The organism is Lysinibacillus sp. RU7 (assembly GCF_057837305.1).
On record NZ_JBYQFK010000013.1, the window covers coordinates 1 to 54,707 of the forward strand.

Annotated in this window: 68 protein-coding genes, 1 pseudogene, 1 riboswitch and 1 other annotated feature (1 of these 71 running past the window's edge); of the genes and pseudogenes, 49 read left to right on the plus strand and 20 right to left on the minus strand. The window is 37.5% G+C overall.

The genetic code is table 11. The annotated features are described in order from the left end of the window. On the plus strand, window positions 1-236 hold a 236-nt coding region (locus AC3II9_RS10825), incomplete at its 5' end, for a hypothetical protein (RefSeq protein WP_489155374.1). A gap of 86 nt (window positions 237-322) precedes the next feature. On the opposite strand, the gene AC3II9_RS10830 is transcribed toward AC3II9_RS10825, so the two are convergent. Both AC3II9_RS10830 and AC3II9_RS10835 read right to left on the minus strand, forming a co-directional pair. Continuing rightward, window positions 323-730, minus strand: coding sequence for a hypothetical protein (locus AC3II9_RS10830; RefSeq protein ID WP_489155376.1), 408 nt, complete (start codon window positions 728-730; stop codon window positions 323-325). A 104-nt stretch (window positions 731-834) separates the two neighbouring features. After that, on the minus strand, window positions 835-1,350 hold the full coding sequence (locus tag AC3II9_RS10835; protein ID WP_489155377.1) for a hypothetical protein: 516 nt from the start codon (window positions 1,348-1,350) through the stop codon (window positions 835-837). Window positions 1,351-1,569: 219 nt separating this feature from the next. Between AC3II9_RS10835 and AC3II9_RS10840 the strand changes: the two genes are divergently transcribed. After that, the gene (locus tag AC3II9_RS10840) at window positions 1,570-1,701 is read left to right on the plus strand and encodes a hypothetical protein (protein ID WP_391367267.1); all 132 of its coding nucleotides are present in this window, start codon (window positions 1,570-1,572) and stop codon (window positions 1,699-1,701) included. 42 nt (window positions 1,702-1,743) lie between these two features. Here AC3II9_RS10840 and AC3II9_RS10845 read toward each other — a convergent pair whose 3' ends face one another. The 4 genes from AC3II9_RS10845 to AC3II9_RS10860 all read right to left on the minus strand — a co-directional run bounded on the left by AC3II9_RS10845 (window position 1,744) and on the right by AC3II9_RS10860 (window position 4,425). Then, on the minus strand, window positions 1,744-2,322 hold the full coding sequence (locus AC3II9_RS10845) for a hypothetical protein (protein WP_391371672.1): 579 nt from the start codon (window positions 2,320-2,322) through the stop codon (window positions 1,744-1,746). 15 nt (window positions 2,323-2,337) lie between these two features. After that, entirely contained in the window at window positions 2,338-3,447 is a 1,110-nt protein-coding gene (ispG, locus tag AC3II9_RS10850) for a flavodoxin-dependent (E)-4-hydroxy-3-methylbut-2-enyl-diphosphate synthase (protein WP_391371675.1), read from the minus strand. Window positions 3,448-3,545: 98 nt separating this feature from the next. Next, a complete protein-coding gene (locus AC3II9_RS10855) occupies window positions 3,546-3,869 on the minus strand; it encodes a hypothetical protein (RefSeq protein ID WP_489155379.1) in 324 nt (107 codons plus the stop codon). Between the two features lie 55 nt (window positions 3,870-3,924). After that, a complete protein-coding gene (locus AC3II9_RS10860) occupies window positions 3,925-4,425 on the minus strand; it encodes a DUF1189 family protein (protein WP_489155381.1) in 501 nt (166 codons plus the stop codon). A gap of 111 nt (window positions 4,426-4,536) precedes the next feature. Here AC3II9_RS10860 and AC3II9_RS10865 point away from each other — a divergent pair, with 111 nt between their 5' ends. Together AC3II9_RS10865 and AC3II9_RS10870 are read left to right on the plus strand one after the other, a co-directional pair. Then, window positions 4,537-5,016, plus strand: a complete 480-nt coding sequence (locus AC3II9_RS10865) for a DUF456 domain-containing protein (protein WP_489155383.1) — start codon at window positions 4,537-4,539, stop codon at window positions 5,014-5,016. A gap of 131 nt (window positions 5,017-5,147) precedes the next feature. Then, window positions 5,148-5,753, plus strand: coding sequence for a superoxide dismutase (locus tag AC3II9_RS10870; RefSeq protein ID WP_391371685.1), 606 nt, complete (start codon window positions 5,148-5,150; stop codon window positions 5,751-5,753). Between the two features lie 299 nt (window positions 5,754-6,052). Here the strand turns inward: AC3II9_RS10870 and crcB (AC3II9_RS10875) are convergent, their stop codons facing one another. Together crcB (AC3II9_RS10875) and crcB (AC3II9_RS10880) are read right to left on the minus strand one after the other, a co-directional pair. Continuing rightward, on the minus strand, window positions 6,053-6,391 hold the full coding sequence (gene crcB, locus AC3II9_RS10875; protein ID WP_489155385.1) for a fluoride efflux transporter CrcB: 339 nt from the start codon (window positions 6,389-6,391) through the stop codon (window positions 6,053-6,055). After that, window positions 6,388-6,756, minus strand: a complete 369-nt coding sequence (gene crcB / locus AC3II9_RS10880) for a fluoride efflux transporter CrcB (protein WP_489155387.1) — start codon at window positions 6,754-6,756, stop codon at window positions 6,388-6,390. Before crcB (AC3II9_RS10880) ends, crcB (AC3II9_RS10875) begins: the two co-directional genes overlap by 4 nt. Window positions 6,757-7,110: 354 nt before the next feature. Here crcB (AC3II9_RS10880) and AC3II9_RS10885 point away from each other — a divergent pair, with 354 nt between their 5' ends. The 7 genes from AC3II9_RS10885 (at window position 7,111) to rocF (ending at window position 14,903) form a co-directional block, all read left to right on the plus strand. After that, the gene (locus tag AC3II9_RS10885) at window positions 7,111-9,327 is read left to right on the plus strand and encodes a peptidoglycan D,D-transpeptidase FtsI family protein (RefSeq protein WP_489155389.1); all 2,217 of its coding nucleotides are present in this window, start codon (window positions 7,111-7,113) and stop codon (window positions 9,325-9,327) included. A 190-nt stretch (window positions 9,328-9,517) separates the two neighbouring features. Beyond that, a complete protein-coding gene (locus tag AC3II9_RS10890; RefSeq protein WP_489155391.1) occupies window positions 9,518-10,474 on the plus strand; it encodes a PstS family phosphate ABC transporter substrate-binding protein in 957 nt (318 codons plus the stop codon). Window positions 10,475-10,584: 110 nt separating this feature from the next. After that, window positions 10,585-11,514, plus strand: coding sequence for a phosphate ABC transporter permease subunit PstC (gene pstC, locus AC3II9_RS10895; protein ID WP_489155393.1), 930 nt, complete (start codon window positions 10,585-10,587; stop codon window positions 11,512-11,514). Between the two features lies 1 nt (window position 11,515). Further along, window positions 11,516-12,394: a phosphate ABC transporter permease PstA gene (gene pstA / locus AC3II9_RS10900; protein ID WP_391371703.1), complete on the plus strand. Its 879-nt coding sequence runs from the start codon at window positions 11,516-11,518 to the stop codon at window positions 12,392-12,394. Between the two features lie 12 nt (window positions 12,395-12,406). Beyond that, window positions 12,407-13,240, plus strand: a complete 834-nt coding sequence (pstB, locus tag AC3II9_RS10905) for a phosphate ABC transporter ATP-binding protein PstB (protein WP_489155395.1) — start codon at window positions 12,407-12,409, stop codon at window positions 13,238-13,240. Between the two features lie 13 nt (window positions 13,241-13,253). Beyond that, the gene (gene phoU / locus AC3II9_RS10910; protein WP_391371708.1) at window positions 13,254-13,913 is read left to right on the plus strand and encodes a phosphate signaling complex protein PhoU; all 660 of its coding nucleotides are present in this window, start codon (window positions 13,254-13,256) and stop codon (window positions 13,911-13,913) included. A 102-nt stretch (window positions 13,914-14,015) separates the two neighbouring features. Further along, on the plus strand, window positions 14,016-14,903 hold the full coding sequence (gene rocF, locus AC3II9_RS10915; protein ID WP_489155397.1) for an arginase: 888 nt from the start codon (window positions 14,016-14,018) through the stop codon (window positions 14,901-14,903). Between the two features lie 63 nt (window positions 14,904-14,966). Here the strand turns inward: rocF and AC3II9_RS10920 are convergent, their stop codons facing one another. Then, a complete protein-coding gene (locus tag AC3II9_RS10920) occupies window positions 14,967-15,701 on the minus strand; it encodes an alpha/beta fold hydrolase (RefSeq protein ID WP_489155399.1) in 735 nt (244 codons plus the stop codon). Window positions 15,702-15,892: 191 nt separating this feature from the next. Here AC3II9_RS10920 and ppnP point away from each other — a divergent pair, with 191 nt between their 5' ends. Beyond that, complete coding sequence (ppnP, locus tag AC3II9_RS10925) at window positions 15,893-16,207, plus strand: pyrimidine/purine nucleoside phosphorylase (RefSeq protein WP_391371717.1); 315 nt, start codon at window positions 15,893-15,895, stop codon at window positions 16,205-16,207. 66 nt (window positions 16,208-16,273) lie between these two features. Here the strand turns inward: ppnP and AC3II9_RS10930 are convergent, their stop codons facing one another. Next, entirely contained in the window at window positions 16,274-17,134 is an 861-nt protein-coding gene (locus AC3II9_RS10930) for a DUF6612 family protein (protein WP_489155401.1), read from the minus strand. A gap of 190 nt (window positions 17,135-17,324) precedes the next feature. On the opposite strand from AC3II9_RS10930, the gene AC3II9_RS10935 reads away from it, so the two are divergent. The 8 genes from AC3II9_RS10935 to AC3II9_RS10970 all read left to right on the plus strand — a co-directional run bounded on the left by AC3II9_RS10935 (window position 17,325) and on the right by AC3II9_RS10970 (window position 23,526). Then, the gene (locus tag AC3II9_RS10935) at window positions 17,325-17,513 is read left to right on the plus strand and encodes a hypothetical protein (protein WP_489155403.1); all 189 of its coding nucleotides are present in this window, start codon (window positions 17,325-17,327) and stop codon (window positions 17,511-17,513) included. A gap of 86 nt (window positions 17,514-17,599) precedes the next feature. Beyond that, complete coding sequence (locus AC3II9_RS10940; protein WP_489155405.1) at window positions 17,600-18,283, plus strand: hypothetical protein; 684 nt, start codon at window positions 17,600-17,602, stop codon at window positions 18,281-18,283. Window positions 18,284-19,042: 759 nt separating this feature from the next. After that, window positions 19,043-19,322, plus strand: a binding site (T-box leader). Between the two features lie 53 nt (window positions 19,323-19,375). After that, window positions 19,376-20,761 (plus strand): anthranilate synthase component I, encoded by a 1,386-nt coding sequence (gene trpE / locus AC3II9_RS10945; RefSeq protein ID WP_489155406.1) that lies wholly within the window; start codon window positions 19,376-19,378, stop codon window positions 20,759-20,761. Beyond that, the gene (locus AC3II9_RS10950; protein ID WP_489155407.1) at window positions 20,758-21,327 is read left to right on the plus strand and encodes an anthranilate synthase component II; all 570 of its coding nucleotides are present in this window, start codon (window positions 20,758-20,760) and stop codon (window positions 21,325-21,327) included. Before trpE ends, AC3II9_RS10950 begins: the two co-directional genes overlap by 4 nt. An 11-nt stretch (window positions 21,328-21,338) precedes the next feature. Continuing rightward, on the plus strand, window positions 21,339-21,671 hold the full coding sequence (locus tag AC3II9_RS10955; protein ID WP_391371734.1) for a hypothetical protein: 333 nt from the start codon (window positions 21,339-21,341) through the stop codon (window positions 21,669-21,671). A gap of 104 nt (window positions 21,672-21,775) precedes the next feature. Further along, entirely contained in the window at window positions 21,776-22,273 is a 498-nt protein-coding gene (locus AC3II9_RS10960) for a sigma-70 family RNA polymerase sigma factor (RefSeq protein WP_489155409.1), read from the plus strand. Continuing rightward, window positions 22,266-23,117, plus strand: a complete 852-nt coding sequence (locus AC3II9_RS10965) for a hypothetical protein (protein ID WP_489155411.1) — start codon at window positions 22,266-22,268, stop codon at window positions 23,115-23,117. Before AC3II9_RS10960 ends, AC3II9_RS10965 begins: the two co-directional genes overlap by 8 nt. 16 nt (window positions 23,118-23,133) lie before the next feature. Beyond that, entirely contained in the window at window positions 23,134-23,526 is a 393-nt protein-coding gene (locus AC3II9_RS10970) for a carboxymuconolactone decarboxylase family protein (protein ID WP_431029816.1), read from the plus strand. Between the two features lie 43 nt (window positions 23,527-23,569). Here AC3II9_RS10970 and AC3II9_RS10975 read toward each other — a convergent pair whose 3' ends face one another. Beyond that, entirely contained in the window at window positions 23,570-24,040 is a 471-nt protein-coding gene (locus tag AC3II9_RS10975) for a glutathione peroxidase (RefSeq protein ID WP_489155412.1), read from the minus strand. Next, a complete protein-coding gene (locus AC3II9_RS10980; protein ID WP_489155413.1) occupies window positions 24,040-24,480 on the minus strand; it encodes a MarR family winged helix-turn-helix transcriptional regulator in 441 nt (146 codons plus the stop codon). Before AC3II9_RS10980 ends, AC3II9_RS10975 begins: the two co-directional genes overlap by 1 nt. A gap of 197 nt (window positions 24,481-24,677) precedes the next feature. Between AC3II9_RS10980 and AC3II9_RS10985 the strand changes: the two genes are divergently transcribed. Then, the gene (locus AC3II9_RS10985; protein ID WP_489155415.1) at window positions 24,678-25,526 is read left to right on the plus strand and encodes a DegV family protein; all 849 of its coding nucleotides are present in this window, start codon (window positions 24,678-24,680) and stop codon (window positions 25,524-25,526) included. An 11-nt stretch (window positions 25,527-25,537) separates the two neighbouring features. Here AC3II9_RS10985 and AC3II9_RS10990 read toward each other — a convergent pair whose 3' ends face one another. From AC3II9_RS10990 to AC3II9_RS11000, 3 genes are read right to left on the minus strand one after another with little or no spacing between them, the layout of a single operon-like run. Beyond that, the gene (locus tag AC3II9_RS10990) at window positions 25,538-26,743 is read right to left on the minus strand and encodes an MFS transporter (RefSeq protein WP_489155417.1); all 1,206 of its coding nucleotides are present in this window, start codon (window positions 26,741-26,743) and stop codon (window positions 25,538-25,540) included. A gap of 55 nt (window positions 26,744-26,798) precedes the next feature. After that, entirely contained in the window at window positions 26,799-27,275 is a 477-nt protein-coding gene (locus AC3II9_RS10995) for a hypothetical protein (RefSeq protein ID WP_489155419.1), read from the minus strand. Further along, window positions 27,276-27,716 (minus strand): hypothetical protein, encoded by a 441-nt coding sequence (locus AC3II9_RS11000; RefSeq protein ID WP_489155421.1) that lies wholly within the window; start codon window positions 27,714-27,716, stop codon window positions 27,276-27,278. It lies immediately after the preceding gene. Window positions 27,717-27,970: 254 nt separating this feature from the next. On the opposite strand from AC3II9_RS11000, the gene rpmG reads away from it, so the two are divergent. The 4 genes from rpmG (at window position 27,971) to AC3II9_RS11020 (ending at window position 31,307) form a co-directional block, all read left to right on the plus strand. Then, window positions 27,971-28,120 carry a 50S ribosomal protein L33 gene (gene rpmG, locus AC3II9_RS11005; protein ID WP_008408521.1) on the plus strand — a complete coding sequence of 50 codons (150 nt, stop codon included), beginning with the start codon at window positions 27,971-27,973 and terminating at the stop codon, window positions 28,118-28,120. 136 nt (window positions 28,121-28,256) lie between these two features. After that, entirely contained in the window at window positions 28,257-28,832 is a 576-nt protein-coding gene (locus AC3II9_RS11010; protein ID WP_489155423.1) for a 5-formyltetrahydrofolate cyclo-ligase, read from the plus strand. Between the two features lie 6 nt (window positions 28,833-28,838). Next, window positions 28,839-29,039 (plus strand): YqgQ family protein, encoded by a 201-nt coding sequence (locus tag AC3II9_RS11015; protein ID WP_391371764.1) that lies wholly within the window; start codon window positions 28,839-28,841, stop codon window positions 29,037-29,039. 372 nt (window positions 29,040-29,411) lie between these two features. Continuing rightward, complete coding sequence (locus AC3II9_RS11020; protein ID WP_489155425.1) at window positions 29,412-31,307, plus strand: LTA synthase family protein; 1,896 nt, start codon at window positions 29,412-29,414, stop codon at window positions 31,305-31,307. 88 nt (window positions 31,308-31,395) lie between these two features. Here the strand turns inward: AC3II9_RS11020 and AC3II9_RS11025 are convergent, their stop codons facing one another. Further along, a complete protein-coding gene (locus AC3II9_RS11025) occupies window positions 31,396-31,578 on the minus strand; it encodes a DUF2759 domain-containing protein (RefSeq protein ID WP_391371770.1) in 183 nt (60 codons plus the stop codon). A gap of 451 nt (window positions 31,579-32,029) precedes the next feature. Between AC3II9_RS11025 and AC3II9_RS11030 the strand changes: the two genes are divergently transcribed. Then, window positions 32,030-32,863: an N-acetylmuramoyl-L-alanine amidase family protein gene (locus AC3II9_RS11030; protein WP_489155544.1), complete on the plus strand. Its 834-nt coding sequence runs from the start codon at window positions 32,030-32,032 to the stop codon at window positions 32,861-32,863. 88 nt (window positions 32,864-32,951) lie between these two features. Continuing rightward, a complete protein-coding gene (locus tag AC3II9_RS11035; protein WP_489155427.1) occupies window positions 32,952-33,602 on the plus strand; it encodes an MBL fold metallo-hydrolase in 651 nt (216 codons plus the stop codon). A 41-nt stretch (window positions 33,603-33,643) separates the two neighbouring features. On the opposite strand, the gene AC3II9_RS11040 is transcribed toward AC3II9_RS11035, so the two are convergent. Beyond that, window positions 33,644-33,886 (minus strand): DUF2626 family protein, encoded by a 243-nt coding sequence (locus AC3II9_RS11040; protein WP_391371776.1) that lies wholly within the window; start codon window positions 33,884-33,886, stop codon window positions 33,644-33,646. Between the two features lie 114 nt (window positions 33,887-34,000). After that, complete coding sequence (locus AC3II9_RS11045; protein ID WP_489155429.1) at window positions 34,001-34,702, minus strand: helix-turn-helix transcriptional regulator; 702 nt, start codon at window positions 34,700-34,702, stop codon at window positions 34,001-34,003. A gap of 234 nt (window positions 34,703-34,936) precedes the next feature. Here AC3II9_RS11045 and comGA point away from each other — a divergent pair, with 234 nt between their 5' ends. The 11 genes from comGA to gcvPB all read left to right on the plus strand — a co-directional run bounded on the left by comGA (window position 34,937) and on the right by gcvPB (window position 43,599). Further along, entirely contained in the window at window positions 34,937-35,932 is a 996-nt protein-coding gene (gene comGA, locus AC3II9_RS11050) for a competence type IV pilus ATPase ComGA (protein WP_489155431.1), read from the plus strand. Beyond that, window positions 35,932-36,990 carry a competence type IV pilus assembly protein ComGB gene (gene comGB, locus AC3II9_RS11055; protein ID WP_489155433.1) on the plus strand — a complete coding sequence of 353 codons (1,059 nt, stop codon included), beginning with the start codon at window positions 35,932-35,934 and terminating at the stop codon, window positions 36,988-36,990. Before comGA ends, comGB begins: the two co-directional genes overlap by 1 nt. Before the next feature lie 11 nt (window positions 36,991-37,001). Next, window positions 37,002-37,313, plus strand: coding sequence for a competence type IV pilus major pilin ComGC (gene comGC / locus AC3II9_RS11060; RefSeq protein ID WP_391371788.1), 312 nt, complete (start codon window positions 37,002-37,004; stop codon window positions 37,311-37,313). After that, window positions 37,310-37,741 (plus strand): prepilin-type N-terminal cleavage/methylation domain-containing protein, encoded by a 432-nt coding sequence (locus AC3II9_RS11065; protein WP_489155434.1) that lies wholly within the window; start codon window positions 37,310-37,312, stop codon window positions 37,739-37,741. The genes comGC and AC3II9_RS11065 overlap by 4 nt, the downstream gene beginning before the upstream one ends. Continuing rightward, window positions 37,734-38,048: a type II secretion system protein gene (locus tag AC3II9_RS11070; RefSeq protein ID WP_489155436.1), complete on the plus strand. Its 315-nt coding sequence runs from the start codon at window positions 37,734-37,736 to the stop codon at window positions 38,046-38,048. Before AC3II9_RS11065 ends, AC3II9_RS11070 begins: the two co-directional genes overlap by 8 nt. After that, the gene (locus tag AC3II9_RS11075; protein ID WP_489155438.1) at window positions 38,018-38,470 is read left to right on the plus strand and encodes a hypothetical protein; all 453 of its coding nucleotides are present in this window, start codon (window positions 38,018-38,020) and stop codon (window positions 38,468-38,470) included. The genes AC3II9_RS11070 and AC3II9_RS11075 overlap by 31 nt, the downstream gene beginning before the upstream one ends. Further along, window positions 38,448-38,639, plus strand: coding sequence for a hypothetical protein (locus AC3II9_RS11080; RefSeq protein WP_489155439.1), 192 nt, complete (start codon window positions 38,448-38,450; stop codon window positions 38,637-38,639). Before AC3II9_RS11075 ends, AC3II9_RS11080 begins: the two co-directional genes overlap by 23 nt. Before the next feature lie 29 nt (window positions 38,640-38,668). Further along, complete coding sequence (locus AC3II9_RS11085) at window positions 38,669-39,181, plus strand: shikimate kinase (RefSeq protein WP_489155441.1); 513 nt, start codon at window positions 38,669-38,671, stop codon at window positions 39,179-39,181. 128 nt (window positions 39,182-39,309) lie between these two features. Then, window positions 39,310-39,403: riboswitch (glycine riboswitch) on the plus strand. A gap of 288 nt (window positions 39,404-39,691) precedes the next feature. Beyond that, window positions 39,692-40,777, plus strand: a complete 1,086-nt coding sequence (gcvT, locus tag AC3II9_RS11090) for a glycine cleavage system aminomethyltransferase GcvT (protein WP_489155443.1) — start codon at window positions 39,692-39,694, stop codon at window positions 40,775-40,777. 18 nt (window positions 40,778-40,795) lie between these two features. Next, a complete protein-coding gene (gcvPA, locus tag AC3II9_RS11095; RefSeq protein WP_489155445.1) occupies window positions 40,796-42,139 on the plus strand; it encodes an aminomethyl-transferring glycine dehydrogenase subunit GcvPA in 1,344 nt (447 codons plus the stop codon). Beyond that, window positions 42,136-43,599: an aminomethyl-transferring glycine dehydrogenase subunit GcvPB gene (gene gcvPB, locus AC3II9_RS11100; RefSeq protein WP_489155447.1), complete on the plus strand. Its 1,464-nt coding sequence runs from the start codon at window positions 42,136-42,138 to the stop codon at window positions 43,597-43,599. The genes gcvPA and gcvPB overlap by 4 nt, the downstream gene beginning before the upstream one ends. A 219-nt stretch (window positions 43,600-43,818) precedes the next feature. Here gcvPB and AC3II9_RS11105 read toward each other — a convergent pair whose 3' ends face one another. Continuing rightward, on the minus strand, window positions 43,819-44,205 hold the full coding sequence (locus AC3II9_RS11105; RefSeq protein ID WP_489155448.1) for a rhodanese-like domain-containing protein: 387 nt from the start codon (window positions 44,203-44,205) through the stop codon (window positions 43,819-43,821). 96 nt (window positions 44,206-44,301) lie between these two features. Between AC3II9_RS11105 and AC3II9_RS11110 the strand changes: the two genes are divergently transcribed. The 8 genes and pseudogenes from AC3II9_RS11110 to AC3II9_RS11145 all read left to right on the plus strand — a co-directional run bounded on the left by AC3II9_RS11110 (window position 44,302) and on the right by AC3II9_RS11145 (window position 51,757). Then, entirely contained in the window at window positions 44,302-45,132 is an 831-nt protein-coding gene (locus AC3II9_RS11110) for a lipoate--protein ligase family protein (protein WP_489155450.1), read from the plus strand. A gap of 251 nt (window positions 45,133-45,383) precedes the next feature. Continuing rightward, complete coding sequence (locus AC3II9_RS11115) at window positions 45,384-47,372, plus strand: vitamin B12-dependent ribonucleotide reductase (RefSeq protein ID WP_489155452.1); 1,989 nt, start codon at window positions 45,384-45,386, stop codon at window positions 47,370-47,372. Between the two features lie 317 nt (window positions 47,373-47,689). After that, window positions 47,690-48,310, plus strand: a pseudogene (locus AC3II9_RS11120) (response regulator SirA); the annotation flags it as partial. A 177-nt stretch (window positions 48,311-48,487) separates the two neighbouring features. Further along, the gene (locus tag AC3II9_RS11125) at window positions 48,488-48,994 is read left to right on the plus strand and encodes an RNA polymerase sigma factor (protein ID WP_489155454.1); all 507 of its coding nucleotides are present in this window, start codon (window positions 48,488-48,490) and stop codon (window positions 48,992-48,994) included. Continuing rightward, window positions 48,981-50,000 (plus strand): anti sigma factor C-terminal domain-containing protein, encoded by a 1,020-nt coding sequence (locus AC3II9_RS11130; RefSeq protein WP_489155455.1) that lies wholly within the window; start codon window positions 48,981-48,983, stop codon window positions 49,998-50,000. The genes AC3II9_RS11125 and AC3II9_RS11130 overlap by 14 nt, the downstream gene beginning before the upstream one ends. A 373-nt stretch (window positions 50,001-50,373) precedes the next feature. Beyond that, complete coding sequence (locus AC3II9_RS11135; RefSeq protein WP_489155457.1) at window positions 50,374-50,727, plus strand: hypothetical protein; 354 nt, start codon at window positions 50,374-50,376, stop codon at window positions 50,725-50,727. A gap of 138 nt (window positions 50,728-50,865) precedes the next feature. After that, a complete protein-coding gene (locus AC3II9_RS11140) occupies window positions 50,866-51,153 on the plus strand; it encodes a hypothetical protein (RefSeq protein ID WP_489155459.1) in 288 nt (95 codons plus the stop codon). A gap of 169 nt (window positions 51,154-51,322) precedes the next feature. Next, entirely contained in the window at window positions 51,323-51,757 is a 435-nt protein-coding gene (locus AC3II9_RS11145) for a hypothetical protein (RefSeq protein ID WP_489155461.1), read from the plus strand. Window positions 51,758-52,039: 282 nt separating this feature from the next. On the opposite strand, the gene AC3II9_RS11150 is transcribed toward AC3II9_RS11145, so the two are convergent. Further along, window positions 52,040-52,807, minus strand: a complete 768-nt coding sequence (locus tag AC3II9_RS11150) for a TSUP family transporter (protein WP_489155546.1) — start codon at window positions 52,805-52,807, stop codon at window positions 52,040-52,042. Between the two features lie 267 nt (window positions 52,808-53,074). Here AC3II9_RS11150 and AC3II9_RS11155 point away from each other — a divergent pair, with 267 nt between their 5' ends. The 3 genes from AC3II9_RS11155 to AC3II9_RS11165 all read left to right on the plus strand — a co-directional run. Continuing rightward, complete coding sequence (locus tag AC3II9_RS11155; protein WP_489155463.1) at window positions 53,075-53,293, plus strand: DUF4181 domain-containing protein; 219 nt, start codon at window positions 53,075-53,077, stop codon at window positions 53,291-53,293. A gap of 83 nt (window positions 53,294-53,376) precedes the next feature. Continuing rightward, on the plus strand, window positions 53,377-53,850 hold the full coding sequence (locus AC3II9_RS11160) for an RNA polymerase sigma factor (RefSeq protein ID WP_489155465.1): 474 nt from the start codon (window positions 53,377-53,379) through the stop codon (window positions 53,848-53,850). Continuing rightward, window positions 53,843-54,707: the 5' portion of a hypothetical protein gene (locus tag AC3II9_RS11165; protein ID WP_489155466.1), read on the plus strand. Its footprint extends 20 nt past the window's final position; only the first 865 of its 885 coding nucleotides appear in the window; it begins with the start codon at window positions 53,843-53,845; its stop codon lies off the right edge, out of view. Before AC3II9_RS11160 ends, AC3II9_RS11165 begins: the two co-directional genes overlap by 8 nt.

Here is a 54,707-nt window from a genome sequence, read left to right on the forward strand (position 1 = left end):
GATGGCAGGAAAGGTTTATTGGATACTCAAATTCTATCGTTCTCTCAAAAGCTACCCCAACAATTGACAAAGGACCAGAAATATTGCTCCTGCGGTGGTCACATCAAAATGCCACCATCCTCGTCGCAAAGGAGCCGTCTCAAAATGTTTTTTCAGACAGCTCCTTTTATGTGTTAGTAATAATGCTAACGATTGCGTCAATTTCAGTGATAATTTACTTGTTAAAATTTCGCTAATTCGAATGTTTGTACCACTGAACTGAACGGCTTAATCGTTTTGAGCTCATTTTTTTATCGTATCCGCAACCTTCTGATTGTACGAGTTATATATTATATTCGTACATTTTTGTATCTGTAATGATTTTAAAGTGTAAGCCTTTATTGTGGTCACTCACTTCATGACGAATTTCATCTAAATTAACGAGTTGATTTGATCCGACAAATTGAGACAGTGTCTCAAGGAGTTCAGTAAAGGCATTTGAAAACATTTGGCGCATATTGTCAAAATCGATATTGCGGAAGCTACCAGCAATATCGTACACTTCAATAGAATTTAGCTGCTTGGCTGCACCGGCAAAGCGATCATCATAAACTGTGTAACTTTCATCTGTAATGACGATCAGATGTAAAATCTCTCCGGTAGCTGTACGTAATTCAATATTCGTTTTGTGTTTTTTGACATCTGTAATTTCATGAATACCGTGTGTATGCTTAATAAAAAATAACGACATGTTGTGAGCCCCCTAAACAGTTGTTATATTACATTTTATTTTAAAATAAAATGTAGTAAAAGTTAGTAAAGTACCATTTTTTACATATCATTACTACGTCACACCTAATTAGAGGTGATTTTATTCACCGTATAATAGTCGTATAAGTAGTGCAAAATGTCTTGTCCGTTTTCCTCTAAAAGGGTTTCTGTCTGTTGGACAAGTGTAACTTTCGTTTTCTCTTCATGAATCATATTTTCTTCGACCATCAGTTCAATTGTTACTTCCCCATGAATAGCTAATTCATTGTCGATTGTCTGATTAATGCCGTATGCATCAAATAAGCTAGGTTGCCAAGTGCCAGTAATTAGTAATACATTTTCCTGTTGGCTTGGCTCATAATGCCACTGCACATCACGTAGAATGGATTTAAATAGGTCGTTGATTGTAAATGTTTGATCGTTATATGTGACTTCAATTGCTCGAATGGAATGCACGTCTTGTGAGATAGCGGTTGCCGCTTGATCGGCTGCTGAATTAATACCAGATGCAGCATCTTTAATTTGTACAAGAGTATCTGAACACCCTACTAAACAAAGTGTAAGCATACTTGTTGATAATATCGTATATAATTTTCGCATGGTAATTCCTCCGTATTTTATACATCTCATCTTGTACTCATCTTACTAAATCTTTTGCCCTGAAAAACGTTAACTTTCCAGGTTTATGTGAATATTTTTTAACATCTTTATGCACTGCTGGTGAATAAATAGAAATCCAAATATGTCGGTAGTGAACATAAAAATAAGTTGTGGGTAGATTAGGGTGGAAATAACTCGTAGGAGGGGGTAAGTACGATTATGCGTATTGATGATGAAATTCTCGATAAATTAGGTGTTTATTTTGTCTATCATGATATATATGGGCGTTACGGCATTACATTTGAAAGCTTTGTAACACGTTGGAGTAAAGGAATATTAGACCTTTATTAGGCATAAAAAATGCTTGTTGTGCGATGACAACAAGCATTTTTATTAAAATTTTTTTTGAATCCATTCATTTGCTTCGAGCCAGTTGTTGACACGAATAACATTTGAAGGAATAGATAACTGGTTATATGGTGTATTAAATAGCAACACCGGAATATTTAGTTCCTCTGCAATCATGACGGCATTATCATGTTTGTCTTCGAAAAACGCATCAACCTGATATTGGCGAGCCGCTGCAATTTTATCGTGACTGCCGATGAGTTCGATATGATGATAAGGAATTTGTTGCTCTTGGAACCAATTCGTTGTCACATCAAACACATTTTCCCCACGAGCTGATATATAAAATAGCTCATATACATTTTCCCAGGCATTTAAAATTTGTTTTGCATGTGTTGCTGCTTCACTTACTGCATACATAGCTGGTTCATTTTCCTTAAACCATGCGTTAAAGCTAGCACGGTCGATTGGATGGGGGAATGCGCTTAAAAAATCATATTCGACTACATCATTCAGTGTAATATTGACATTGTACTCTTTATTAATATGTGGAATTAATGTCGCAGGGCATGTAACTGTTCCATCAATATCAATCCCAAAGCGTGGTTTTGTTTTGGATGTCACGCGGAAACACCTCTCTTATGCATTCGCTTTTGTGTCAGCTTCACGCTGTTGTGCCATTTCAGCAGCCAGCTTATCAATTTCTTTTTTCAGTTCGTCTACCATCGTTTCTTCAGGTACTTTACGCACTGTTTTCCCTTTCATGAATAGAAGGCCTTCACCACGCGCACCGGCAATCCCGATATCTGCTTCACGAGCTTCTCCAGGACCATTCACCGCGCAACCTAATACAGCTACTTTTAATGGTACATTTAGTTTAGAAATATATTCTTCTACTTCGTTTGCAATCGAGATCAGGTCAATTTCGATACGACCACAAGTAGGGCAAGAAATTAATGTCGCCATATTCGATGCAAGACCGAATGATTTTAGTAATTCACGTGCGACTTTTATTTCTTCTACTGGGTCTGCTGAAAGTGAAATACGAAGTGTATTACCGATGCCTTTCGAAAGAATAGCACCAAGACCAGCAGCTGATTTGACTGTACCTGCAAATAGGGTACCTGATTCTGTAATACCTAAGTGTAGCGGATAGTCAAATGCTTGTGCCGCTTTTTCATAGGCTTCAATCGCTAAGTTTACATCAGAAGCTTTCATCGACACGATAATGTCGTGGAAGTCTAGGTCTTCTAAAATTTTAATATGGTGTAGCGCTGATTCAACCATCCCATCAGCTGTAGGGTAGCCGTATTTTTCTAAAATATGGCGCTCTAATGAACCTGCATTTACACCGATACGAATCGGAATATTTTTCGCTTTCGCTGCGTTAACAACTGCTTCTACCTTTTCACGACGACCGATATTCCCTGGATTAATACGAACTTTATCAATGCCGTTTTCGATCGCTTTTAATGCTAAACGGTAGTCAAAGTGAATATCTGCAACAAGCGGAATGTTAATTTGTTTTTTAATATCGGCAATCGCATCAGCTGCGCGCTCATCAGGAACAGCTACACGCACGATTTGACAACCAGCTTCTTCTAAACGTTTAATTTCTGCAACAGTGGCTTCTACATCATGTGTTTTTGTTGTACACATACTTTGAATAACTACTTCATTGTTACCACCAATCGTTAAATTACCAACACGTACAGGGCGTGTTTTTGTACGGTGAACGATTTCACTCATTTCATTTCTCTCCTTTTCGGGCTTTAATACATAAGCCGTCACTGAAACCTATTTTAGCAGTCTGTGAAAGTAAAAAACAAGGAAGAATAACTGATTTATTATTTTTCACAACGATTTACTGGTTTTATCGGGATTAAAACTTCTTCACCAGCAACTAATGATTGCTTTTCAAGATGTGGATTATATCGAAAAAATAGAGTAAGTCGTTCGGATTGAGAGATATTATATTCGTAAGGTACTGCCGCAAATAAACTATAAATGGTATCGTTTGGAGTGACTTTTACACGTACGGTTTCATATTCAACTATTTGTACACAATCGCCTTCATAAAACTCTGCTAAAGGTAATGTACCTTCCTGTAAGTCAATTTTAATCACGGCGGCAACAACAAAAAATAGAACGGTCCATAAAAGTAAGCGCAAAAAAATCCCTCCTTGCACAACACTATATGTGTGAATGAGAGATTCATGCTTATTTTTAGGACTGTTTTGGATATTTTGTTAAAGCAATGATAATAAATAACATTGTGATAAAGATTCCTATTAAAGTAGTCCACGTGCCTGATAATGGGAACATCTCAGAGACAATGGAAATGAGTATTGCCCATGTAGCGGCAAAAGCAGCGGTACGCCAAATATGACGATATTCACCGCGGCGTTTCATGATTCTACTGAAAAAATAACCAGCCAATGCATATAAACTAATACGTGCAAAAATTAATAGAGTCGTAAAAATAAATAAGAAAATAAAGGCAAATGGGTAAAGTAACCACTGAATATCAGCAAGGTACTCCGGTAAGCCATCGATGTTTAGTACATTTTCGTTTACGCCTGTTGTAAATTGCCCGAATGAAAAAGCGGTTATAAGGGTAATCAATATAAATACATATTGAATGACTTTTCCAATGGATAAAATTCGGTAGGCGGCTAATTTTTTAGGGTTTATTAAACTATCAATAAATAATTGTGAGTGTTTCATGTCGTTTCTCCTCCACACGCAAGTTTACCATGAAAAGTGTAGAAGGAAAATGAACATTGCTTGAAACCTTTTGGCGTATTGTACGTAAATCGAATAGAAAGGAGAGGTTTTATGGATATCGTTGCATGGATTTTAATCATTGCATTTTTTGCGATTGCATTTATTGGGCTCATTTATCCGATTATTCCATCGGTGCTGTTTATAGTAGGTGGATTTGTCGTATACGGTTTATTTTATAGTTTTAGTGAACTGCCTTGGTGGTTTTGGTTAATTGAGATTTTATTAGTTGTGTTATTATTTGGTGCAGATACAGTTTCGAATTTAATTGGCGTCAAGAAATTTGGTGGCTCAAAAGCAGGCATGTGGGGGAGTACAATCGGATTGCTCGTCGGACCGTTTGTCATTCCGTTTGCTGGTATTTTAATTGGTCCATTTTTAGGGGCGGTAATAGCAGAGCTTCTTATCACAAAATCAGATTGGGAGCAAGCATTAAAAACAGGCATCGGTTCACTGGTCGGCTTTTTAACATCGGTGATCACAAAGGGCATTTTGCAAGCAATTATGATTATATTATTTGTGATCGCTATTTAATCTACTTAAATTTCCGTCAAAAGGCTGATTTGCCATTTTGAGTGCTTTTTTAGTTGAACGTCTGGGCTAATTTTGATACCTTAGTTAGTGGAATCATCTTAATTCTATTTATTTCAAGGAGGAACTTAATTATGGCTTACAAATTACCAGAATTAACTTATGCTTACGATGCATTAGAACCACATATCGATGCACGCACAATGGAAATCCACCATTCTAAACACCACAATACGTATGTAACAAACTTAAACGCAGCAGTAGAAGGTACTGAATTCGCTGAAAAAGACATCAACGAACTAATTGCGAACTTAGACGCTCTACCAGCGGATAAGCAAACAGCTGTACGTAACAACGGTGGCGGTCACGCAAACCACACATTATTCTGGGAAGTCATCGCGCCAGGCGGTTCGAATACACCAGTTGGTGAGGTTGCAAAAGCAATCGACGCTAAATTCGGTTCTTTCGATGCATTCAAAGAAGAGTTCGCTAAAGCGGCAACAACTCGTTTCGGTTCAGGTTGGGCTTGGTTAATCGTTGAGGGTGACGGTGTAGCTGTAACATCAACTCCAAACCAAGACTCTCCAGTAATGGAAGGTAAAACACCAATCTTAGGTTTAGACGTGTGGGAGCACGCTTACTACTTAAACTACCAAAACCGTCGTCCAGACTACATCACTGCATTCTGGAACGTAGTGAACTGGGACGTAGTAGAGAAAAAGTTCCAAGAAGCAAAGTAATCGCGAAGATTTTAGCTGTTCTTCGAAATCTACAGTTTGCGACGAAAGCGAAGCGGCAGGAGCACTACTGGGACGTAGTAGAAGCTAAATTCCAAGCAGCTAAATAATAAAAATCGGCACTAGGCGATTTTTATTATTTCTGCACTGAAAGCGAAGCGACAGGTGCAAAATAATCGCGAAGATTTTTGCTGTTCTTCGAAATCTACAGTTTGCTATTCATATAAAAAATACCTCTAATGTTAACATTAGAGGTATTTTCTATTGCCTAAAGTATAAGTGTATAGCGGCTAAATTAGTTTTTACGAAATGAACAGCGCAATAAAAAAAGCGCCTACCCCTAAAACAACACTCCCAATCCAATAAAAAGACGCCAACCCAAACTGCCGTGCTTTCACAAGTTGCAGCGTTTCATAGCTATATGTAGAAAAAGTTGTAAAGGCACCTAAAAAGCCAATCCCTACTAATTGATACAATGTATCGGCAACATCATTGGCTATAAGGAGCCCTAACAAAAAAGCACCTATTATATTAACGATGCAAGTAGGAAATGGAAAGCCTTTATGAATAGTAGATAATTTTTTACTCACAATAAATCGACTAATCGCGCCAAAAAATCCACCAATCATGACAAAAATCATGATGGAACACCTCCACTCCCAAGCTTATAGCCAATCAAGCTAAGAAAAAGACCACCAATCATCGAACAACTAATGTAAAGAAAAGCGGTTCCATATAATTCATCAGAAACGAGTGTAGCCGTTTCATAGCTGAATGTAGAAAAGGTTGTAAAAGCGCCAAGTACACCCGTTGTTAAAGCAAGTCGTATATGTGGATAGTTATTAAATAACGTTCCACTCAGAATAAAGCTAAGCAGGAAGCACCCAACTAAATTAGCAATCAATGTTGCGAGTGGAAATCCACCCTCATATATAACGATTTGGCTTAGGCAATATCGGAGCAATGCACCAACTGCCCCTCCGACTCCAACAGCGAATAATTCCATGTAATTCACCTCGATGTATATCCTCTTTTATTATTTAACAAGATATCAGGAAAAATGGAAACCTTTTCGCGACCAACCTAGTCATTATTAAAAACGGGTATGCCGTAATCACACCTTTTTTCTAATAGAAGATAATGTTATACTAAAGGGCATGGGTTTTTTAGCGTATTGGAAAGTATACGTTTCATGGATCCTCGAATAAGAACGATCTATAAGTGTTTATTTCCAACCTAGCCATGAAAAATGATTTCAAAACGGTTAAAATATAAACCCGATTGTATTATAAAAAATCTATCCGCAATTTTTACCGAAAAAGTATAATTTGAAATAGTTTAAAAGAAAGGGGAACGGAAGGTGCGAAAACCGATACCGAATAACAACAATAAGAATGCTAAAGCAAAGCAACGTGCAAATTTAACATTTCGCATGAACATCCTTTTCTTTTCAATCTTTTTATTGTTCTCAATATTGATTTTTCGTCTAGGCTACTTGCAAATTGTCAAAGGGGAAGATTATGTACTTGAATTAGAGCGAACAGAAGAAGTACGTGTCAACACAAGTGTGCCCCGTGGTCGTATTTATGATCGATACGGTCGTATTTTAGTCGATAATCAGCCTGAAAATGCTATTACGTATACGAAATTGCCAACGACGAAAAGAGATGAAATGTTAGAGGTGGCAAAAGATTTAGCGCAATTGATTGATATGCCGACAAATCGTGTAACCTATCGCGACAAGCAAGACTTTTGGATTTTGAATAATAATGAGGCAGCCAAAGAAAAAGTAACGGATAAAGAAATGCAGGAATTCCGTAAAGCGAATGAGAATATTGAAGAAAGTGAAGTAGATAAAGAATATAATCGTCGTATTCTCGAACGGATCACGGAAGAAGAATTAGCCCAGCTAACGGATTTTGATTTGGAAGTGCTAGCCATTTACCGTGAGATGACGTCAGGCTATAATCTATCGCCACAAATTATTAAAAGTGAAAATGTAACGGATGCAGAATTTGCCCTAGTATCTGAACGATTATCAGAATTACCAGGTGTCAATACGACAACAGATTGGAAACGTGTACGTTTAGCATCGCTCGCTGTGCTCGGACGTACAACAACACCGAGCAAAGGGATTCCGAAAAGTAAGTTAAACTACTACCTTGCTCGCGAATATTCGCGAAATGATCGTGTGGGGGAAAGTTATTTTGAAGCAGAGTATGAAGAGTTATTACAAGGTGAAAAATCCGTTGTCAAAAACTTAACAAATAAAAAAGGCGAAGTCGTTGAAACGATTACAACCTATGCAGGCGAACCAGGGAAAGATTTAGTCACAACGCTTGATATGGAATTGCAACAAGAAGCAGAGCGTATTGTTGAAAAATATTTATTACAAATGAAAGCTTCAGGCGGTGCGTCACTGTTAGACCGAGCATTTTACGTTATGATGGATCCGAATACAGGTGAAATTTTAAGTATGGTCGGAAAGAAAATTGAGTATGACGAAGAAACGCGAGAGCGCTATATGATTGATTATTCTTATGGTGCCTTTACAACTGCTTATGAAGCAGGTTCAGCAGTGAAGGCTGCAACAGTATTAACCGCTTATCATGAAGGGGTTATTTCACCAGGAACCGTTTTAGTCGATCAGCCTATTTTACTAGCAGGTACACAGCCAAAAAGCTCGGTATTTAACCGTGGTGGCGCCATTGCGATGAATGACGTAAGAGCTTTAGAACAATCATCCAACTCGTATATGTTCCAACTAGCCATTAAAATGGGGGGGACGAACTATTACCGAAATATGGGATTAAGGCTGAAAGATGATACGCTGCAACGTATGCGCAACGGCTATGCCCAGTTTGGTTTAGGGGTTGAAACAGGTATTGATTTACCGGGAGAGATGACGGGATACCAAGGGGTAATGGATACGCCAGGTAAAATGCTCGACTTAGCAATTGGCCAGTTTGATACGTATACGCCACTTCAGCTCGCACAGTATATTTCTACTATTGCGAATGGTGGTTATCGTATTCAGCCTCGATTACTAAAAGAAATCCGTAACCCTTCTGCTGATGGTGAAAAGCTTGGTACATTAGTAGAAGAAGTACAGCCGAAAATTTTAAACCGTATTTCTAACACAGATGCAGAAATTGCGCATGTAAAAGAAGGCTTACGTCGTGTGTATGTCGGTTCTTATGGTTCTGCTAGAAGTAAATTTTATGATACACCTTATACAGCAGCAGGTAAAACAGGTACGGCAGAGGTAGTCTATTACGGACCACAAAAGGAGCGCTACGGTACAGAAGTGTTAAGCCTTATTCATGTTGGTTTTGCGCCATATGAAAATCCTGAAGTAGCGTATGCAGTAGTCATTCCTTGGGCTACGACAAACCACAATAGATATACATCTTATAATAACTATATTGCTAGAGAAGTGTTAGATGCTTATTTTGCGCTAAAAGAAAAGCGTGCAACTGATGGGAAATTAACGAATACCGTAGAGCAAGACATTTTACCAGCTCTATCAAAAGACATTCTGGATGAAGATGAAGAAGAAGAAAAAGTAAATGAATAATAATAAAAGGAGCGATTTCATAGGCGTAGGTCTATGAAATCGCTCCTTTTTACGTAACATGTGATGTTTGACATTTACATTGTTTCACACTAATTTACGTACGCTTAACAATTCGTTTATATGTTCTCAATAATACAAATCTATAGTGAAACTTGTAAGAATACTTACTTTGATTTGGAGGACATTCACAATGAAAAAATGGAAGTACTTAACAATGACAGCGGTATTAGGTTCTGCACTATTATTAGGGGCATGTAGTGATGACAAAGATTCAACAACTGCAAACGGTGCAGAAACAGAAACAGAAGAAGGCGCAGCACAATTATCAGGTGATGTACTAGGTGACGGTTCATCTACTGTAGCACCAATTATGGAGGCGATCGTAGAAGAATACGCAGGTGTACAACGTGATGTGCGCGTTTCTGTCGGCGTATCAGGTACTGGTGGTGGGTTCGAAAAATTCATCAACGGTGAAACAGATTTTTCAAATGCCTCTCGTCCTATTAAAGATTCAGAAGCTCAAAGCTTAAAAGATGCAGGCATTGACTATACAGAATTCGAGATTGCTTACGATGGTTTATCTGTCGTGATTCACCCAGAAAACACTTGGGCTAAGGATTTAACAGTAGACCAATTAAAAAAACTTTGGGTAGAAGATGGCACAACAAAGAAATGGTCTGATATCGACCCATCTTGGCCAGCTGAAGAAGTAGTATTTTACTCACCAGGTTCTGATTCTGGTACGTATGACTACTTTGATGAAGTCATTTTAGATGGTGAAGATTTAGTAAAAACAGCAACATTATCAGAAGATGATAACGTATTAGTACAAGGTGTTGTTGCTGATAAAAATGCGATTGCATTCTTCGGTTATGCTTACTACTTAGCAAACCAAGATAAGTTACAAGTTGTATCAATCGACGGTGTAGAGCCAACGAACGAAACAATTGAATCAGGTGAGTATTCACCATTATCACGCCCACTATTTGTATATGTAAAAAATGAAGCTTTAAAAAATGAAGCAACATATGACTTCGTTAAATTCGCACTTGAAAATGCAGGCGATATGGCAGAACTAACAGGCTATGTACGTTCACCACAAGCAAAATATGATGAAGGTTTAGCGGCACTAGAAGCATTAAAATAAAAAAGCGCGTGTGGTAAGACCGACTTACCGCACGTTTTTTTCTAAAAAAGAACCGTGCCACTTCGTCACAGTTTTGATCTAGACTTTTCATATTAAGAAAGGGAGATAGTATGGCTAATCAATCGGTACAGTCAATGATTGCTGCTTCCCGTAACAAAAAAGGCAAGAAAATCGTTGAAAAACTTGTACCTATTGCCTTATTTGCAGCAGCAGCGCTTTCAGTCCTAACAACGTTTGGGATTGTATTTACACTGATTTTCGAAACATTTGAATTCTTTACTCGTATTTCCATTACAGATTATCTATTTGGCACAGAGTGGTTGCCTTTCTCAGGGAAAGATCCTTTATATGGGGTATTACCGCTAATTTTAGGGACGTTTAAAGTTACATTTATAGCGATTATAGTAGCGGTACCATTAGGGCTTGGTGTAGCTATTTATTTAAGTGAATATGCATCTGATAAGGTGCGCCGAATTGTTAAACCGATTTTAGAAGTATTAGCGGGTGTACCGACAATTGTGTATGGTTTCTTTGCTTTAACATTTGTGACACCAGTGCTTCAACAAGTCATTCCATCGTTAAAAATCTTTAATGCATTAAGTCCTGGTATTGTTGTAGGGATTATGATTTTACCGATGATTGCCTCGATGTCAGAAGATGCGATGAGCTCAGTACCGAATTCGATTCGTGAAGGTGCACTTGGCTTAGGCTCTACAAAGTTTGAAGTAGCGATTAGAGTTGTTTTACCTGCCGCACTATCAGGTATCGTGGCATCTGTTGTATTAGCCGTTTCACGTGCTATTGGTGAAACAATGATCGTGTCTTTAGCAGGGGGATCAACACCACTCTTTGACTTTGGTTTCACAGGCTCTATCCAAACGATGACAGCTTATATTGTACAAGTAACAACAGGTGATGCTGGTTATGGTACAACAATTTACTATTCGATTTATGCAGTAGGATTTACATTATTTATTTTCACATTAATAATGAATTTACTAGCACAATACATTTCAAAACGCTTCAGAGAGGAGTATTAAGATGAAATATATAGATAATACTGCTGTGATGAAGCGAATGGGCAAACGCTTAACGCTCAACAAAGTATGGAAGGCATTATTCATTGTAGCAACAAGCTTTGCGCTTATTTCATTAGCTGTTTTGTTATTTCGTATTTTCTCCCAAGGAATCGGTTATTTGAATGTTGATTTCTTAACAAATTTTGCCTCTCGTATTCCTGAAAAAGCAGGGATTAAGGCAGCCTTAATCGGATCGATTTGGCTTATGTGTGTTGTTGCACCCGTGTCGATTATTTTAGGTGTATCGACAGCTATTTATTTAGAAGAATATGCAAAGAAAAATAAATTAAATGACTTTATTCGCATGAACATTTCAAACTTAGCAGGTGTACCGTCGATTGTATTCGGTTTACTTGGGTTAACGATTTTTGTACGAATGATGGATTTAGGAAAAAGTATTTTAGCTGCCGGTTTTACAATGAGCTTACTTATTTTACCTGTTATCATTGTAGCCGCGCAGGAAGCGATTCGTGCAGTACCAAATGAGCAACGTGAAGCATCGTACGGTATGGGCGCAACAAAATGGCAAACGATTGTCCGTGTTGTGTTACCATCTGCGATTCCAGGGATTTTAACGGGTAGTATTTTAGCCCTTTCCCGAGCAATCGGGGAAACAGCACCGCTTGTTGTAATCGGGATCCCTGTTATTCTACAATTCCTACCAACAGGTATTATGGATTCGTTTACGGCATTGCCTATGCAAATTTTCGACTGGGCTAAGCGACCTCAGGAAGAGTTTCAATACGTGGCAGCAGCGGGCATTATTGTGTTAATGACAGTGCTGGTGTTAATGAATTCGATTGCAGTATTGATTCGAAATAAGTTCCAAAAACGTTATTAAGGAGTGTGTACGATGGTACATGTAGCAGAAAAGGTGACACCGAAGATTATCGTCAATGAGCAAAAGCCTACACTTGCAACATCGACAAAGAAAGATGTCGTATTTGCAACGAGAAATTTTGATTTATGGTATGGCGAACATCATGCCCTAAAAAATGTGAATATTGATATTTTGGAAAATGAAGTAACGGCCGTTATTGGTCCTTCTGGTTGTGGGAAATCTACGTATGTAAAGGCATTAAATCGTATGGTGGAATTAGTACCAATCGTACGTACAACAGGTGAAATTAACTATCGTGGTCGCAATATTTTCGATAGCAATTACGAAGTAGAAGAATTACGTACGCGTGTAGGTATGGTATTCCAAAAGCCAAACCCATTCCCAAAATCAATTTATGATAATATTGCGTACGGTCCACGTATTCACGGTATTAAAAATAAAAAAACATTAGATGAAATCGTGGAGAAGTCGTTGCGCGGAGCGGCGATTTGGGATGATGTAAAAGATCGTCTTCATCAAAATGCTTACGGTTTATCAGGTGGACAGCAGCAACGTATTTGTATCGCGCGTTGTTTAGCGATTGAGCCAGATGTGATTTTAATGGATGAGCCGACTTCTGCATTAGATCCAATTTCTACGTTAAAGGTAGAGGAGCTTGTGCAAGAATTAAAAGAGAAATATTCTATTATTATTGTAACGCATAATATGCAACAAGCTGCCCGTATTTCTGATAAGACAGCGTTCTTCCTAAATGGTGAAATTATTGAATTTGATCAGACTGATAAAATCTTCTCTACTCCAACAGATCAACGTACAGAGGATTATATTTCAGGTCGCTTCGGATAAGGGGGAGAAAAGTATGTCAGTTCGTGAAAGATTTGAGAATGATTTACAAAGCGTGCAACAAGAATTGCTTCATTTATGTAATAAATCAATCGATGCATTAGAGCTCGCTTTCAAAGCATTTACAGAGAAAAATATTGATTTAGCATTAGAAATTATCGATATGGACATAGAAATTAACCGTCTAGAAGAGGAAATCAACGATCGTGTGATTTTACTCATTGCAAAGCAGCAACCGGTGGCGAGAGATTTACGTCGCTTAATGGTGATGGTCAAAGCTTCTGCTGATATGGAACGTGTTGGTGACTATGCTGTCAATATTGCGAAAGAAACGATTCGTATCGGGAAAGAACCATTTATTACACCAATCGAAACGTTGGAAGATATGCACTTCCGCACGGTATCTATGCTACGACAAATTTTAGAGGCGTTTGTTGAAGAGAACACAACGAAAGCAAAGGAAATTGCTGACTTAGACGATCAAGTGGATGAACTATACGGCGATACAGTAAGTAATTTACTTCGCTTAACAAGTGTTTCAACGGAAAATATTTCGCAAATTACGTATTTATCATTTATCGCTCGTTATATTGAGCGTTGTGCAGACCATGCGACAAATATTGCAGAGCATTTGTTTTATTTAGTCAAAGGTGAGCATTATGAATTAAATAACTAATAACAGGACCCTTTCCATTCATGGAAGGGGTCTATTCTTTTTATGTATCATTGAATTGCTTTTCATTTCACGCGTACAATAAGAGTAAGGGGGAGGAGAAGCATGAAAACGGTAGGGTTACTTGGGGTACCGATGGATTTAGGGCAAGCAAGACGTGGGGTCGATATGGGACCTAGTGCTATTCGGTATGCGGGTGTAGAAGAACGTCTCATGAGGTTACATTATACAGTCGTTGATTATGGCGATATTATCGTGAAGGGGCGCTGTGTATCTCGACAAGGAGACGCTCATTTGAAAAATTTACAGTCTGTTGTTGATGCGAGTTTAGCAGTAAAAGAGCGTGTTTTAAACATGCTAGGTGACGGTGTATTTCCGCTCATTTTTGGTGGTGATCATAGTATTTCAATTGGTACATTAGCTGCGATAAATAAGTCAAAAAAGAATTTAGGGGTCATTTGGTATGATGCACACGGTGATTTAAATATTCCCGAAACGTCGCCGTCAGGCAATATCCACGGTATGCCATTAGCTGTGAATTTAGGTTTAGGGCATCCACTGCTGACATTCATTGGTTCTAGTAAACTAAAGCCCCAAAATATTGTATTAATAGGTGCCCGTGCATTAGATGATGGAGAAAAGAAACTGATTCATCAATTAGGGATTAAAGTATTTACGATGCATGAAATCGATAAGCTTGGTATGACAGCTGTGATGGAACAAACGATGGATTATTTAAAGCAAACAGATGGGGTCCATTTATCGCTCGATTTAGATGCGCTTGATCCGATAGAATGTCCAGGGGTAGGGACACCGGTGCTTGGCGGGATTACATATCGCGAAAGCCATTTAGCAATGGAGATGCTGGCAGAAAGTGGCCTCATTTCATCAGCGGAATTTGTAGAAGTAAACCCGATATTAGATCATCAAAATAAAACAGCTGAGGTTGCTGTTGCGTTAATTGGTTCACTATTCGGTGAAAAACTGCTGTAAAAAGAGTTGGTCGGAGTCATCTCAAGTGATTGCAACAATCGAGTAACCCGACCCATTTTCCTTTTACCCTAAAAATTGTTTGATTGCCTTTAAAAATGCCTTATCATCTTCAAGCATACCGATATGTCCAGTATTTGTGACGATTTTCTGGACGGCAATATTGTCCGTTTCTATTGGTGAAACAATCGTATCATGTTGTCCTTCAATGACAAGGATTGGTGTAGATGTTTCATGGAGTAGCTGTGTTTGATTTGGGCGCTCTTTCATTGCTTGCAATGCAGCGATTAGCCCTTCTTCTGTTGCTTTGTAAGCGATATTCCGGGCAAACTCGATATTTTTATTATCTGCTTCTTTACTAAAAAATGCATCAATGCTGTTGTCTACAAATGCTTTTACACCGTTTTGTTTAATGGCTTTCATTTGTTCATCGCGTTTTTTCTGTGTTTCAGCTGAATCAGGGGATGCCGAAGAATAAGCTAAAATCAATTTGTCTATTTTCGCCATATTACGCTCCAGTGCAGCAAGTGCGATATAGCCACCCATAGAATGTCCGAGCCATGCCGTATTTGCGATTTTTTCTTGTGTTAATACGTTGACAATCCCTTGTGCATAGTCGTATATCGTATAATTTTCTTGTGCCATTTTACTTTTCCCATGCCCAGGTAAATCAATCAGAACTAACTCATAGTGTTGTTGTAATTCTTCAATAACTTTATTAAAAATAGTCATGTCTCCTAAAAAACCATGAATAATCACAAGCGTTTCATCGCCGCTTCCTTTCAGTTCATAATGCAACATTAAGATAACCTCCCATAATCTTTTTCGTTAGTGTTTCCTTCTTGCATTAATAATTTAAACGTATTATCGATTTTTACGATCGTTTTTAGCACAAAAAAGTATAAATAAAAGACGGAATTTTTAGGTAATGATGTTTTTCACGTATTATTTTTGTGCTATAGTAAGTACACAAGAAAGAGAGGGGCATTTTTATGACTACTTTTGATAATGTAACGTTACAAAAACAAGCAAATATTTACTTTGACGGGAAAGTAACGAGTCGTACTGTAGTATTTGCAGATGGAACTAAAAAAACACTAGGTATTATGTTGCCCGGAGAATACGAATTTTCAACAGGTTTAAAAGAGGAAATGGAAATTTTAGCAGGCAAGCTGTCGTACAAGCTTCAAGGAGCAGAGTGGGAAACGATTGATGAAAAAGGTGTATTTTACGTACCAGCTAACAGCTCCTTCCAACTAAAAGTAGAAACCGTAACAGATTACTGTTGTTCTTATTTAGCTGAATAATACATAAAAAATGGTACGCAAAAAAGCGCACCATTTTTTCGTTAAAGTAATTATGGGGATTTTATGTTAAAAATTTAATTCCTGTGCATTGTCAAGCACGTCTTGTGGAATGGTAATGCTGTCAATAGAGTTGAAATCATAATAATCAATCGTGGAGCTTTGGTCGATTTTCATTGTCATGTCTTCCACATCCATTGTCATCGCCATATCCATCACCATATTCGTTAAGTCAAATGTCTCTTTATCAATTGTGAGTACGTATTTTGCATTTTCAATTTTTGTTCCCTCTAAACCAGTCGTTAATTCTTCAGGTGTTTCTCCTAGTGTAGACTGTATTTGTTCAAGTAAAAAGTTCATAAATTTGTCACCTTCAGCATTTAGCGTTAAAATAAAATTATCATCTGTTTGTTCGAAGGTGAAATCCTTTACAAATTGTTCAAGTTGACGTAATTGTTCAGCTGCATCGTTTTGCATCATACCAGCTTGACCTAGAATGGCTTCGTATTGCTCGCTTGGCATTTTAAACCATCCACCCATTGTTTCTTCGTATATATAAAAACCGTCTTTTTCTGTCATATACATTTTAAGTGGCATTTTCATTTCTTCGCCAGATTCAGCATCAACCATAGCGGTTGTTCCTTCAGCGTATAGTTGAATAGGGTCGACGACTGTCTCCATTGTCATCTCAGAATTAGATGTCATGGCGAATGATTCATCACCCATTGACGTTTCCATCTCTTGAGAAATTTGCATATCAGCTTTTACACTTTTCATTTCTTGTTGACGTTCGATTGTTTTTTTAAATACTTGCTCTAGTGTTAAGTCAGAAGTGTTTGATGTATTGTCTTGAACGGTTGCTGTACTACCACATCCAGCAACAAGTACAGCTGATCCAATAGCCATTCCGATAAATAACTTTTTCTTCATATAAATCCATCTCCTTTAATTTAGTTCAATCTTATATACGGATGAAATGTGGAAAAAGTTTCAAAAAATAAAAAGCATAATATTTTTTTATTTGGGCATACCGTATGTCGAAGGAGAAATTATTGCATAAACTGTTTGAAAGTTAGAAAAACAGGAATAAATGAATATTTTTTGGAAGGAGAGATGGTTAATGAAAGATAGTGTAGCATGTTTAATCATTGGGGGAATTGTGTTAAGTGTAAGCATCGTTTTATTATTGCTTCAATATGTTGTCCCAGGTGTCATTTTGTTTAGTGTAGCATCCCTTTTGCTATTATGTAGTAGCTTATTACTAAGAGCACATGGAGAACATGTATTTGATCGTCGTTCACGTACTTAAAAGAACTAGTTGTATATACCTCGCTTGTACAAGTTTATTTGATGAACTAATAACTCCATTTTGAACATAAGGTGTGTGACAATAAAGTGAGGACATTATTTTACGATGATGTGTACCATTTTTTATATAGCAGTAAAATGTTTCAGCAACTAATGGAAGAAGAACAACAAGCATTTTTACAGCAGTTTGCAAACGATGCACAATTTAGAACGGCGCTAGCCATTGCTGCAGATTTTCAAACTCGTATAGGGAAAATAGCAACTGTGGTAATGGAAGGAGAGGCTACATATGGGCCGTTCCGACAAAAGCTGGATGTCATTGCCCCATTAATTATAGGGTTAGATACATCACGAGCTATGGGGAATTTTGAAATTCAAGCACAAGGATTGATGTTCCCGCTTTTAGAATTATGTGCGATACAGCAGCGGGACTGTATTGTGTTAACAGAAGATGAGCAATTTTTATTTCCGCATGGAAGCCTTTTAACAACGGCCGTCAAAGGTGTGCAGTATATAAAAACAAAAGAATATACCGATATGGCAGAGCTTTATAAGCAAGCACTTTCCCTTTTTGATCAATACGAGGCGAAACGAGGCGGAGAATTTCTATTGATAGCGGCTAATACATTTGAACCGCCCGCTATTTTAGAAGAAGTGATTCATGAATTACAATTGCGCCGTATTGAGCTTTCAGCGATTGTGTTAGATGAAAAACAATTTGAAGCATCACCGCTTTTATTTTTAGATAAAGTGTTTTTCCCGAATGTTTAAAAAGATTAAGTATATAAGTGCAATACTAAAATATATTCTTAACTTCAAAAATCAGCTAAACCTTGTAAGTAAATCCTCTCATTTGCTTGTATTTTGGCAAAAAAATGAATGCTTTGATTCAAAATAGATCGCTTTTCGACGAACTGTTGTGATAAAAAAGATGGAAATTTACTAAAAATAAATTGTATACAGAGAGCAAAAAAAGCTCTTTTTAGGATGAAAAATGAATATAATCGCGTTTTTTTGAAAAATGCATGAGGTTTTGGCATGGGGGATATGCGCCTTTGTCATATGCGTATTCATTAAAAATGATAAAATTATTAGTATCATAACAAGAAAAAATGATAACGTATATTTTTTTAGTGAAAAAATTATATAGGTGCTTAAAAAAATAACCAAATCGCTATTCGTGGATTTTAATATACAACTTAAATGAGGATAAGTGCCATTTAGGTGAAAAGTCCTGATTTAACACTTATTTTAAATTAAGTTGTATATCAATTTCGCTATGTAACGCAATTAGGGGTATGAAAAAGTTCTATTTTAACAAATGGAAGTAACAATGAAAGCGACAGACACAAAATGATTGCTTTGATAAGGGGGAACCTTGTTTAAAATAGGAAGAAGCATATATCTTTGCCGAAACGAAGTGCGTAACCACTTCCGTTTATTGCTACGGGTTTATACGACGAGTGGAAATGTAAGTCAATCTATAAATAATTTGAATAATAAGAAATTTTATATTAAAATAAGTTGTAAGTAAAAGCGATAATGAAAAAGAGTAGTGTTATAGGAAGCTAAAGAGAGCTAGCGGTTGGTGGAAGCTAGTGCAGATTATAGCATGAATGGGTTTTCTAGCTGCGAGGAGGAAATGCTTCGCCGTTACGCTCACGTTACGAGCATAAAAGTGGACTACTTTTAGCGGACAGGTAAATGATAGCAATCCGCATAAGTAAACATACCATCTCGCCTTATGTTGGTGGATTGATGTTTTTCTAAGTAGTCAATGAAGGTGGCACCACGGCTCTCCGTCCTTTCACGCGGAGGGCCTTTTTGTGTGCGTACAAAATTAGCTGAGAGAGGATAGTTGAGATGACAGTTGAGACAAAAGATTATGTAGTGCGGACAATTCAAGGGGATATGTTAACACCTATTTCCATTTTTAATGCACTGCAAGGTGAGCACAAAGTTTTATTTGAATCGAATACGAAATATGAAGAGAGTGGACGTTATTCGTTTATCGCTGCAAATCCAATTGCCGAATTGAAAGGCGGTAAAACAACGTGCACTTATACGCAAAATAGTGAAACGACTGAGTTAAATAGATCAGTATTAGAACAGTTAAAAAAATGTCTTCCAATGCGCACAGGCGATTATCCATTTGCTTTTTTTGGAGGAGCTATTGGTTATTTCGGATATGAGACAGCTTTTCATTTTGAACGGATCGGTGAAATCATAAATGATGTGTACGATATGCCGGATGTGCATGTATTTTTCTATGACACATTTATCGTGATTGATCATTTGCTGCAAACGGTAACGGTGGTAGCGATTGATTTATTCCAAACAGGCAGAACACAAGAGGATATGGAGCAAGCGATTGCGCAAATGGAAGCACAGTTAAATACACAACAAGTACAGTCGGTTCAAGAACCGCCAGCGATTTCATTCCAAACAACGATGGAAAAACAACACTTTATCGACATGGTTGAAAAGGCAAAAGAACATATTCGTAACGGGGATATTTTTCAAGTAGTGTTATCTCAAACGTTCGAGGCACATTTTAACGGCAATCCATTTGGGTTGTATCGAAAATTAAGGGCCAATAACCCATCTCCTTATATGTTTTATGTGGAATTTGGTGATTATACGATTTTAGGTACCTCTCCGGAAAGTTTAGTGAAAGTTCAACATGGTGTCGTTACAACAAATCCGATTGCAGGTACGAAGCCGCGCGGAAAAACAAAAGCAGAAGACGAAGCGATTGCCACTGCATTATTAGCCGATGAAAAGGAAATTGCGGAGCACAAAATGTTAGTTGATCTCGGACGCAATGATGTAGGGCGCGTGTCAAAAATTGGGTCAGTTCGTGTGACGAAATATATGAATATTGAACGTTATAAATATGTCATGCATATCGTATCGGAAGTGATTGGCGACTTACGAGAGGATGCACATGTGATCGATGTACTCGCATCGAGTTTGCCAGCCGGTACAGTATCGGGAGCACCGAAAATTCGTGCTATGCAAATTATTAATGCGCTAGAGCAGAAAAAACGCGGTGTGTATGCCGGCGCGATTGGCTATATTTCCACAACAGGAAATATGGATTTAGCGCTTGCCATTCGTACAATGATTGTCAAAGACGGGAAAGCGTATGTGCAAGCAGGCGCGGGTATTGTGTATGATTCTGTACCGGAGTCTGAATACGAAGAAACGTTAAATAAGGCGCGTGCATTGCTGGAGGTGCGGAAATGATTTTATTAATCGATAATTATGATTCATTCACTTATAATTTATACCATCAAATTGCCTCACAAGGACCAGAAGTAAAGGTCGTTCGTAATGATGCGTTAACGATTGAAGAGATCCGCAATATGAAGCCAGATGCGATTGTTTTATCACCAGGACCAGGTACACCAGCGGAAGCAGGGATGACGGTTGATATTATTCGTGAATTGTACACAGAGTTTCCGATTTTAGGCATTTGTCTTGGACATCAGGCAATTGGTGAGGCGTTCGGAGGAGATGTTGTCAGAGCGACTCATATTATGCACGGGAAAACAAGTACATTGACGTACGACAATCGCAGTTTATTTGAAAACTTTGCAGGTGAGGTTGAAGTGATGCGCTATCACTCGTTAATTATTGACCCGAAAACGCTACACGCTGACTTTGAAGTAATCGCAACATCGAGTGATGACGGTGAAATTATGGCCATTCAACATAAGGCGTATCCAGTCTTTGGCTTACAATTCCACCCTGAATCGATTGGGACTGAAACAGGTCAAGAGATGGTAGCCGCATTTTTAAGACGAGTTTAAGAGGTGAGGAAATGGAACGTGAAAAAATCGAAGCATTAAAGCAAGCACCGATGTCAGAAGTAACGGCCAATATAGCGATGATCCTGGAAGCATTAAAAGATGATACGCTTCAACATACGGCTTTACAGTTGTTAAATCAAATTCCGACTGAAAGTACACCGTATATTGAAGAAGGATTGCTATCACAGGACGATGAATTGAAGCAAGTACTACTTGAAAAAGTGGTACCGAAGCTTCCGTTTTATTCGAAAATCGTTGTCGCAAATGCAGTTGAGCATATTGCGATGGCATCAGGGGACTTACAGCAGCTGGCAAAGGATGCGTTAAAAAGTTTTGAGCCTTAAAGTAGAAGGTATACGTGGAATGACGTATGCCTTTTTATTTTTTTGGTAATTTTGAGTCCTAGCTGTCATTTATTCCGTATAAGGAGTGAAAAGAGGTGTAGTCAATGATTGAGGAGTTAATCGATACATATAGTGATTATTTATATCGCATCGCTTTTATTTATACAAAAGATGAAAAAGTTGCAGAAGAAGTCGTACAAGATGTTTTTTGGAAGTACTATCAAACGCAGCAATATGACGGGCGTGCTTCGATGAAAACCTATTTAACGAAAATGACGATTAATCGTAGCTATGATTATTTACGGAGTTGGAAAACACGAAAAAATCAATTTTTTGAATCGTTTACGCAGGTACAGCGAGCGACAGAAAGTATGATTTTACAACGAGAAGAACGTGGTGAGATTACGGCGGCGGTATTGAAACTACCAGTGAAATATCGTGAAGTTTTACTGTTGTATTATTATGAAGACATGCAGGTGAAGGAGATTGCACAACTACTCGGCATAGTGGAATCTACTGTGAAAACAAGGTTACAACGTGCGCGTACTAAGCTGAAGGAAAACTTGCCACAAAATGAATGGGAGGTGTTACGTGATGCATAAAAAATGGCAACAAGAATTAAATAAAATGAACCTAAACCCATTACAAAAAGAACGTATGAAGGAGCGAGTAAAGCAGCCTTCTATAAATAGGAGAAAATCATTTGTGCCCATTATTGGACCTGTTTTTGCTATGCTTGCTGTCTTTTTAATTTGGCTTAATATGCAAGATGGTACTAATTATAAAACAGCGAGTCCGGCTATTAAGAAGGAAATCACATACCAGTCATTAAATTTGGAAATTACATTATGGGTTACGGCTACGCTCGTATTACTAATGGTTAGTTATGCACTTTTTATTGTAAATTGTTTAAAAGTAAAGCGTTGGCAACACAATCCTTTTATTCAAAAAGTTCAGCTTATGTCAAAATCATCGAAATTTATTTGGCCTGCATTTATTGTACTGTTATTACATGCAATTGTTTGGCTAGGTGCATTTTATTTACCGTATCGATTGTTATTTGTGCAGGCAATTTTTAGTATTTTTTTAATTACGGTAATACTATTGCTTCAAATTTATTGGACACGTGATTTACTTCAAGCACACTGTCCGCACTGTGGTGAAGTGTTTACAAGAAAACAGGCACGTAAAAAGGCGACAATGGCATTTAGAGAAACGTGCGATGCATGTGGAGAGTTAATTTATCCTGATCGTAAAGTAACGCAAAAACAAGCACCTTTTTATCTGATTGCGCCGATTTGTATTGCTTTACAGTGGACAGGAATTCATGGTGTATATACATTGAGCATTTTAATTATTACGACTATTTTTTCTGTTTTTTTCATAGCGCCTTATATGACGCAGTTTACGAAAGAAAGTGAAGAACAGCAGCCTCCTTTATGGTAAAATTTACGTGGAGGGGATGAAGATGGATCGTTTTCAAAAGGGATTAGAAACGATGAAAGACTATGTAACAGAGGATGCGCTCAAGCAAATGGTCCAATCAGATGCTTTAGCCGATATCGCGCCAGATTTACGCAAAATGATTGTGGAGTTCGCGTATGGGGATATTTATTCACGTGAAGGGTTAGGCAAGAAAAAGCGTGCGCTCGTTGTTATTACAGCCGTTGTCACACAAGGGGCTGCACCGCAAACAAAAACACATATTACGCGCGGTTTACATGCAGGGTTAACACCAAAGGAAATTGTCGAGGCACTATTACAACTTGTGCCGTATATCGGTTTCCCGCGTGTACAAAATGCGCTAACTATTGCGCAAGAAGTGTTCCGTGAGAAAAAATTAACAGTGAAATAACGAAAAGGCGAGGTTGTTAAGTGACAACCTCGCCTTTCTAATATTATAAATATTTTTCAATTTCTTTTTCAAATTTTGTTGGCTTATCGGTTGGGCCGAATCGCTTAATAATGTTCCCTTGTTTATCAACTAAAAACTTGGTGAAATTCCATTTTACCCTTTTCCCTAGTAGCCCTTTTGTTTCTTCTGTGACGAGCTTGAATAGTGGGTGGGCATTTTCCCCGTTTACTTTGATAATTTCATGCATCGGAAATGTCACACCGTATGTTAAACGGCATGCTTGAGAGGCTTGATCGGCAGTACCGACTTCCTGTTTAAATTGATTGGATGGAAAGCCAAGTACAACAAAATCACGGTTTGCATATTTTTTATATAAGGCTTCTAGTTCTTCGAATTGTCCGACTAAGCCACATTTCGTCGCTGTATTCACGATCAGCATTGTTTTTCCTTTGTAACGTTCTAGTGTGTATGTTTCCCCAGTATCCGTTGTTACCTCAATATTATAAATTGACATTACATTTCCCCCTTGTTCATCCTTGCTAGAAAGTCATTTAATTGATGTACATGTTCTTTTAATGCCGGTCCTTCGCTGAGGAGGAAATCAGAGCAAAATAGTTTATTGATGATTGCCTGTTCAATTTTAGGTTGAGTTTCTTTTGCAAAAGGTGTAAGCGAAAAATGGGCTGCGCGCTTATCTTGTGACGAGGGTGTTTTTTGTACCCAGTGTTTTTCAACAAGTTTTTGTAGTACGGGGTTTAATGTACCGATACCTAGACAAAGCTTTTCGCACAATGAAGAAGTAGTTTGTTGATCTTCTTCCCATAATGCAAGAAGTACTAAGTATTGAGGATATGTTAAACCAAATGGCGCTAACGTTTTCGCATATAGCTTCGTAAATTGATTGGCCGCTTTATACACCTCAAAGCAAAGTTGGTGCTCTAATTTTTGCATCATACGTCTCATTCCTCCCTTATTTATATCGTATACGATATAAATTTGTTTGTAAAATGATATGTTTTACAAAAAAATGTCGAAAGTATGTCGAGATAACGAGAAAATTATTCATACATGACAATTGTCACTATACGCAAACGCTTTCATTTTATAAAGTGAAGAACGATAATTATATACAACAAGGAGATTCATACATTTTGACAAAGATTGCATGGGTTACAGATACAGGTGCATTATTGACACCAGCGTTTATCGCACAACATAATGTACATGTTTTGCCATTAAATATTGTGTTTGAAGAAGGGGCATATCGAGAAACGATCGATATTACACATAAAGAGTTTTACGAAAAGCTACGTGCTACAAAAGTACATCCGACATCGTCACAACCTAATTTTGGGGAGCATGTTGCTCTATATGAAAGCTTAAAGGAGCAAGGGTATGATGTAGCAATTGCGATTCATACGTCGGGTCGGCAATCAGGTACCGCTTCTAGTGCACCAATGGCAGCACAGCAAGCGGGCTTTACATCCTATACCATTGATTCGATGATTGGATCATATCCAATGCAAAAAATGCTTGAAAAAGGATTTGAACTTGAAAAACAAGGCGTTACTCCTGAAGAAATTGTAGCTGAAATTGAAGCATTGTGTCCACGTTCGGAATTATCATTCATTCCAGCCAACTTAGAAAAGCTACATAAAAGTGGCCGAGTATCCGGAACGGCGATGTTTTTAAGTAATTTATTAAACATTAAGTTAGTCATTTCTTATGATAAAGGTGTTTGTGTCGTAACGCAAAAAGTACGTGCGGAAAAGCGTGCGAAAAAGGCGATTACAGATCTTTTAGATAAGGCGTTAACAGAGTCATCTGTCACGGAAGTAGCAGTTATTCATACGAATAATGTAGAAGGTGCACTCGCATGGAAAAAAGAATTAGAAGTGAGTTATCCAAATATCAACTTTATCATAACAGAACTGTCGGCAGTTGTTGGCGCACTAACAGGTGAAGGTACGCTAGGGTTAAGCTGGGTTCGGGGGGAATAACAAAAGAAGCTTTAGTGTCGTGCTAAAGCTTCTTCTTTTTTTGAAATTGTCCGATAAGCAATCGCTAGGAAACTGGCGATAATAAGGAAAAGAGCAATAAAAGCAACAATCCCATTCCAACCGTAGTGTAGCCAGAAAAAACCGCCTGTTGTTCCGCCAATACTCGAACCGAAGTAATAGGCAAACAAGTAGAGGGAAGAAGCTTGGGCTTTATCTTTTTTAGCGCGGACACTAACAGCCCCACTCGCGATAGAATGGGCGCCGAAAAAGCCGAATGTGAAAATCGTAATGCCGATGATTTTCGTAAATAAGCTAATCGGTAAGGTAAGTAGTGCACCACAAAACATAATTATGATTCCGGCAATCAATACTTTTTGGCGACCAAAACGATCAGATAAGCTACCAAACCATGTCGAACTAAAGGTACCTACTAAATAGATGATAAAAATCCAGCCAACGACTGTTGCACTAAGTGAATATGGCTCGTCTAATAGCTTATAGCTGATGTAGTTAAATAATGTCACAAAGCTTCCCATCAGCATAAAAGCAATACCGAATAAACTCATTAAACCAGGGTCTTTTACATGCTGAAATAATGATTTTGTTAATGCTTTTAACTTTAGTGGACGTGCTTTGAAATGTTTGGATGGTGGAAGAGCCCACACAAAGTACAAGCAAATAAAAATACTCAAGACACCAAGGGAAATGAGCCCGATTCGCCAAGTGAAAAAGTCCGTCATTGTGCCCATAATAATTCTTCCGGCTAAACCACCGATGGAATTTCCGCTAATATAAAGCCCCATTGCCACCCCTAGACTGGATGGGTCCATTTCTTCCCCTAAATAAGCCATTGCAATGGCGGGGACTCCTGCTAACACAAAGCCTTGTACCCCACGCAATATAAGGAGCGATTCAAATGATGGGCTAAATGCTAACAGGAGTGTTAATAAGGAAGAGATGATAATTGACATGGTCATAATCTTTTTACGACCCCATGCTTCAGAAAGCGAGCCAAATAAAATGAGACTAAAAGCGAGTGTGACAGTGGCGATAGATAGTGATAGGCTCGCTGTTGCAGGTGTAATATGAAACTCTTTTGAAAAGGCGGGCAATAATGGTTGTGTAATATATAAATTAGCAAATGTAATAAATCCTGCTGCAAAAAGTGCCAAATTCGTTTTTTTAAACTCTTTTGTGCCTTTATGAATATATGCCATCAAATTCTTCTTTCTATTATGTAGTGACGAAATGATTTTTGGTTAAAGATTTCAATTACTCCACTTTTTTACCTGTCAGTGTTTTGGCCATTTGTTCTAACGTCATACCGGAATGGAGTTCAAAATGTCCTTTTTGAATGGAACGTGAATATTCTGGTTTGGCTAAATACAATTCAAGTTCACGCCCGTTTTTAATAATCCCTGCATCTTCCGCTTGCTTGCCGATATCGTATAAACTAACACCTTCATAAATAATAACGGTGCCATATACTAAATCTTCGTCTGTAGTTTCATTTGTTTGTGTGTTGTCTTTTTCGTCACTTGTAACTTCTATTGGTTTGTCCGTTGTAGGGTCTTGTAACCGTGTAATTTGTTCGTTTGCCTCTGCTAATTGCTGTTCAAGTTGAGCGATTTTTTCTTTATATGTAGATGCCTTTTCTTCTGAAATCGGCTGATCGATTCGACCTATTAGTGTAAATAAAGCGCCTGCTAAAAACAAGCCGATTCCAATGCCGCGCAATGTTTTTTTCATTTATACGCCCCCATTCGCTAAAATGCCTTGAATTTGTTGTGGGGTTAATGTCGAGCGCTTACTAATTTCTTCAATGGACAACCCTTGTTTATTGAGCTCAATCACTTGACTCACTAAAATGCTATGCACAGGTTGAGTAGTTGCTCGTTGCATAGGTTGTTGTACGGTTTGCGCTGCTTTTACTTGCGCAGCCACTTGTTGAAATGTGGCCATTGGGTCCTTTTTTGCTGGTGTTTTAGGTGATTGCACTTTGAAACTTGGTTCAAGTAACAATTCTTCTTCTACGATTTTTAACCGGCGTTTCATGCTATTTGTTTCTTGGTATATGCTAATCGATAGTTCCTCTAAGTCTTTTTCTAGCTGTTTAGAAGAATCTTTAAAGAAAAATGATAAGACGATAAAAATAACCCCAACGCCCATGACGATTAATGAGATGTCCATGAATAGTCCCTCCTATTTGTAGTCAATTTTAAGCAATTCCACCTCGGCGAAATTGCGTCTAGATTGTGAATTGAACTGTGTTTGTACAATCGACTCTATTCAAATGCTAAATGAATGAAGATAAAATTATTATAACAAAACTTAGTATGATTTGATGCTAGATTTTTTAAAAGAATGTGGTATAATGGGTAAGTCGTATAAATCATGCTCAAATTTTTAATGATAATTCTTGAATTAGAGTGGGAGGGTTAATGATGCGCGTAAACATTACTTTAGCTTGCACAGATTGCGGCGAACGTAACTACATTTCTAAAAAGAACAAGCGTAACAATCCAGAGCGTCTTGAACTTAAAAAATATTGCTCTCGCGAGAAGAAATACACTCTTCACCGTGAAACGAAGTAATCGCTCTATTAGCCAAAGCCACTTGTGGTTTTGGCTTTTAGTTTGTATGGATAGGGAAAGTATTCGCATGATACACTAATTCGCATTATTTTGATGTGAGTTGTGTATTGCTAAAAGTGGAAAGGTTGCGAGCATAGTGGATAAAAAAATACTACGTAATGAGATGAGACGACGTTTAAAGCAAATGGATGAAGCCACTTATTTGCATCGTTCACGTCTTATTCAACGACGTTTATTGCAAGAGCCTTCCATTGTAGAAGGAAAAACGATTGCTGTGACGATGTCTCGGTTTCCTGAAGTGGAAACACGTGAAATCATACAGGCTCTTTGGCAGCTTGGAAAAACGGTCGCCGTACCAAAGTGTCAATCACAGACGCATGAAATGGATTTTTATATGATTGACAACTTCAATCAGTTAGAAATTGTTTATTTCGGGATTGAGGAGCCAATCCTTACACAAACAAAGCGTATTTCAAAGCGAGAAATTGATATTATCATCGTACCAGGAATCGTTTTTAATAAAGCAGGATATCGGATAGGATTTGGTGGGGGATATTACGATCGTTATTTAGTGGACTATTTAGGAGAAAAAATATCCCTTGCCTTTGATGAACAAGTAACAGAACAGGTTCCTATAGAATCACATGATATGCCTGTAAATATTATTTTGACAGATAAACAACGTATACTTGCCCGCAAATCGGAGGAATAGACGAAGATGAAAACAATGATTGATATTTATGATTTATTAAAACAATTTGGGATATACATTTATACAGGTGATCGCCTTGGTGATTTAGAACTAATTGAGGACGAGATTAAGGAACTATTTAAATCGCGAATGATTGAGATGGAAGTCTATCAAACAGCCTTATTATTAATTCGTCAGGAAGAAAGAAGATTAAATACGCGCAATTAATATGTTATTGTGTTATAATGGATATTAGTTTTGTTATAAGAGATTGATGCAGTTGGGAATTCCAGTGACTTTACAGGGGAATTTTAACGAAATCGCCCTTTGTGAACAGTGGAAAATTCCACTGTTTTCCTATTTTTTGGCTAGAGAAATTGATGTCTTCATGGAGATGTACAAAAATATGTCTTTATTATGCAACCTTTATTGAATAGAAACGTACTAATTATGGAGACAATGCAAAAGATGTTGTCCCAAATATTCTGGCTATTCAAGGTTGAGACAAATAATATTGATTATTGAGGGGAAAACGATTAATATATTGTTTGTTTCAAAACACTACAAAAAGTATTTTTATAACTGGAGAGGATGTTAAGGATGAAAGCAATGAAATGGCCTAAACATTCGATATTAGCTTTTGCAATTATTGCTACATGGATTAAAACCGTAATCGCATATGTAACAAGTTTTGATATGAGTATTGACAATGGAATGCAGTATTTTATTCTATTTATCAACCCACTAAGTTTCTTGTTGTTTGCTTACGGTATATCGTTATTCTTTAAATCAGCAAAAGTGCGTAATCGATATATTATCTGGATGAGTTTAGTGCTATCGATCGTATTGTATGGGAATGTAGCCTTTTACCGTTTTTATAACGACTTTATTACGTTGCCGGTCTTGTTCCAAACAAGTAATTTTAGTGACTTAGGAACATCGGCTGCTGCGATTATAAACTGGTTTGACTTTTTATATTTCGCGGATGTGATTTTATTAATTATTTTAGTAAAAATGTTACCAACATTAAAAGAACAATTTACGATTCGCAAAGAAGTTCGTCGTGCTTATTTTGTGCTATCTGTAGCCATGCTATTCTTAAATTTAGGACTTGCGGAAACAGAACGTCCACAATTATTAACACGTAGCTTTGACCGCGAATTATTAGTAAAAAATATCGGTACGTATAACTATCATTTATATGATATTTATGTGCAATCAAAGTCATCTGCTCAGCGTGCACTAGCGGACGGCAGTGAATTAGTTGAAGTAAATAACTATGTGCGAGCAAACCAAGCATCACCGAATGAAGAATTATTCGGGAAGTATGCGGGACGTAATGTGATTTTAGTATCGATGGAATCGCTTCAAAGCTTTGTCATCAATAATGACATGAATGGAGAGGTTGTAACGCCATTCTTAAATTCATTAACGAATGACAAAGACACATATTATTTCAGTGATTTTTATCATCAAACAGGACTTGGTAAAACGTCAGATTCAGAGTTTATTGTAGAAAACTCATTATTCGGCTTAGGTCGCGGTGCGGTATTCTTCACGCATGGTGAGAACACATATAACTCGATGTCAGAACGTTTAGGGGAAAATGGATATTTCACAAGTGTGATGCATCCAAATAATAAATCATTCTGGAACCGTGATCGTATTTATCAATCACTTAATATCGATAAGTTTTATGATATTAACTCGTATACAATTGGTGAAGGTGAAGCAGTAAACTGGGGGATGAAGGATATTCCGTTCTTCGAGCAATCTGCACAGTTGATGGCTGAGATGCCAAAGCCGTTTTATACACGAATGATTACGTTAACAAACCATTATCCGTTCTACTTAGATGAAGAGGATAAATATATAAATGAATACACTTCAAACTCAGGTACATTAAATCGTTACTTCCAAACAGTTCGTTATATGGATGAATCGATTAAACTATTCTTTGATGACTTAAAAGAACAAGGTTTATATGAAAACTCTATTATCGTATTATATGGTGATCATTATGGTATTTCAGAAAACCATAATAAGGCAATGGAGATGTACTTAGAGAAGGAAGGAATTACGCCTTACGACACGGCGTTACTTCAATCTGTACCGTTATTTATTCATATTCCAGGTGCTAATGATGGCGGGGAAATAACGGAAGCAGCTGGTCAAATAGATTTACGTCCAACAATTCTTCATTTACTAGGCATTGATACATCAAAAGATATGCAACTTGGTGCGGACCTGTTTTCGGAGGAGCATGAAGACTTCGTAATTTTCCGTGATGGTCGATTTGTAACCGATGAATTGGTCTATGCGAATGAAGTATGTTATGATCGTACAACAGGTGAGGCAACAGCGATTGAAGCGTGTCAGCCATATGTAGAACGTGCAACAACTGAACTTGAATACTCAGATAAAATCATCAATGGCGATTTGCTTCGTTTTTATGATCCAAAAACAGGCTCACTACTTGATGAAAAAACAAAATAAAGCGAAGGCATTTGCCTTCGCTTTTACTATTTTAACGAATCAAAAAACAGCCTAGCATATGCTAGGCTGTTTTTTGGGTTAGTTGTTATTAGTGTGTAGTAGGTGGATAACCTGCGTTTAGTACTGTCATAATGACGAACCAGCCAAGAATAGCTGCTCCCGCAAAATGAAATACTACAGAAAGAAGATTTTTTTCTTTAATTCCTTGGAATGTGCCCACTACACAAATGATAGCGATAAGTCCAAAAATAACCATTAAAATCCAATGCATGATATAAGGCACTCCTTTCGACATTATTAAAGAATGTCACAAACAATATTCCTTCTATATTGTATAGCTTTCCAGTAGTTTTGTCGAGGGCAAAAAAATGACGTTTATTTGAATTTCTTCTAGAAGAATAAAGAAGACGAAACAACTTGTAAATGTTTGTGCATAATGTGTAGCTTAGTGTGATTAAGTGAAGGATACTTTCAGTTTTCTACCAAGTTCAATTATTTATTCATGGCATTGAAGCAAATGATAGAGGTAAGGGGAATTTTTTTAGTAACAATCGTCCAATGCATAATGAGAAGTTTGAATAGAGTAAATAAGTAGGGACTAAAGAATTACTTAAAGAACTTACGCTAAATATACGTATTTTGATTCAATACAGTACATGTTTTGGTGAAGAGCCAGTCTTTTTTTATAAAAACTTTGAAAGGATGAGAGCATCGTTACAGTCATTTTAACTCGTTCAACCGATGTATATGTAACATTGTCAGAGCGTGCCAGAATTGCTAATGAAGCTAATGCCGATTTGTTCGTATCATTCCATGAAAATAGCGCCTCAAGTCCATCTGCAACAGGGTATGAAGATTATATTTCACCTACAGCCCAAAATATTACTGTTTCCGTGCGAGGTGCTTTTCATCGTGTAGTAACAGAGTTTCTTACACAAAAAGGCATTCAAAATCGCGGTATGAAATCCGCGAGCTTTCAAGTATTACGTGAAACAACAATGCCAGCTATTTTAGTAGAGCATTTGTTTATTTCTAACCGGAATGATTTAATGTTACAAACAGATGTGAATTTTATAAACGAAGCGGCTCAAATGTACGCTAGAGCTATTAGAGCTGCGTTAGGAACGATAGGAAAACCAAATGGTACAGTCTGTTTAGATGCAGGGCATGGTGGGGAAGATGCAGGGGCAACAAACGGAAATGAATATGAGAAAAACCATGTGCTTAGACTTGTATTACAGATCAAGTCTATTTTAAGTGGGGCACAAATAGATCTTTCAAATAAAATAGGGTATAAAGTTGTTGAAGGGGCGAATGCTTTTCGGATTCAGTCTGGGAGGTATGAAACGAAAGTAAATATGTTGGCAGCGATGAACGAAGCGTTACAGCAACAATATTTATACTATGCACAGGAGCTTAATTCTAATAGTGACGAAAAGGGATGGCGTTTTATTAGTGGTAAATATACTACCCAATTAGATGCACGTATTGCTGCGGAAAGGGCGCTTCGTGATGGAAAGTTAAAGTATGTAACACTGATTGGGACGATAGAATAATAGATAGCAGTTTTTGTCGATGTAGAGTGGTTATATGCGGCAGTATCGTTTACAATTTACTTGATACAGAAATGAGGAGGCAGTATTCATGGCAAAGTGTAGTGTTCGCATATATCCTTTAGGACCAATACAAACAAACTGTTATATCGTCAGCAATAAAAGTAAAGAGTGTATTATTTTTGATCCCGGTGAAGAAGGGGCACGTTTAGTAAAAGAGATTAAAACAAATAACTTAAAACCACTAGCAATTTTTTTAACGCATGCGCATTTTGATCATATTGGTGCAGTAGATATTGTACGGGAGACATTCGATATACCGGTTTATATTCATGAAAAAGAAGTAGACTGGCTAACGGATCCGTTAAAAAATGGTTCAGGCAAATATTTTGAACTGCCAAATTATACAGTAAAGGCACCATTAGAAGAGCATATTATTCGCACAGAGCAAACGTTTGAAATAGGGAGCTTTCAGTTTAAAGCCGTATTTACGCCAGGCCATTCGCCAGGGAGTGTATCGTATGTATTCGAAGAAGATGGTTTTGCGATTGTGGGGGATACATTATTTGAAGGTAGCATCGGGCGCACAGATTTAATAGGTGGTTCGATGCAAGTACTATTAAAATCAATCCACGATAAGTTGCTAACATTAGATGAAGATATAATTATTTATCCAGGACATGGCGACTATACAACGCCGGCTGCTGAAATGGAGAATAATCCGTTTTTAAATGGGTTTTAATGATATAAGAAAAGCGTACCGCTGACGCGATACGCTTTTTATTAATGTCCGGCACCCGGTACGTGCATGAATGTTGCATAGTACGTAAATCCAGCAAAAAAGATTGTTAAATACGCACCAAAAATGTACATGTACATACGTTCTGAAAGGTTTAAGAAGCCTAATAATAAGAATAATCCAGTATTACCTACGAATAATAGCGAAACCTCAGACATATGTCCTAGATAGAACATAACAGCAAAAATACCTGTCCAGAAAGCCAAAACTTTATACATATTAGCCATTTCAATTTTCCCTCCTTTGGCGAGTGAATACACTAGTCTCCCGTATATTATAAATGATGTGTATCGATAATGTAAACTGTCACTTAAGTGAACTTTGTGACAATCACGTGTAAATTATGATGTTACTCGTTTTACGTGAATTTCGTATTTACAATGTTCACATTTATGTAACATGTTTTCCGTTTGAATAAATTCATTTTGTGAAAATAATGCATCAATTTGTCCACGTAAATAAGCTTCGTGTAATGTACAAATAAGATTTTGATAAAGTGGCAATTGGTTATGGAAAGGACAATTGTAAATTGTAAACTGAATGATTCTTTGCGTATCTTGTTCTGCAATGTGTGGCACGTAGCCAATGAGTGCAGCACGTTCTGATAATAGGTTTACTTTTTCCTCGAATGTTAATGAGGATTTAGCCCGTGAACATAGGCCTTTCATCTCCTCAAGGCCTTGTATATAGGCAAGCTCTTTCCCTTTGTCCATTGCTTCTTCACCGAGCGAGTTTACTAATTGGAGTAAAATATTAAAAAGAAGCGGTTCCTCTCGCTTTGGAAAAGTTAATGCAATGCCTTCTTCCGTCGCTTTATAAAGACGCCCAGGACGACCACCTTTCCCCGTTTTGACGAAATCCGCTGTAACTACTTTAATTTCAGACAGTTTTGTCAGATGGAGCCTTGCAACGTTTGGATGAATTTGAAATTGATTAGCAATTTCTTGAACAGTAAATGTACGTTTGTTCTGTAACATAAAATTATAAATTTGAAATCTTGTTTCATCAGCTAAAGTGCTTGTAATTTTTAACGGATGTAACAATTTGCTTCACCTCGTTTTCTCTATTTTATTATAGTGTATATTGTGTAGGAAGCCCACCTTTTTGTAACGGAATTTGCTATTTATTACATCACAATTCTTATCGCCATGATGAAATTTTGAAAAAGACGTCAAAATTAAATTTTGCCCCTTTCTATTTCCTTTTGTGAAACCTCTGACTATAATGATGGCATAGATAGCGATATGCCCATTATTTATACAAAAGAGGTGTATAGAATGGAGCATGAGACAATCATTGCAACTCAAAGCGAGCAGTTAATTTTAAAAGCATGTCATTTTGGTGCATCCGATATTCATCTAGTTCCGACAAAAGACCAGTATTCCATTTTCCTCCGCAAATTTGGAAAACTAATCGAAATGGGGACGTTGCCAGATGAAATGGGGATGCGGGTTATTTCATATCTAAAATACTTATCTTCTCTTGATATTAGCGAAAAGCGCAAGCCGCAAAGCGGGGCGTTTCAAAAAGAAATTGAGCACAGTATGTATGCTTTTCGTATATCTACTTTACCTTCTATATATGCAAAAGAAAGCGTCGTTGTACGTATATTACGGCAAAATGTAGCTTATCCACTTGCGTCACTTTGTTTTCATCCTCAAACTGCTCATGTCTTAACACAGCTTGTACATCATAGACAAGGGCTCCTATTAATTACTGGAGCGACTGGTTCAGGTAAAACGACAACTTTATATTCTTTAATTCGATATTGCCGTTCAACCCTTTCACGCCATGTCATTTCTTTAGAAGATCCAGTGGAAAGTAGCCAAGAAGATTTATTGCAAATTCAAGTAAATGAGCGTGCGGGTGTTACATATGCCGCCGGATTAAAGGCCATTTTAAGACACTCGCCGGATGTTATTATGATTGGCGAAATACGCGACCGTGAAACAGCACGGATTGCACTAGAAGCCGCATTAACGGGACATCTTGTCATCTCAACAGTGCATGCAAAAGACACAGTCAATTGTTTATACCGTTTAATGGACTTAAGTCTTTCAATCGAAGAACTGAGACAAGCACTTGTGGGGATTGTAGCGCAAACATTAATCTATGTAGAGCAAAATGATGAGCGCAAGGCACTTTTTGAAATTTTGAGTGATACCGCTTTAGATGAAGCGATTACCGTCACAAAGAATGGAAGTGTGTATGCGTTAGCAAAAGAGTTAACATTAGAAGCACAAATACTTGGCATCCAAAGGCTGTATATATAATGTTCATGCAGTTATTCACATATATTCGACCAAGTAATCGTATTCAAGTCATTCAGTTACCACAGCTACTTAGTAGAACGAGTATATTGCTTGAAGAAGGTTATACATTTGCGGAGTGTATTGAAATGTTACTTCCGTATCATGTAAAAGACTATCCAAAATGGAAACCAACATTTGAACAAGTATTTCAAGACGGTGTAGGGCCGACTACTATATTTGCGTTAATGGGTATGAAACGGCAATACCTTTTATCCATTGAATTAGCTGAAATGACAGGAAATCTGTCACATACTTTATCGATTGTTGGCAATCAAGTGCAGTTTTCTGAGGAAATGAAACAGCGAGTAGCGAAATTGCTTGTTTACCCAGTCGTTCTGTTTATGTTAATTGTTGGTTTATTTATCGTGTTTCGTCTCCAATTTTTGCCCAATATACAGCAAATGATGTATACGCGTGTTGGTTATAGTAATACATCAAGTATTCAGTGGTCTAAATTTTTCTTACACATGCCAGATTATATTATCGTACTAATTGTGTTGCTTATCGGCTGGCTTGTCTTAAGCATAGCGTACGTTAGCCGTAAGCGAATTGATTTACAATTAGCCTTGTTATTAAAACTCCCGTTTATTCGCTATTATTGGCGCTTATTAATGACAAGGCAGTTTTCAAGAACGCTTGGCGAGTTGTTATTAACGGGCTTTTCATTGCAGGCCGCGTTAGAACATTTAATGGCACAACCTCATCAAAAGCAACTAGCTTATATTGCCTCAGTTATTCAGCAAAGGGTGATATATGGCGATGCATTATCTCAAGCGGTTATTTTATCTCCCTTTTTTTATCCGAAATTTGATCATTTTATTGCGCACGGTGAACAGAGTGGACTTCTTGGGCGCGAGCTTATTTTGTATGCAGAACTATTAGATAGTAAGTTGCAAAATGGGATTAAAATGATAACGAAAATCGTTCAGCCAATGTTATTTATCATTATTGCCATTTGTATTGTTGCAGCATATTTAAGTATTTTACTACCTATGTACAATATGTTGGATGTCATATAGGAGGGTTCAAGATGTTAAATAATAAAGGATTTACTTTAATCGAAATGTTAATTGTATTGCTCATTATTTCGGTCCTTATTTTAGTCACCATCCCGAATGTCACGAAGCATTTTGCGACGATTGACGAAAAAGGGTGTAGTGCGTATGTTTCTATGGTTCAAGGACAAGTAGAGGCATATAAAATTGATACGATGAAATATCCGACGGTGTCTCAGTTAATCGATGAAGGCTATATTTCAACTGAGGAAGCAAAATGTCCAAGTGGTGAAAAAATACTAATAGAAACAGATGGGAAGGTGATTGTAGAAGGGGGAACCCCATGATTCGCCAACAATGTGGTTTTACATTAATTGAGACGTTGGTTGTTTTGGTGATTTTCAGTGTACTAACAACAGTAGTCATTTCTTTTTCCTATCACCACCTAAAAGTAAATCAATACGAACAAGCGATTGAAAGATTTAGATTAACCTTACATCTTGCTCAGTTAACAGCGCAACAACAAAAGAAGGAGGTAAGTGTTTATGTCATAAATCACAAAGAAGTAGGTTCAAATATGTCACACCAAGATTACCGATTGAACTGGATGGCACCAGAAGGAATGACGATTCACATTCATACAAATAGGCGGCGCATTGTATTTAACGTGAAAGGACATGTGCAAGAATTAGGAAAAGTAGAATTTACCACGCCTCAAAAAAGCACGAAGTATAGTATGAATTTATCGAAAGGTAGGTTGCGCTTAGTTGAATGAACAAGGTATGACATTAATCGAGACGATTTTAAGTATAGCGATATTATCGCTCCTCGCAATGACCTTGTTACCTTTTGCAAACCAGTTAAAAGGTCAATTGTTTGATCAAAAAATAACGTATTATGCGAGTGAAGTAGCTTATAATGGTGTAAAACAAGTGGTAACAACAGGAGTGACACAAGGTACGATAACCATTGAGGATCTGGACTATAATTGGCGTTATAAACATGGTGAGATTTGTGTTGACTATTCCAATTGGAAGGGGCCACAGTTAATGTGTATCAAATCAGAAGAAATGATCGAATAAGCGAAGATGGCTTTACATTTATAGAAGCACTGTTACATTTACTACTCTTTGTTATATTTGCACAGCTCATCTATTTTTTAGTGGTGGAATTTAACGAATTATCCGGAATGCAACAAAAAAGAGTACAGGCAGACTGGGAAATAGGTGTTACGGATATTAGTCACTATTTACCCTATGATAGCGTAGTGACGGTATCAGCAGATGGCTTAACGGTGAACGTGACAACACCGCATCACACATACGATATTCGGTTTTTAAATGAAACTTTATGGAAACGCCAAAAGAGCGGGAATGAAACATTGTTAACAGGTGTAAAAAATGCCACATTCGTTTTAGATGAGAACAAGCTAACTTTAAAGGCACAGCTAGAATCAGGTGTGAAGAAGGAGCGGATATTTATTGTGGTACAATCTGTGGAATGAATATGGCGCACTTTTTCCGATTACGATTGTTTTATTATTTTTGTTGACAAGTGCTTGTGTTACGTATGCAGTCACATTTCAAATGGAAATAAAAATTTATAACACATTGGAATTGTCGAATGTTCGTGCTACGATTGATATACTAAATGTATTAATCCATGAGTTATAATTTTTGAAGTGATAAAGAAGGTGATTGGCGTGCGGAAAATTTATTTAGTAGGTTTTATGGGGTGTGGGAAAAGTGCTATTGGACGACGATTAAGCTACTTTTTAAAAATGCCCTACTACGATATGGATCATGAAATCGTTAGACAGCAAGGGATGACGATTCCAGAAATTTTTGAAAAGTATGGAGAGGAACGTTTTCGCCAGATTGAAACGGAATTTCTACAAAACTTTCGTAACGAGGCATGTATTATCGCAACGGGTGGAGGAGTAGCAATGAAAGAAGAAAATCGCCGGATTATGCGAAGAACGGGATTAGTTTTTTTTCTAGATGCTACCTTTGAAGATATTTATGTTCGAATTCGTAATGATCAAAATCGCCCGATTGTGCAACGTTCTTCAAAAGAAGAATTACATGAGCTGTATCAAAATAGGAGAAAATATTACAGAGACGTAGGACACATTCAAGTATTAACAGAAAATCGGTCAATTCGACAAATTGTTGAATATATCGGGTTTCAAGTGAATCGTTTGAAAGGCGAATGAAATTTTGTTAAAGAAAAATAATGTTCGCCTTTAGATGTTTTTTAAAAAAAGATTGCCTTTTCATCAGTTAAAATGTTAGGATATGGCTAAGAACGTCTAGATAAACACGAATGTTGAATAGTAGGCGGATGAGTGTACGGGGAGAGAACGTGAAGTGGCGTCGCCGAAGGAGCAAGTAGCAAGGGCTATGAATCTCTCAGGCAAAAAGACTCGTACAGGACGCATCTCTGGAGAGCGCCGGAAAGCCGGCCACCAAAGGGGAAAGCTTATGTATGTGGTGTGAAGCCAATAATAGGTGATACTTTCAGGTGCAAGGACAGAGAATTCCGATTAACGGGATTCGTCTGTCCTTTTTTAGTGGATAAAAAAGTGTAAATTTTACGGGAATCCACATATAGAAAGGAGATCATCTTCACTTCCTTTTTGTCGAGATGTATCTTTCTAATATTGAAACATTCGTACTATGTGTTGAATGAATTTGAAAAAATACAGGATTTTAGGAGGGGTTTTATGAGTAACTTAAAGCGCACACCGTTATTTGATGCTTATAGTAAATACGGTGGAAAAACAATTGATTTTGGCGGTTGGGAATTACCTGTACAGTTTTCTTCAATTAAAGAGGAGCATGATGCGGTACGTAATCGCGCTGGTTTATTCGATGTATCCCATATGGGGGAGATTTTTGTAGAAGGACCAGATGCAGAAGCCTTTTTACAAAAACTATTATCAAACGATATTTCAAAAATTCAAATTGGTGGAGCACAGTATAGTGCAATGTGTTATGAATCTGGTGGCGTTGTCGATGATTTATTAACATATCGTTTAGATGAAAATCGTTATCTTTTATGTGTCAATGCAGCAAACATCGAAAAAGATTATGACTGGATGGTAGCACAACAATTTGGCGATGTTACCATTACAAATCAATCGAATAACTACGCACAAATTGCGTTACAAGGTCCTTTAGCAGAGGAAGTATTACAACAGTTAACGTCAGAAAACTTAAGCGATATCAAATATTTTAAGTTTAAAGAAAATGTTGAAATTGCAGGTCATCCAGTGCTTGTATCACGTAGTGGCTATACAGGTGAAGATGGATTTGAACTATACGGTACGCCAGAAGCCATTATTGATTTATGGGATAAAATTTTAGCAGATGAACGTGTTGTACCAGCAGGACTTGGGGCGCGTGATACATTGCGCTTTGAAGCTTGTTTACCGCTTTATGGACAAGAATTGTCAAAAGATATTTCGCCGCTTGAAGCAGGGATTGGCTTTGCGGTGAAGCTAAATACCGATTTCATTGGTCGAGATGCGCTGGCAAAACAAAAAGAAGAAGGCTTATCTCGTAAAGTAGTCGGAATTGAAATGGTTGGTAAGGGGATTCCGCGTCATGGCTATAAAGTGTTGAAAGACGGAACGGAGATTGGTGAAGTGACAACAGGAACACAATCACCGATGACAAAACGCAATATCGGTCTAGCCTTAATAGACACAAAATTCAATGAAGTCGGAACAGACATCGAAATCGAAATTCGTGGCAAATTAGTTCCAGCAGTTGTAGCTGCAACACCGTTTTATAAACGAACAAAATAATTGAAAAGAGGGTCAAACATGAAACATCGTTATTTACCAATGACGGAACAAGATCAAAAAGAAATGTTAGAAACGATTGGTGTTTCTTCGATCGATGAGTTATTTTCTGATATTCCGGAAAAAGTGCGCTTCCAAGGACTTTATAATATTAAAGAGGCAAAATCGGAAGCCGCTTTAATGAAAGAGTTATCAAAGCTTGCGGCTAAAAATGCAGATACGGCAAGCAACGTATCATTTTTAGGTGCAGGTGTTTATAACCACTATAAACCAGTTATCGTCGATCATGTCATTTCTCGTTCAGAGTTTTATACAGCGTATACACCATATCAACCAGAAATTTCACAAGGGGAGCTACAAGCCATTTTTGAGTTCCAAACAATGATTGCAGAGCTTACAGGGATGGACCTTGCGAACTCGTCTATGTATGACGGTGGAACAGCTTTAGCGGAAGCGGGTATGCTTGCTGCTGGTCATACAAAACGTAAAAAAATTCTTGTCTCTGGTGCTGTTCATCCAGAATATAAAGATGTTGTAACAACATATGCAGACGGTCAATCAATACAAGTAGTCACTGTGCCGACAAAAGACGGTGTAACGGATATGGAAGCATTAAAAGGTTTAGTAGATGACCAAACGGCTGCTGTCATTGTGCAATATCCTAACTTCTTCGGTCAAATCGAAGATATTCAAACAATTGGTAACATTACACACGAACAAAAAGCATTAATGGTTGTGTCAGCAAACCCATTAGCGCTTGGTGTACTTACACCGCCAGGAAAACTAGGGGCAGATATTGTAACAGGAGATGCACAAGTATTCGGTATTGCCGAAGCGTTCGGCGGCCCACATTGTGGTTTCTTTGCCGTAACGACAAAATTAATGCGTAAAGTGCCAGGTCGTCTTGTAGGTGAAACGGTCGATCAAGAAGGGCGCCGTGGTTATGTACTTACATTACAAGCACGTGAGCAGCATATTCGTCGTGATAAAGCGACGTCTAATATTTGTTCCAACCAAGCGTTACTTGCGCTTGCTGCATCTGTAGCTATGACAGCACTTGGAAAGCAAGGCGTACAAGAAATGGCGAAGCAGAATATTGTCAAAACACGCTATGCGAAAAATGCGTTTGAGGCAGCGGGCTTTACTGTACCATTCCAAGGGGCACACTTTAACGAAATCGTTGTCAAAACAAATAAATGTGTGACACAAATCAACAAAGGCTTAATCGAAAAAGGGATTATCGGTGGCTTTGATTTAGGTCGCGTATATCCAGAGCTGAAAAATCATGCATTAATCGCTGTAACTGAACTGCGCACAAAAGAAGAAATTGATGCGTTAGTAGCGGAAATGGGGGCATTACAATGAGTCACGAAAACCAACCATTAATTTTTGAATTAACGAAAGAAGGTCGTGTAGGCTATGCATTAGAGCCTTTAGATGTACCTGATTTTGATCTTGCTGAATTATTACCAGCGGGCTATGTTCGTGAGGAAGCAGCAGAACTACCAGAAGTAGCAGAGCTAGATATTATGCGTCATTATACAGCGCTTTCTCGTCGTAACCACGGGGTAGATTCAGGTTTCTATCCACTAGGTTCTTGTACAATGAAATACAATCCAAAAATTAACGAAGCTGTGGCGCGTTTCTCAGGTTTTGCCAACGTGCATCCACTACAAGATGAAGAAACAGCACAAGGCGCAATGGAGCTTTTATACGATTTACAAACATCACTTGTTGAAATTACAGGTATGGATGAAGTAACATTGCAACCAGCCGCTGGTGCACATGGTGAATGGACAGCACTTATGATGATTCGTGCATTCCACGAAGCAAATGGTGAAGGTCATCGTAATAAGGTCATCGTACCAGACTCAGCACACGGCACAAACCCAGCATCTGCTACAGTAGCAGGCTTTGAAACAATTACAGTTCAGTCGAATGAAGACGGCTTAGTGGACTTAGAGGATTTACGTCGTGTGGTAGGTCCTGATACAGCAGCGCTTATGTTAACAAACCCTAATACACTTGGTTTATTTGAAGAAAATATTTTAGAAATGGCCAATATTATTCATGAAGTTGGCGGTAAAGTGTATTATGATGGCGCAAACTTAAATGCGGTAATGTCGAAAGCACGTCCTGGCGATATGGGCTTTGACTGTGTACACTTAAATTTACACAAAACATTCACGGGTCCACATGGTGGTGGTGGTCCAGGTTCTGGTCCAGTAGGGGTGAAAGCAGATTTAATTCCGTTCTTACCAAAACCGGTACTTGTGAAAACAGAAGAGGGGAAATACCACTTTGACTACAACCGTCCGCAATCAATCGGTCGTGTGAAGCCTTACTATGGTAACTTTGGTATTAACGTGCGTGCATACACGTATATCCGTACAATGGGCCCAGATGGCTTAAAGAAAGTAACAGAATATGCGGTATTAAATGCAAACTATATGATGCGTCGTTTAGAAGCATATTATGATTTACCATATAACCGTCACTGTAAACATGAGTTTGTGTTATCAGGTCGTCGTCAGAAAAAGCTTGGTGTGCGCACATTAGATATTGCAAAACGTCTGCTTGACTTTGGTTATCATCCACCAACAGTGTACTTCCCGTTAAATGTAGAGGAAGGTATTATGATTGAGCCAACGGAAACAGAATCAAAGGAAACATTAGATGCATTTTGTGATGCGATGATTCAAATTGCACGTGAGGCAGAAGAGAACCCAGAAATCGTTCAAGAAGCACCACATACGACAGTTGTGTCACGTCTTGATGAGACACGGGCAGCACGTACACCAGTACTTCGTTATATAAAGCAATAATGCCAATAAACCGCACAGAGTACTCTGTGCGGTTTATTCCTTGTATTGGTAACCTATCTTGTATCTGGTTGTTCGACCTCTTACGCCTTAACTATATAATAGGAAGAAACTCAAATTACATAATCACTTTTCGTATTTTTTGTACCAATGTACTTGGTTACATGTTAAAATTGCTTTTTGCTATAAAATAAGAAAGCCCCCAAATTTGGGAGCTTAGTATTATGCTTTAGATTTGACTTTACCAGTCCAAGTTTTAAAACCACCTTGTAATTGGTAAATTTGATTACAGCCTTTTTTCTTTAGCATTAAAGCAGCACGTGCACTTCGACCTGTATTTTGACAGTATAAATATACTGGTAAGTCTGATCGAATCTCTTTATGACGTTGGTTTAGTTGCGTCATTGGAATGTTACGCGCACCTAGGATATGTCCTGCTTCAAATTCTTTTGGCTCACGCAGGTCAATCAGTTGTGCTTTACGATAGCCTTGTATAAACTGTTCTTGTGTTAAGTTTGTTACGGCCTTTTTCAAACGGAATGAATTAATCAGTACGTAAGCAATGATCACACCTAGGATAATGGCGATTGTAATAAATACTTGTTGCACGTTAAAATTTCTCCTTTCTATCTATCAGATATATTATAAAAGAGAACGGGGCATACGTCGAGTAAGTTTACTAAATACTTTCATGGAGGCATTGTTATGAAACAATGGTATTTTATTAATTCGGGACCTTGTCGTCCATCCTTTAATATGGCGCTAGATGAAGCGTTGTTAAATTGGCATAGTGAGAAGTTAATTCCACCAGTTATCCGCTTTTATGAATGGAATCCGGCAACATTGTCGATTGGATATTTCCAACGTGTACATAAAGATATTGATATGGATGAAGTACGTCGTCAAGGGTTAGGTTTTGTCAGAAGACCAACTGGGGGGCGTGCGGTACTACATGAACATGAGTTGACATACTCGATTATTGTCGAAGAAGATTATCCAAATATGCCGAAAACGGTCACAGAAGCATATCGTGTACTAAGTGAAGGGATATTGCAAGGATTTCAAAATCTCGGTTTAGATGCGTATTTTAGTGTGCCCGATACAAAAGAAAAGCAACAAGATTTAAAAAACCCGAAAAGTGCGGTTTGTTTCGACGCACCAAGTTGGTATGAACTTGTCGTAGAAGGGAAAAAAGTAGCGGGAAGTGCACAAACGCGTCAAAAAGGTGTTATTTTACAACATGGCGCGATTTTGCTGGATTTAGATGAAGAAAAGTTATTATCTGTGTTTAAATTTTCAAGCGAAGCCATACGTGAAAAAATGCGTGTAAAGCTTCCTGAGAAGGCAGTAGCAATCAATGGGTTAGTAGACAAGCCATTTACAGTAGAACAGTGTATAGTAGCCTTTAAACAAGGTTTTCAAGAGGCATTAGAAATTGAGCTAATCCCTTATGAATTAACACCTGAGCAATTAGCATACGTAGAACAGTTAGAAAAGGAAAAGTATGCAAACGATGAATGGAATTTTAGAAAGTAGAACGTTTGTTTGAAAAAATTTTCCTTGTACAAAACGTTGATATAAGCGGGTTTAATATAAAATAAAAAAAATCAAGCCCTTGTTTGAAAAATAATTCTGTAGTAATCTTTTCTAAGTGCATAAAATACAACCATATATATAGAAACAAATACTCAAATCAAACACAACATCTTGTGTTTGGTTTGTATTTTTTGTTATGGATAGGTATGATTATGGAAAAGATTTAAAACAATTAAAGAGGGGGCTCGTTGATGGAAAGTGTGCTAGAGCAAACCATCCAAGTAGATCAGCTCAACAAAGATATTGAGCAATTCCCGCAAGTGCATCCGATTACACCGGACATGCATATTACGCATAAAGGTGTATCACGTCTTGTGATGATTGACCGCTATTCGTTTAAGGATACGGAAAAGAAAACGTTAAAGTCAGGCGATTTTGTTGTGTTAACTGTCAAAGAAGACCCAAAATTCCCGGCACGTGGACTTGGAATCGTTCAATCCATTAATACTGAAACAAAAACAGCAGATATCTTAATCGAGGAAGATTTCCGTCATGTACTAGAAGACGAAAAAGAACAGTCAACAGGAATTATTACTCGTTCATTGGATATTATTGAAAAACCGCTTGAAATTTATTATGAACAAATTGCAAAGCGTAATGCGACAGGTTTAGCGGCTGTTGAAAAAACGGCAGAACTGCGCCAAGAATGGTTTGAAAAGTTTTATGAACAACTTGTAAGCTTAAAATTCATTCCTGCAGGGCGTGTTATTTACGGAGCAGGTTCGCAAACGGATGTTACATTCTTTAACTGTTATGTTATGCCATTTGTGGCAGACTCACGTGAAGGGATTAGTGATCACCGCAAGCAAGTAATGGAAATTATGAGCCGCGGAGGTGGCGTAGGGACGAATGGTTCAACACTTCGTCCACGCAACACATTAGCGCGCGGTGTTAATGGTAAATCAAGCGGTTCTGTCAGTTGGCTTGATGATATTGCCAAACTGACGCACCTTGTTGAGCAAGGTGGTTCTCGTCGTGGTGCCCAGATGATTATGTTAGCAGATTGGCATCCAGATATCGTAGAGTTCATTATTTCGAAAATGCAAAATCCACGTATTCTTCGTTACTTAATGGAAAATACAACGGACGAGTCCATCATTCGTCTAGCAAAGGAAAAATTAAAATTCAAGCCTTTATCGCCACAAGATGAAGCGATGTATCAAGGGATTGTGAATTATAAAAATATCCAAGGTTTAGGTGGCTTTAATGATGCCATCATTCGTGAGGCAGAAGCAAAGTTACGTGACGGTGGGACATACTCTGTTCATAATTCAGAATTCTTAACAGGTGCCAATATTTCTGTCACATTAACAAATGAATTTATGCATGCTGTTGAAAATGATTTAGACTTTGAATTGCGTTTCCCAGATGTAGCGAACTATACACCGGAAGAAATGGCTATTTATAATGAAGAATGGCACAAAGTTGGCGATGTACGTGAGTGGGAACGACTAGGTTATGGCGTTCGCGTATACCGTAAAATCAAGGCGCGTGAGTTATGGAACTTAATTAATATTTGTGCAACATACGCGGCAGAGCCAGGCATTTTCTTCATCGATAATGCAAATGAAATGACAAATGCTAAAGCATATGGTCAACAAGTTGTAGCGACAAATCCGTGTGGTGAGCAACCGCTTGCACCATATTCAGTGTGTAACTTAGCAGCTGTAAACTTAGCTCAGTTTGCAGTGAAAGATTCAAAATCAGTAGATTATGACGCATTACGCCAAACAGTGAAAGTAGGCGTACGTATGCAAGATAACGTAATCGATGCAACGCCGTACTTCTTAGAAGAAAACCGTAAGCAAGCACTTGGTGAGCGCCGTGTTGGACTTGGTGTCATGGGTCTAGCAGACTTACTTATTTATTGTGAAAAGGAATACGGTTCAGAAGAAGGGAATCAGCTTGTCGATGAGATTTTCAAGACGATTGCTGTTGCAGCATATGAAGCATCCATCGAACTTGGGCAAGAGCGTGGCAGCTTCCCGTTCTTACAAGGCGAATCAGAAGAAGAAACAAAACGTCTACGTGAAGCGTTTATTCATACAGGCTTTATGGAGAAGATGCCGGATCATATTCGCCAAGGCGTATTAGCGAATGGTATCCGCAACTCGCACTTACTAACTGTTGCACCTACGGGTAAAATTGTTGCCCCCTACATTTGTAAGAATGTAGCGTAAACTTGGCTATATGCGGGAAACTCTGGCGTATCTTTTACTACCTAGCTTTGCCAGCTATCAAACGGTAAAAATGTAAAAGTGTTGGTTTTTAACCTACCAGACAATCCGCAGGGAAGTCGTGGCTGACCCCTCAACGACTACATGCCGAGCAACCATTTCAACCTTGGAACATCAGTTCTTGTTTTATAATTAAATAAAACAAGTTGGGGATGATTCAGATGAAAAAAATGGTTGATGATATAGTCTGACCCATATGGCGACATATGGAACGGGTACTAATAATCCCGTCCTCTAGTATATAGAGAGTAACAATTGTGAGCACAGGTACAATGGTAGGCGTTGCTACAGGGCTTGAACCATATTTCAGCTTCACATATTACCGCTCAGGACGCCTTGGGAAATTTATCGAGGTAAAAGCGGAAATTGTACAAGAGTACTTAGCAGCAAATCCAGGTGTAGATGAAAATAATTTACCGCATTGGTTCATATCTTCTATGCAGTTAACACCAGAGGCACATGCAGATGTACAATGTATTATCCAAAACTGGATTGACTCATCGATTTCGAAAACAGTAAATGCACCAAAAGGTTATACAGTGGAGCAAGTAGAAAAAGTGTATGAACGTCTATATCGCGGTGGTGCAAAAGGTGGCACAGTATACGTCGATGGAAGCCGTGATACACAAGTTTTAACGCTGAAAGCAGAGGAATCTCATACAGATGAGCAACTGGAGTTTGAAGAGTTAAAGCAACAAGAGGAAGAAGTAAAACGTCCAGTTGTATTAGTCGATACAATTAAGCCGTTAACACAAACAGATGTAACAATCGGTTCAGAAGTAGGTAACACTTGCCCAGTTTGTCGTCAAGGTACGGTAGAAGAAATGGGCGGCTGTAACACATGTACAAACTGTGGTGCACAGCTAAAATGTGGTTTATAAAAAAGCCGAGATAGTTTAAAAAATTCACGAAAAACACTCCTTTGGATATGAATTCAAAGGAGTGTTTTTTTATTTTGAAAAAATTTGAAAAAATTGTATACTTTTTTCTTTTACAATTGTTATATAGGTGAGTGATCACTACGAACTAAAAATGGATAGCTAAAAGTTGGTGAGGTTTTGAATAATGGATGGGAGCAATTACTCCTTGAACATGCAAAAGTGGTATTTAAATATTTAATCAAAATCGGGGCTACGAAAGAAGACGCCGAAGATATTACGCAAGAAATGATTATAAAAACAATGGAATGTATCCAACAAATTGAACCAGAGAAAATGCGGGCGTGGATGTTTAAGGTAGCGATTCATCGCTATTATTCTCTTTATAACAAAAATAAATCTGTTGTCACGTTAAATCATGATGATTTGGAACGTTTAAAAACAGTTTTTGAACATGTAGAGAGCGATTTATTGATGAAAGAGCAGGCAAATGAATTGGTAGAAGCGTTGCAGGGACTTCAGCCCAAGTTTCAACAACTGCTCATTTTAAAGTATTACATGGAAATGTCGTATAAAGAAATCAGTGAGATTTTAGACGTAAAAGAAACGCTCGTGAAGACATATTTACAACGTGCGCGTAAAAGTTTTAAAAAAATTTGGGAGGACAAAGGGTATGAGCAACGATAAGGCAGAAGATATTTTCGATATTAAAAAAATGGAAAAAACTATTAAAAAAGCGAAGCGACGGGCCAATTGGAAAACGGTTTTGATTACGCTTATAGTTCTAGTTGTCGTCATGATTGGAGGTACAATTATGAATCGAAATATTACCTATAAATTAGAAAGGCCTGTGCAGTTTTCTGCTACAGGGTTTCATGAAATATCTGCACCGAATGAATTTATTGGAAAGCTTGAACGCTATCAAGGAATTTTAGGGGGAGAAAATCGCTATACCACTTATAAAATAATTGAAGGAAAAGTCGTTTATACAGGACAAGAAAGGTACGGATATGGACTCTTCCGTGATGAAAATTTAAATCGAATAGGCATTGAGTCGCCAATCCTCATTGGTCGTAGTTTTTCGGAAAAAGATTTACAAAAACAACTATATAATGAATTAGGTCAACGTGAAATGGTGTTTTTCTACCCGTTTTTACAATACAAAATATATCGTAATGATTTAGCTCTACTGGATGACATTGGTGAAGATAAAGTAATGGAAGTAGCTCTTTCTTTTGATCAAGGCTATACATTAAAAGAAGTGCAGTCAATGATTCCAGATGATACCACACTTTCATGGGTATGGGTTGATGATGTGAATGAGGAGGAAGATAGTTTTCAATTTAAAGAAAGGGATATGGATGGGAAAGTCATTCGTGTATTAGACAATTTAGTTCGTTCAGAACATACTGTCTACGGATTTTCTTTACTCAATAACAATGGCGATGTGGAAGACAAAGCTGTTCTTCGCTTTATTGGCGCGATTGAAGCAAATCAACAATTTAAAACGCGTTGGCAAGGTGAGTTTAAACGCTTATATGAGACACTAAGTGGAGAAGATGGTCAGTTAACCGAGGAAGACTTACAATATTATGGTGCAGTTGTCACAGGAAATGCACAAAACTTAGCCCAATTAAAAGACTTACCATTTATTAAAGCTTCATCCATTGGAGTCATTACGGATAAGTACTAAAATAAGTTAGTGAAGCAATATTAATAGGTTCTTTTTCTTAGGAGCAAAAGGGGAAGAACAGTAATAACAAAAAGGTTCACAACAAAATAAGGGGCAATTCGCATATGAATTTGCCTCTGCTTTTTTATAAACGATGTAGGTTAGCTCAATTCAGGCGCTAGTTGTTTGCAGGAGGAACTAAAAGAAGAGATTTCAGTTTTTCTTGTGGATTAAGAACTGATTAAGTGATAATAAAGTTATTCCATTAAAGGGCCATTTAGTTGCCCAAATCAAGTAAGTTTATTTCTTTTTATTCAGTCATATCCTTAGAATAAAAAAGGAAGTGTATAAACTGAAAAAGGGTAGAATTACTTTAGTCGGAGCCGTAGTAATTTTGTTTGTAGGAATCTTCTTATTTATCAATAATTCCTCGTCAAAAGGAAAGGTATCTGAAATTCCACCTACAGTAAGTTCTGAGGAAGTGGAGAATTTCCTATATGGAGATAATGGAATCGTGAATCAAGCGCATAATGAATTATCGGAAAAAGGTTATGAATACCGTATTTTGATTGCTGCTTATTCAAAAGAGGATATTCAGGTGAAAATTATCTTATCAAACAAAGAAGCAACAGAATCAGAACAAGAAGAGGTAAAATCAATCTTCTATGAATTAGTTGAAAAAAACAATTTAGATCCCAATGCATTTACTCTTAAAGTGAGTGATTCTGATGATGGACCAGATTGGTAAAAGGTCCTTATTTCATTAAGTCAACAAGCTAATCAATATTCAGTAATCGGACGCTTTTCCGGAAAACTAGGAAAGTTTCTTTGTTTTTATAGGACATAGTGTTATTGAACGCTACATTCATGAGGAGGAGGCATTGTTATGGAAATATACTGGATAAACGGAAAATATCAAGAAGATGAGCGGATTTTTGATTCTCAGTTTGAAGTTTATGAATGGACGGACTCATTATATCAAGATTTCTCAAATTGCTTTTTTAGAAAAGAAAATAGCGGTTATGCAACTCCTGATGTAAAGGTAATTGATTGTTTAACGGAACTAATACCACAATGGGCGGGATACACGAATGTACATGTTACAATACATAGAGATAAGATTGAGGTAGACGGTAAAAATATGTATAGAATTTGGACTTCATATAGTAGATAAAGTTATTCCACAATCGGGTGCGATTCTGTATTAAGAATCAGCGCTTTTTTTTCATTAAAGGGCCATTTAATTTAGAAGCTAAGTTGTATAGGAGTAAATGAATGAAACATAATGAACCTTTTAACATACACAACGTCTGTTTAAAAGAAATAAAATGAAGGGGTGCTTCATGAAAAAATTTCCTTTCTTGATAGGCATAATATTGTCGATAGCACTATTAACTGCATGTTCAAGTTCTTTAGCTTTAACATCACCTCATAGTGAAACAGCCTTAATTCAAGTGGTAAACAACTCTGATAACAAAATCCGTTTTGTTGAATTGTATTTTTACCAAGATTTAAAGCAACCTACAACACAAGGTGCAGCCAATGCGGATGGTTCAGCTCTTAAAAAAGGGGACATTCTTAGTTTTGAGCTGAGTAGTAGTGAATTCGATTTAAACCAACCAGTTACAATTAAATCATTTGTAGAAATCGACAATGTGAAAATGTCTGCGGGAACTGTTGAATCCATTCAACTCTCGAAGGGGAATGCATTTAATTTTGAAATAACTGAAGATACATCATCTAATGTTATATTTCAAAAGTTAGAAACGGTTGAATAAAGTTAAATATTAAACAGGGCGATTGCAAAAGCAATCAGTTACTCTTACACTAAACTAATTAATAGAGGCTAATCGTTATTCAATTAAAAGGCGCTATTGTGGAATATCAAAGGTAGAAAATAATCGAATTTTTTAATAAAAGTCTTATACTTAGTTAAAATGAAAAACTCCATCTTGATCTGTCTTTTTTCAAAATGGAGTTTTTGCATGTGCTTTTAAATAAGGACTGAATAGCACTTGTTAATCAAACTTTATTCTAAACCTACACCTGTTAGCCATTTTTCATGCAAAGAAATAATCATAGCCATTTTTTAAAATGAGAATAATCGTGACGACAATAAATAATACGCGGATAAAACCTGTCCCTTTACTAAGCGCGATTTTAGAGCCTGTATATGCCCCTAAAATCATCGCAAAGCCCATAATGAGACCATACGTAAAATTCACTGCCCCGAGTATTAAAAACATCAGCAAGGCGGCTAAGTTACTTGTGAAATTAAGCAGCTTTGAACTGCCCGATGCCTCGATAAAATTAAAGCCCATAAAGAGCAAAATAAAAATCATAAATGAGCCTGTGCCAGGACCAAAAAAACCATCGTAGAAGCCTAAACCAATGAGCAATATTAAACTAAGCCATTTCTTTTTGCCTGTTGCTTTGCCGCTCGTTTCAACTTTGCCAAAATCTTTTTTGACGAATGTGTACGCTAATACGGCAATCAGTAATATAAGTACAAGTGGTTGCAAAATATCTGGAGAAACTTGGTGGACAGTAAACGCTCCTAACAAAGAACCGATAAACACAAATGGTACAATAGGGCCGAGCATTTTCACATCAATTTTTCCAGCACGTAAAAATGTAATCATACTTGTAAAATTGCCCATTGATGCGGCAAGTTTATTTGTTGCGATGGCAGTGGCAGGTGGTAACCCCACAAATAATAATGCTGGTAATGTAATGAGTCCGCCACCGCCAACGATTGAATTAATAAAAGCTCCCGTAAAGCCAAAGAAAAATAACGCAAGTATTGAAAAAATATCAATCTCCATAATTTAACCTCTTTTCGTTATAGACATATGATATGTTACTTTCAATTTTCTGTAAATAATTATATGGCACTCATTTTGCACGATGCCATTAATATGATAAAGTGAAGGTGTTTTTATGGAATTTGTTGTACGCATCATGTTAGTAGCATTATATCAATTTTTATTTATCCCCATATAAAAAAGAAAATCGGCTATTTAAAACCGAGTGAACCAAAAATATTTTATGATTAGAAAACGAAATGGCAATGCCCTTTTGAGTGAGCAGTCATTATGCTTTGTGCCGCTTCTATCATTTTGTTAACACCGATGTTAGGTATCATGACGAGTGCTTTTGTACTGATTGTTTTTATGATTATTCTCGTGATGCGAGGTGTGCTTGAAAAGCGTTATGAGCCGGATTTCCGTCATTATATCGTTTCGTTTGCCCATGCCATTGCGATTATGGTTGCATTGATTGGGATAGTTATATATGCACTTGTGATGAAGTAATCTGCCAATTTTGATGGATTTTTTTCTTTTTAGTGATTCCGTTCTATATGTCGTTCGTCTTATATAAAGAGAGGAGGAAGCACATGAGGGAGGTTTATGAGGAGCATTATGATGCGATTTATCAATACATATTATTTTTAACGACGAACCCACATATAGCAGATGATTTCGTTCAAGAAGCGTTTTACCGTTTTTTTAAGATGAAAAACGTTCAGCATAATAAAGCTGTACTTATACGCATTGCGCGAAATCTCGTCTATGATTACTACCGGAAGAAACGTTTACTGCAATGGCTTCCGTTCCAACATGATAAACAAGACGAACAGCCATTACCATATGAATTAGTAGAGCGCTCTGAAGAAATGAAAAGGCTATATAAAGCACTGAGCAACATTAAAATCCATTACCGAGAAGTAATCGTGCTTCGCTATATTGAAGAATTATCCGTAAAGGAAGTGGCAACGTATTTACAAATAACGGAGGCGCAAGTGAAAAATCATACAGCAAGGGGATTAAAAGCATTGCGCGGCATTTTAGGGAGTGAAGTGCATGATTGAGAATCGATTAAAAGAGTTAGCAATTAAACAAGAAGAGCAAAAAAAGGCCAATCATTTCAATCAAATCGAAAGAAGGCTAAAACAAAATCAGCGACAAACGAAGTGGCAAGTGCGTTTGGTTACGGTACTTGTATGTATATTAGCATTGTTTCTCGTGTCGACAACTCAATTGTTCACACCACCCGAGCCAACTTCTACTTCGACGGACATTCAAAAAGCCTATATTATGTCGGGGGAGGGGAACCCCTATTCTTCATGGCAAGTAGGCGTTCGTAAAGTCGTTGATGTACAATGGATTCAGTTCATGACAGAGGCACTGGAAGGTATGCAACTAGTGGAAGAAGTTGAATTGCAGGAGAGTATTGGGTTTACAATGCGCCTTCATTTTCAAGACGGTACAGAAAATGTTTATAAAGTGACTTATGTAGGTGACGTTGTTTATTTCATAAATAAGAAAACTAATCAAATGTATAGATTAAATCAACCGTTCAGTGAATTTTATAATGTGGCAACAAGCCCATTAAATTATAAGGTGAACAATGATTTAATTTTTCCTGTTATCGTTATATTCACGATTGTCAGCATAGTAACAGAACGAATATGGAACAAACAAGACGAATACGGCAATAAGCAGTCAAAGCATTCTCATGTTTCACAGTCAGTGCTTAATATTGTGATGATTGTGCTGGTGAGCTTTCTTATACTATTCGTGAAACAAATTCATTTTTTTGCCATTGTAGCGGTTATCGTCATTGTGACAGCGATCAATTGTTGGATCGAGGAAAAGGTAGGAAAAAGCATAAACCGCCAGCTACTTATGATTACGAGTAGTTTACAAATGCTTATATTCATGGCGA

What these genes read in the sequence shown, in the direction of transcription:
- AC3II9_RS11065 (WP_489155434.1), top strand. Translation starts at nt 37,310, where the DNA reads ATGATTCGCCAACAATGTGGTTTTACATTAATTGAGACGTTGGTTGTT.
- AC3II9_RS10860 (WP_489155381.1), bottom strand. Translation starts at nt 4,425, where the DNA reads ATGAAACACTCACAATTATTTATTGATAGTTTAATAAACCCTAAAAAA.
- AC3II9_RS10835 (WP_489155377.1), bottom strand. Translation starts at nt 1,350, where the DNA reads ATGCGAAAATTATATACGATATTATCAACAAGTATGCTTACACTTTGT.
- gcvPB (WP_489155447.1), top strand. Translation starts at nt 42,136, where the DNA reads ATGAGTCACGAAAACCAACCATTAATTTTTGAATTAACGAAAGAAGGT.
- AC3II9_RS10840 (WP_391367267.1), top strand. Translation starts at nt 1,570, where the DNA reads ATGCGTATTGATGATGAAATTCTCGATAAATTAGGTGTTTATTTTGTC.
- AC3II9_RS10920 (WP_489155399.1), bottom strand. Translation starts at nt 15,701, where the DNA reads ATGTTGCATTATGAACTGAAAGGAAGCGGCGATGAAACGCTTGTGATT.
- AC3II9_RS10890 (WP_489155391.1), top strand. Translation starts at nt 9,518, where the DNA reads ATGAAAAAATGGAAGTACTTAACAATGACAGCGGTATTAGGTTCTGCA.
- AC3II9_RS11160 (WP_489155465.1), top strand. Translation starts at nt 53,377, where the DNA reads ATGAGGGAGGTTTATGAGGAGCATTATGATGCGATTTATCAATACATA.
- ispG (WP_391371675.1), bottom strand. Translation starts at nt 3,447, where the DNA reads ATGAGTGAAATCGTTCACCGTACAAAAACACGCCCTGTACGTGTTGGT.
- phoU (WP_391371708.1), top strand. Translation starts at nt 13,254, where the DNA reads ATGTCAGTTCGTGAAAGATTTGAGAATGATTTACAAAGCGTGCAACAA.
- AC3II9_RS10950 (WP_489155407.1), top strand. Translation starts at nt 20,758, where the DNA reads ATGATTTTATTAATCGATAATTATGATTCATTCACTTATAATTTATAC.
- crcB (WP_489155387.1), bottom strand. Translation starts at nt 6,756, where the DNA reads ATGGAATTATTCGCTGTTGGAGTCGGAGGGGCAGTTGGTGCATTGCTC.
- gcvT (WP_489155443.1), top strand. Translation starts at nt 39,692, where the DNA reads ATGAGTAACTTAAAGCGCACACCGTTATTTGATGCTTATAGTAAATAC.
- trpE (WP_489155406.1), top strand. Translation starts at nt 19,376, where the DNA reads ATGACAGTTGAGACAAAAGATTATGTAGTGCGGACAATTCAAGGGGAT.
- comGB (WP_489155433.1), top strand. Translation starts at nt 35,932, where the DNA reads ATGTTCATGCAGTTATTCACATATATTCGACCAAGTAATCGTATTCAA.
- pstA (WP_391371703.1), top strand. Translation starts at nt 11,516, where the DNA reads ATGAAATATATAGATAATACTGCTGTGATGAAGCGAATGGGCAAACGC.
- comGA (WP_489155431.1), top strand. Translation starts at nt 34,937, where the DNA reads ATGGAGCATGAGACAATCATTGCAACTCAAAGCGAGCAGTTAATTTTA.
- AC3II9_RS11025 (WP_391371770.1), bottom strand. Translation starts at nt 31,578, where the DNA reads ATGCATTGGATTTTAATGGTTATTTTTGGACTTATCGCTATCATTTGT.
- AC3II9_RS10990 (WP_489155417.1), bottom strand. Translation starts at nt 26,743, where the DNA reads ATGGCATATATTCATAAAGGCACAAAAGAGTTTAAAAAAACGAATTTG.
- AC3II9_RS10930 (WP_489155401.1), bottom strand. Translation starts at nt 17,134, where the DNA reads ATGAAGAAAAAGTTATTTATCGGAATGGCTATTGGATCAGCTGTACTT.
- pstB (WP_489155395.1), top strand. Translation starts at nt 12,407, where the DNA reads ATGGTACATGTAGCAGAAAAGGTGACACCGAAGATTATCGTCAATGAG.
- AC3II9_RS11145 (WP_489155461.1), top strand. Translation starts at nt 51,323, where the DNA reads ATGAAAAAATTTCCTTTCTTGATAGGCATAATATTGTCGATAGCACTA.
- AC3II9_RS11130 (WP_489155455.1), top strand. Translation starts at nt 48,981, where the DNA reads ATGAGCAACGATAAGGCAGAAGATATTTTCGATATTAAAAAAATGGAA.
- gcvPA (WP_489155445.1), top strand. Translation starts at nt 40,796, where the DNA reads ATGAAACATCGTTATTTACCAATGACGGAACAAGATCAAAAAGAAATG.
- pstC (WP_489155393.1), top strand. Translation starts at nt 10,585, where the DNA reads ATGGCTAATCAATCGGTACAGTCAATGATTGCTGCTTCCCGTAACAAA.
- AC3II9_RS10830 (WP_489155376.1), bottom strand. Translation starts at nt 730, where the DNA reads ATGTCGTTATTTTTTATTAAGCATACACACGGTATTCATGAAATTACA.
- AC3II9_RS11000 (WP_489155421.1), bottom strand. Translation starts at nt 27,716, where the DNA reads ATGGACATCTCATTAATCGTCATGGGCGTTGGGGTTATTTTTATCGTC.
- AC3II9_RS11015 (WP_391371764.1), top strand. Translation starts at nt 28,839, where the DNA reads ATGAAAACAATGATTGATATTTATGATTTATTAAAACAATTTGGGATA.
- AC3II9_RS10965 (WP_489155411.1), top strand. Translation starts at nt 22,266, where the DNA reads ATGCATAAAAAATGGCAACAAGAATTAAATAAAATGAACCTAAACCCA.
- AC3II9_RS10970 (WP_431029816.1), top strand. Translation starts at nt 23,134, where the DNA reads ATGAAGATGGATCGTTTTCAAAAGGGATTAGAAACGATGAAAGACTAT.
- ppnP (WP_391371717.1), top strand. Translation starts at nt 15,893, where the DNA reads ATGACTACTTTTGATAATGTAACGTTACAAAAACAAGCAAATATTTAC.
- comGC (WP_391371788.1), top strand. Translation starts at nt 37,002, where the DNA reads ATGTTAAATAATAAAGGATTTACTTTAATCGAAATGTTAATTGTATTG.
- AC3II9_RS10975 (WP_489155412.1), bottom strand. Translation starts at nt 24,040, where the DNA reads ATGTCAATTTATAATATTGAGGTAACAACGGATACTGGGGAAACATAC.
- crcB (WP_489155385.1), bottom strand. Translation starts at nt 6,391, where the DNA reads ATGATTTTTGTCATGATTGGTGGATTTTTTGGCGCGATTAGTCGATTT.
- AC3II9_RS11040 (WP_391371776.1), bottom strand. Translation starts at nt 33,886, where the DNA reads ATGGCTAATATGTATAAAGTTTTGGCTTTCTGGACAGGTATTTTTGCT.
- AC3II9_RS10865 (WP_489155383.1), top strand. Translation starts at nt 4,537, where the DNA reads ATGGATATCGTTGCATGGATTTTAATCATTGCATTTTTTGCGATTGCA.
- AC3II9_RS11115 (WP_489155452.1), top strand. Translation starts at nt 45,384, where the DNA reads ATGGAAAGTGTGCTAGAGCAAACCATCCAAGTAGATCAGCTCAACAAA.
- AC3II9_RS10980 (WP_489155413.1), bottom strand. Translation starts at nt 24,480, where the DNA reads ATGATGCAAAAATTAGAGCACCAACTTTGCTTTGAGGTGTATAAAGCG.
- AC3II9_RS10960 (WP_489155409.1), top strand. Translation starts at nt 21,776, where the DNA reads ATGATTGAGGAGTTAATCGATACATATAGTGATTATTTATATCGCATC.
- AC3II9_RS10955 (WP_391371734.1), top strand. Translation starts at nt 21,339, where the DNA reads ATGGAACGTGAAAAAATCGAAGCATTAAAGCAAGCACCGATGTCAGAA.
- rocF (WP_489155397.1), top strand. Translation starts at nt 14,016, where the DNA reads ATGAAAACGGTAGGGTTACTTGGGGTACCGATGGATTTAGGGCAAGCA.
- AC3II9_RS11110 (WP_489155450.1), top strand. Translation starts at nt 44,302, where the DNA reads ATGAAACAATGGTATTTTATTAATTCGGGACCTTGTCGTCCATCCTTT.
- AC3II9_RS11140 (WP_489155459.1), top strand. Translation starts at nt 50,866, where the DNA reads ATGGAAATATACTGGATAAACGGAAAATATCAAGAAGATGAGCGGATT.
- AC3II9_RS10870 (WP_391371685.1), top strand. Translation starts at nt 5,148, where the DNA reads ATGGCTTACAAATTACCAGAATTAACTTATGCTTACGATGCATTAGAA.
- rpmG (WP_008408521.1), top strand. Translation starts at nt 27,971, where the DNA reads ATGCGCGTAAACATTACTTTAGCTTGCACAGATTGCGGCGAACGTAAC.
- AC3II9_RS10995 (WP_489155419.1), bottom strand. Translation starts at nt 27,275, where the DNA reads ATGAAAAAAACATTGCGCGGCATTGGAATCGGCTTGTTTTTAGCAGGC.
- AC3II9_RS10935 (WP_489155403.1), top strand. Translation starts at nt 17,325, where the DNA reads ATGAAAGATAGTGTAGCATGTTTAATCATTGGGGGAATTGTGTTAAGT.
- AC3II9_RS11020 (WP_489155425.1), top strand. Translation starts at nt 29,412, where the DNA reads ATGAAAGCAATGAAATGGCCTAAACATTCGATATTAGCTTTTGCAATT.
- AC3II9_RS11035 (WP_489155427.1), top strand. Translation starts at nt 32,952, where the DNA reads ATGGCAAAGTGTAGTGTTCGCATATATCCTTTAGGACCAATACAAACA.
- AC3II9_RS11155 (WP_489155463.1), top strand. Translation starts at nt 53,075, where the DNA reads ATGCTTTGTGCCGCTTCTATCATTTTGTTAACACCGATGTTAGGTATC.